At 70.6% G+C, this 57671-nt stretch carries 46 protein-coding genes and 1 tRNA gene (2 of these 47 cut by a window edge); 30 read left to right on the top strand and 17 right to left on the bottom strand.

What is annotated here, in order from left to right:
- Nucleotides 1–1256, bottom strand: partial view of a DEAD/DEAH box helicase gene (locus PGB26_RS13240; protein ID WP_271638123.1) — the 5' portion only. It extends 247 nt beyond the left edge of the window; 1256 of the gene's 1503 nt are visible here — the first part of the coding sequence; the start codon lies at nt 1254–1256; its stop codon lies off the left edge, out of view.
- 242 nt (nt 1257–1498) lie between these two features.
- The gene (dapD, locus tag PGB26_RS13235) at nt 1499–2452 is read right to left on the bottom strand and encodes a 2,3,4,5-tetrahydropyridine-2,6-dicarboxylate N-succinyltransferase (RefSeq protein WP_271638121.1); all 954 of its coding nucleotides are present in this window, start codon (nt 2450–2452) and stop codon (nt 1499–1501) included.
- A gap of 64 nt (nt 2453–2516) precedes the next feature.
- Here dapD and dapE point away from each other — a divergent pair, with 64 nt between their 5' ends.
- The 3 genes from dapE (at nt 2517) to PGB26_RS13220 (ending at nt 5037) form a co-directional block, all read left to right on the top strand.
- Nucleotides 2517–3590 carry a succinyl-diaminopimelate desuccinylase gene (dapE, locus tag PGB26_RS13230; protein ID WP_271638119.1) on the top strand — a complete coding sequence of 358 codons (1074 nt, stop codon included), beginning with the start codon at nt 2517–2519 and terminating at the stop codon, nt 3588–3590.
- Nucleotides 3572–4786 (top strand): hypothetical protein, encoded by a 1215-nt coding sequence (locus PGB26_RS13225; RefSeq protein WP_271638118.1) that lies wholly within the window; start codon nt 3572–3574, stop codon nt 4784–4786. Before dapE ends, PGB26_RS13225 begins: the two co-directional genes overlap by 19 nt.
- An 80-nt stretch (nt 4787–4866) precedes the next feature.
- Nucleotides 4867–5037, top strand: a complete 171-nt coding sequence (locus PGB26_RS13220) for a DUF3117 domain-containing protein (protein ID WP_071644972.1) — start codon at nt 4867–4869, stop codon at nt 5035–5037.
- Nucleotides 5038–5132: 95 nt separating this feature from the next.
- Here PGB26_RS13220 and PGB26_RS13215 read toward each other — a convergent pair whose 3' ends face one another.
- Complete coding sequence (locus PGB26_RS13215) at nt 5133–5765, bottom strand: O-methyltransferase (RefSeq protein ID WP_271638117.1); 633 nt, start codon at nt 5763–5765, stop codon at nt 5133–5135.
- A gap of 87 nt (nt 5766–5852) precedes the next feature.
- Between PGB26_RS13215 and PGB26_RS13210 the strand changes: the two genes are divergently transcribed.
- Nucleotides 5853–6242, top strand: coding sequence for a twin-arginine translocase TatA/TatE family subunit (locus tag PGB26_RS13210; protein ID WP_271638116.1), 390 nt, complete (start codon nt 5853–5855; stop codon nt 6240–6242).
- Nucleotides 6243–6347: 105 nt separating this feature from the next.
- On the opposite strand, the gene PGB26_RS13205 is transcribed toward PGB26_RS13210, so the two are convergent.
- The 3 genes from PGB26_RS13205 to PGB26_RS13195 are packed head-to-tail and all read right to left on the bottom strand — an operon-like array spanning nt 6348 to nt 9248.
- The gene (locus tag PGB26_RS13205) at nt 6348–7469 is read right to left on the bottom strand and encodes an Mrp/NBP35 family ATP-binding protein (RefSeq protein ID WP_271638115.1); all 1122 of its coding nucleotides are present in this window, start codon (nt 7467–7469) and stop codon (nt 6348–6350) included.
- Nucleotides 7456–7989: a DUF1003 domain-containing protein gene (locus PGB26_RS13200; protein ID WP_271639681.1), complete on the bottom strand. Its 534-nt coding sequence runs from the start codon at nt 7987–7989 to the stop codon at nt 7456–7458. The genes PGB26_RS13205 and PGB26_RS13200 overlap by 14 nt, the downstream gene beginning before the upstream one ends.
- Nucleotides 7989–9248: a magnesium transporter gene (locus PGB26_RS13195; RefSeq protein ID WP_271638114.1), complete on the bottom strand. Its 1260-nt coding sequence runs from the start codon at nt 9246–9248 to the stop codon at nt 7989–7991. Before PGB26_RS13195 ends, PGB26_RS13200 begins: the two co-directional genes overlap by 1 nt.
- Nucleotides 9249–9324: 76 nt before the next feature.
- Between PGB26_RS13195 and PGB26_RS13190 the strand changes: the two genes are divergently transcribed.
- Genes PGB26_RS13190 through PGB26_RS13180 form a run of 3 tightly spaced genes read left to right on the top strand, consistent with a single transcriptional unit; the run spans nt 9325 to nt 11449 of the window.
- Nucleotides 9325–10380 (top strand): general stress protein, encoded by a 1056-nt coding sequence (locus PGB26_RS13190; protein ID WP_271638112.1) that lies wholly within the window; start codon nt 9325–9327, stop codon nt 10378–10380.
- Nucleotides 10377–10784: a hypothetical protein gene (locus PGB26_RS13185; RefSeq protein ID WP_271638110.1), complete on the top strand. Its 408-nt coding sequence runs from the start codon at nt 10377–10379 to the stop codon at nt 10782–10784. Before PGB26_RS13190 ends, PGB26_RS13185 begins: the two co-directional genes overlap by 4 nt.
- Nucleotides 10784–11449: an alpha/beta hydrolase family protein gene (locus tag PGB26_RS13180; RefSeq protein ID WP_271638109.1), complete on the top strand. Its 666-nt coding sequence runs from the start codon at nt 10784–10786 to the stop codon at nt 11447–11449. The genes PGB26_RS13185 and PGB26_RS13180 overlap by 1 nt, the downstream gene beginning before the upstream one ends.
- Before the next feature lie 258 nt (nt 11450–11707).
- Here PGB26_RS13180 and PGB26_RS13175 read toward each other — a convergent pair whose 3' ends face one another.
- The 3 genes from PGB26_RS13175 to PGB26_RS13165 form a co-directional block, all read right to left on the bottom strand.
- Nucleotides 11708–13192, bottom strand: coding sequence for an HNH endonuclease signature motif containing protein (locus tag PGB26_RS13175; protein WP_271638108.1), 1485 nt, complete (start codon nt 13190–13192; stop codon nt 11708–11710).
- 308 nt (nt 13193–13500) lie between these two features.
- Entirely contained in the window at nt 13501–14919 is a 1419-nt protein-coding gene (locus tag PGB26_RS13170; protein ID WP_271638106.1) for an aminopeptidase P family protein, read from the bottom strand.
- Between the two features lie 37 nt (nt 14920–14956).
- Entirely contained in the window at nt 14957–15982 is a 1026-nt protein-coding gene (locus PGB26_RS13165; protein WP_271638105.1) for an endonuclease/exonuclease/phosphatase family protein, read from the bottom strand.
- Nucleotides 15983–16036: 54 nt separating this feature from the next.
- On the opposite strand from PGB26_RS13165, the gene PGB26_RS13160 reads away from it, so the two are divergent.
- Complete coding sequence (locus tag PGB26_RS13160) at nt 16037–16912, top strand: PHP domain-containing protein (RefSeq protein ID WP_271638104.1); 876 nt, start codon at nt 16037–16039, stop codon at nt 16910–16912.
- Nucleotides 16913–17025: 113 nt separating this feature from the next.
- On the opposite strand, the gene PGB26_RS13155 is transcribed toward PGB26_RS13160, so the two are convergent.
- Nucleotides 17026–18546 carry a DEAD/DEAH box helicase gene (locus PGB26_RS13155; protein ID WP_271638103.1) on the bottom strand — a complete coding sequence of 507 codons (1521 nt, stop codon included), beginning with the start codon at nt 18544–18546 and terminating at the stop codon, nt 17026–17028.
- Between the two features lie 163 nt (nt 18547–18709).
- Between PGB26_RS13155 and PGB26_RS13150 the strand changes: the two genes are divergently transcribed.
- Nucleotides 18710–19420 (top strand): ferritin-like fold-containing protein, encoded by a 711-nt coding sequence (locus PGB26_RS13150; RefSeq protein ID WP_271638101.1) that lies wholly within the window; start codon nt 18710–18712, stop codon nt 19418–19420.
- Between the two features lie 37 nt (nt 19421–19457).
- Here PGB26_RS13150 and PGB26_RS13145 read toward each other — a convergent pair whose 3' ends face one another.
- Nucleotides 19458–19745, bottom strand: a complete 288-nt coding sequence (locus PGB26_RS13145) for a hypothetical protein (protein ID WP_271638100.1) — start codon at nt 19743–19745, stop codon at nt 19458–19460.
- Nucleotide 19746: 1 nt separating this feature from the next.
- Nucleotides 19747–19971, bottom strand: coding sequence for a DUF3107 domain-containing protein (locus PGB26_RS13140; protein ID WP_271638099.1), 225 nt, complete (start codon nt 19969–19971; stop codon nt 19747–19749).
- A gap of 150 nt (nt 19972–20121) precedes the next feature.
- On the opposite strand from PGB26_RS13140, the gene PGB26_RS13135 reads away from it, so the two are divergent.
- A complete protein-coding gene (locus tag PGB26_RS13135; protein ID WP_271638098.1) occupies nt 20122–23388 on the top strand; it encodes an ATP-dependent helicase in 3267 nt (1088 codons plus the stop codon).
- A gap of 2 nt (nt 23389–23390) precedes the next feature.
- Nucleotides 23391–26867, top strand: coding sequence for an ATP-dependent DNA helicase (locus tag PGB26_RS13130; RefSeq protein WP_271638097.1), 3477 nt, complete (start codon nt 23391–23393; stop codon nt 26865–26867).
- Here PGB26_RS13130 and PGB26_RS13125 read toward each other — a convergent pair.
- The gene (locus PGB26_RS13125) at nt 26813–28195 is read right to left on the bottom strand and encodes a hypothetical protein (RefSeq protein ID WP_271638096.1); all 1383 of its coding nucleotides are present in this window, start codon (nt 28193–28195) and stop codon (nt 26813–26815) included. The two genes, PGB26_RS13130 and PGB26_RS13125, sit on opposite strands and share 55 nt — an antisense overlap.
- 102 nt (nt 28196–28297) lie before the next feature.
- Here PGB26_RS13125 and nudC point away from each other — a divergent pair, with 102 nt between their 5' ends.
- The gene (gene nudC, locus PGB26_RS13120; RefSeq protein ID WP_271638094.1) at nt 28298–29278 is read left to right on the top strand and encodes an NAD(+) diphosphatase; all 981 of its coding nucleotides are present in this window, start codon (nt 28298–28300) and stop codon (nt 29276–29278) included.
- Nucleotides 29275–30999, top strand: a complete 1725-nt coding sequence (locus tag PGB26_RS13115) for an ATP-dependent helicase (RefSeq protein WP_271638093.1) — start codon at nt 29275–29277, stop codon at nt 30997–30999. The genes nudC and PGB26_RS13115 overlap by 4 nt, the downstream gene beginning before the upstream one ends.
- An 850-nt stretch (nt 31000–31849) precedes the next feature.
- Here PGB26_RS13115 and PGB26_RS13110 read toward each other — a convergent pair.
- Entirely contained in the window at nt 31850–33265 is a 1416-nt protein-coding gene (locus tag PGB26_RS13110) for a zinc-dependent metalloprotease (RefSeq protein WP_271638091.1), read from the bottom strand.
- Nucleotides 33266–33383: 118 nt separating this feature from the next.
- On the opposite strand from PGB26_RS13110, the gene PGB26_RS13105 reads away from it, so the two are divergent.
- The 5 genes from PGB26_RS13105 to PGB26_RS13085 all read left to right on the top strand — a co-directional run bounded on the left by PGB26_RS13105 (nt 33384) and on the right by PGB26_RS13085 (nt 39140).
- Nucleotides 33384–34475: a YlbL family protein gene (locus PGB26_RS13105; RefSeq protein WP_271638090.1), complete on the top strand. Its 1092-nt coding sequence runs from the start codon at nt 33384–33386 to the stop codon at nt 34473–34475.
- Between the two features lie 118 nt (nt 34476–34593).
- Nucleotides 34594–37509 (top strand): UPF0182 family membrane protein, encoded by a 2916-nt coding sequence (locus PGB26_RS13100; protein ID WP_271638089.1) that lies wholly within the window; start codon nt 34594–34596, stop codon nt 37507–37509.
- 118 nt (nt 37510–37627) lie between these two features.
- A complete protein-coding gene (locus tag PGB26_RS13095) occupies nt 37628–37840 on the top strand; it encodes a DUF1918 domain-containing protein (protein WP_271638088.1) in 213 nt (70 codons plus the stop codon).
- Nucleotides 37841–37903: 63 nt separating this feature from the next.
- Nucleotides 37904–37977: transfer RNA gene (locus PGB26_RS13090), tRNA-Met, on the top strand.
- Between the two features lie 359 nt (nt 37978–38336).
- On the top strand, nt 38337–39140 hold the full coding sequence (locus PGB26_RS13085) for a carbon-nitrogen hydrolase family protein (RefSeq protein ID WP_271638087.1): 804 nt from the start codon (nt 38337–38339) through the stop codon (nt 39138–39140).
- A gap of 571 nt (nt 39141–39711) precedes the next feature.
- Here the strand turns inward: PGB26_RS13085 and PGB26_RS13080 are convergent.
- Nucleotides 39712–40911 (bottom strand): aminotransferase class I/II-fold pyridoxal phosphate-dependent enzyme, encoded by a 1200-nt coding sequence (locus tag PGB26_RS13080; protein ID WP_271638085.1) that lies wholly within the window; start codon nt 40909–40911, stop codon nt 39712–39714.
- Nucleotides 40912–41008: 97 nt separating this feature from the next.
- On the opposite strand from PGB26_RS13080, the gene PGB26_RS13075 reads away from it, so the two are divergent.
- From PGB26_RS13075 to PGB26_RS13065, 3 genes are read left to right on the top strand one after another with little or no spacing between them, the layout of a single operon-like run.
- A complete protein-coding gene (locus tag PGB26_RS13075; RefSeq protein ID WP_271638083.1) occupies nt 41009–42646 on the top strand; it encodes a S1C family serine protease in 1638 nt (545 codons plus the stop codon).
- Between the two features lie 53 nt (nt 42647–42699).
- The gene (locus PGB26_RS13070; protein WP_271638081.1) at nt 42700–43953 is read left to right on the top strand and encodes a CDP-glycerol glycerophosphotransferase family protein; all 1254 of its coding nucleotides are present in this window, start codon (nt 42700–42702) and stop codon (nt 43951–43953) included.
- Nucleotides 43950–45386 carry a CDP-glycerol glycerophosphotransferase family protein gene (locus PGB26_RS13065; RefSeq protein ID WP_271638079.1) on the top strand — a complete coding sequence of 479 codons (1437 nt, stop codon included), beginning with the start codon at nt 43950–43952 and terminating at the stop codon, nt 45384–45386. The genes PGB26_RS13070 and PGB26_RS13065 overlap by 4 nt, the downstream gene beginning before the upstream one ends.
- Before the next feature lie 52 nt (nt 45387–45438).
- Here PGB26_RS13065 and PGB26_RS13060 read toward each other — a convergent pair whose 3' ends face one another.
- Nucleotides 45439–46458, bottom strand: a complete 1020-nt coding sequence (locus tag PGB26_RS13060) for a glycosyltransferase family 2 protein (protein WP_271639679.1) — start codon at nt 46456–46458, stop codon at nt 45439–45441.
- A gap of 117 nt (nt 46459–46575) precedes the next feature.
- On the opposite strand from PGB26_RS13060, the gene PGB26_RS13055 reads away from it, so the two are divergent.
- The 9 genes from PGB26_RS13055 to PGB26_RS13015 all read left to right on the top strand — a co-directional run bounded on the left by PGB26_RS13055 (nt 46576) and on the right by PGB26_RS13015 (nt 56622).
- Nucleotides 46576–47799, top strand: a complete 1224-nt coding sequence (locus PGB26_RS13055; protein ID WP_271638078.1) for a hypothetical protein — start codon at nt 46576–46578, stop codon at nt 47797–47799.
- Nucleotides 47800–47831: 32 nt separating this feature from the next.
- Nucleotides 47832–49112, top strand: coding sequence for a CDP-glycerol glycerophosphotransferase family protein (locus tag PGB26_RS13050; protein WP_271638077.1), 1281 nt, complete (start codon nt 47832–47834; stop codon nt 49110–49112).
- Nucleotides 49112–49870: a biotin--[acetyl-CoA-carboxylase] ligase gene (locus tag PGB26_RS13045; protein ID WP_271638075.1), complete on the top strand. Its 759-nt coding sequence runs from the start codon at nt 49112–49114 to the stop codon at nt 49868–49870. The genes PGB26_RS13050 and PGB26_RS13045 overlap by 1 nt, the downstream gene beginning before the upstream one ends.
- A gap of 57 nt (nt 49871–49927) precedes the next feature.
- A complete protein-coding gene (locus PGB26_RS13040) occupies nt 49928–50473 on the top strand; it encodes a PH domain-containing protein (protein WP_271638073.1) in 546 nt (181 codons plus the stop codon).
- Nucleotides 50474–50536: 63 nt separating this feature from the next.
- The gene (locus PGB26_RS13035; protein ID WP_271638072.1) at nt 50537–51658 is read left to right on the top strand and encodes a 5-(carboxyamino)imidazole ribonucleotide synthase; all 1122 of its coding nucleotides are present in this window, start codon (nt 50537–50539) and stop codon (nt 51656–51658) included.
- A 101-nt stretch (nt 51659–51759) separates the two neighbouring features.
- Nucleotides 51760–52227 (top strand): 5-(carboxyamino)imidazole ribonucleotide mutase, encoded by a 468-nt coding sequence (gene purE, locus PGB26_RS13030; RefSeq protein WP_271639678.1) that lies wholly within the window; start codon nt 51760–51762, stop codon nt 52225–52227.
- Complete coding sequence (locus PGB26_RS13025) at nt 52224–53696, top strand: LCP family glycopolymer transferase (protein WP_442922989.1); 1473 nt, start codon at nt 52224–52226, stop codon at nt 53694–53696. Before purE ends, PGB26_RS13025 begins: the two co-directional genes overlap by 4 nt.
- Before the next feature lie 98 nt (nt 53697–53794).
- Nucleotides 53795–55426 (top strand): RecQ family ATP-dependent DNA helicase, encoded by a 1632-nt coding sequence (locus PGB26_RS13020; protein ID WP_271638071.1) that lies wholly within the window; start codon nt 53795–53797, stop codon nt 55424–55426.
- 128 nt (nt 55427–55554) lie between these two features.
- Complete coding sequence (locus tag PGB26_RS13015) at nt 55555–56622, top strand: glycosyltransferase (RefSeq protein WP_271638070.1); 1068 nt, start codon at nt 55555–55557, stop codon at nt 56620–56622.
- Nucleotides 56623–56649: 27 nt separating this feature from the next.
- On the opposite strand, the gene PGB26_RS13010 is transcribed toward PGB26_RS13015, so the two are convergent.
- Nucleotides 56650–57671 carry the 3' portion of a hypothetical protein gene (locus tag PGB26_RS13010; RefSeq protein WP_271638069.1) on the bottom strand. The gene runs 394 nt beyond the window's last position, so only the last 1022 of its 1416 coding nucleotides appear in the window; the start codon falls outside the window, past its right edge — the gene reads right to left on this strand; its stop codon occupies nt 56650–56652.

The following is a 57671-nucleotide window of genomic DNA, read 5'->3' as shown; positions in this document are numbered from 1 at the left end:
CGTGCGCCGGACTGGCCGGCCGACTGCTGCGCAGGCTTCGCCTTCGGCTTGTTCTGCTGCTGAGTGACCGGGACGGTCTTGATCTTCGGTGCGCGCTCGCCGACCAGCTCGTCGACGATCGCGGGAGTCACGTCCTCCAGGCCCACCGTGATCTGCGCCTTGCGCAGGATGTCCTTCACGTCGCGGCGCTGCTCGGGCAGCATCAGCGTGACGACCGTGCCCGCAGCGCCGGCCCGGGCGGTGCGGCCCGAGCGGTGCAGATACGCCTTGTGCTCGACGGGCGGGTCGACGTGCACGACCAGCTCGACGTCATCGACGTGCACGCCGCGCGCGGCGACGTCGGTCGCGACGAGCACACGCACGCCGCCGTTCGCGGGGTCGGCGCCGAACGCGGCGAGGTTGCGCTCGCGTGCGTTCTGACCGAGGTTGCCGTGCAGGTCGACCGACGGGATGCCCGCCGAGGTCAGCTGCTTGGCCAGCTTCTTGGCGTGGTGCTTCGTGCGGGTGAAGAGGATGCGACGGCCGAGGCCGGACGCCAGGTCCTCTACGAGCTTCTTCTTGGCATCCGCGTCGGAGGCGATGAGCACGCGGTGGGTCATCTCGCCGACGGGCACGCTGGCCTCGTCGACCTCGTGGCTGACCGGATTGCTGAGGAACCGCTTCGCGAGTGCGTCGATGCCGCGGTCGAGGGTCGCACTGAACAGCAGACGCTGCCCGCCGGCCGGGGTGGCCGCGAGGATGCGGGTGACGCCGGGCAGGAAGCCGAGGTCGGCCATGTGGTCGGCCTCGTCGAGCACGGCGACCTCGACGCCGCCGAGCGAGACGACGCCCTGCTTCATGAGGTCTTCGAGGCGGCCGGGGCAGGCGACGACGATGTCGACGCCACTGCGCATCGCCTGCTCCTGCGGGCGCTGCGAGACGCCGCCGAACACGGTGGTGACGCGCATGCCGACGGCCTCGGCGAGCGGCTTGATGGTCGCGGCGATCTGGGTGGCGAGCTCGCGGGTCGGCGCGAGCACGAGACCGCGGGGGCGGCCGGGCTGGCGGCGCGTGCCGGACGAGGCGAGACGGGCCACCAGCGGCAGGGCGAAGGCGATGGTCTTGCCGCTGCCGGTGCGCCCACGGCCGAGCAGGTCGCGGCCCGCGAGGGAATCGGGAAGGGTGTCGCGCTGGATGGCGAACGGCTCGGTCTTGCCGTCGGCGGTCAGAACGTCAGCCAGCGCGGCGGGCACGCCGAGATCGAGGAAGGAAGGCATAGGAGTATCTCCGGGAAGGCGCAGCGTGGCTGCGGAAGTGGGCGACGGCGCGGGATCGCGCATCGTTTCGCCGCTCGAGTGACCGCGACCGGGTGCCGGTGCGGAGGGGTATCGACGACGCAGACGTCTCGCTTCGCGAGGGGCGTCGACTCAAGCCTAACAGCAGCCGCGACCGCAAGCCTGAGGGCGCATCGTGAGCACCCGACAGCAGCCGCGACCGCGGGCCTCAGCGCGCACCGTCGTCAGGCGTGCAGCATCTCGTTCAGCGTCACCCCGTGACCCGAGCGCTGCACGACCTCCACGGCGCCGCTCAGCGAGTTGCGACGGAACAGCAGCCCGCTGCGGCCCGAGAGCTCAACGGCCTTGATCGCTGTGCGCTGGCCGTCTGCCGGGGCCTGCGCATCGACGATGACGACCTTGGTGCCTGCCGTCAGATAGAGCCCGGCTTCGACGATGCAGTCGTCGCCCAGCGAGATGCCGATTCCCGCGTTGGCTCCCAGCAGCGTGCGCGCGCCGATCGATACGCGGTGCTGCCCACCGCCGGAGAGCGTGCCCATGATGGATGCGCCGCCGCCGATGTCGCTGCCGTCGCCGACGACCACGCCCTGCGAGACGCGTCCCTCCACCATCGACGCGCCGAGGGTGCCGGCGTTGAAGTTCACGAAGCCCTCGTGCATGACCGTGGTGCCCGGGGAGAGGTGGGCGCCGAGGCGAACCCGCGACGCGTCCGCGATGCGCACGCCTGCGGGCTGCACGTAGTCGGTGAGCCGGGGGAACTTGTCGAGCCCCTGCACCTGGATGCCGTGCCGCTGCAGCACCGGTCGCAGCCTGGCGGCATCCGCGGGGAGCATCGGTCCGGCGTTGGTCCACGCGACGGTGGGCAGGTGGCCGAAGATGCCGTCGAGGCTGAGCTCGTTGGGGCGCACGAGCAGGTGCGACAGGGCGTGCAGACGCAGGTAGGCGTCGGCCGTGGAGGCCACGGGCGCGTCGAGATCGATGGTGAGCTGCACGACCTCGATCGTCACCCCGCGGCGTTCGTCGTCGTCGGCGAAAGCGCCCCAGGTGGATGCCGCGGCTGCGGCGTCATCGGGCTCCTGCGCGCCGAGGCCGAGCTCGGGGTACCAGGCGTCGAGGACGGTGCCGTCGGATGCGATCGTGCTCAGGCCGATGCCCCAGACCGTGCGTGCGGTGCTCATCCCTCTACGGTACGGGGCCATGCCGATTCGCGGCGGGATATGTCGGCGTGGCTAGGCTGGGCGCATGGCGCTGGACCTGACTGCATCCTCTCTCGATCTCACTCGCACGATCTGCGACATCCCCAGCGTCTCCGGCGATGAGCGGCCGCTGGCCGATCAGATCGAGACGGCGATCCGGGCTCACTCGCACCTCGAGGTGGTGCGCCATGGCAACACGGTGGTCGCCCGCACGGATCTCGGCAGGGCGCAGCGCGTGGTCATCGCCGGACACATCGACACCGTGCCGATCAACGGCAACGTGCCCACCCGCGCCGTCGAGATCGACGGCGAGGGGTACCTGTGGGGGCGCGGCACGGTCGACATGAAGGCCGGCGTGGCGGTGCAGCTCAAGCTGGCAGCCGAGCTCACCGACCCCTCGGTCGACATCACATGGATGTGGTACGACAACGAGGAGGTCGACGCTTCGCTGAACGGTCTCCACCTGCTCGCCGAGGCGCGCCCCGACCTGTTCGCCGCCGACTTCGCCATCCTGGGCGAGCCCTCCGACGGGCGCGTCGAGGGCGGCTGCAACGGCACGCTCCGCGCGGTCGTGCGCGTGCGCGGCGTGCGTGCGCACAGCGCACGCTCGTGGATCGGCGAGAACGCCATCCACGCGGCGGCTCCGATCCTCGCGCGGCTGGCGGAATACCGCGCTCGGGAGATCGCGGTCGAGGGGCTGGGCTACCGCGAGGGTCTCAACGCGGTCAGCATCCGCGGCGGCGTCGCCGGTAACGTCATCCCCGACCTGTGCGAGGTCGAGGTCAACTACCGCTTCGCGCCGAGCAAGAGCGTCGCCGACGCCGAGGCTCACGTGCGTGCCGTGTTCGCGGGGTTCGAGGTCGAGATCCTCGATGCGGCCGGGGGCGCTCGTCCGGGACTGGACGCGCCGATCGCGCAGCAGTTCCTCGCCGCGGTCGGGGGAGAGGCGCACGCCAAGTACGGCTGGACCGATGTCGCGCGCTTCTCGGCTATGGGGGTTCCCGCCGTGAACTACGGTCCGGGCGATCCGCATCTCGCGCACCACGACGAGGAGCGCGTGCCCGTCGCGCAGATCGAGGATGTCGAACGCGGACTGCGCGCGTGGCTCACCGCCCGCTGACCAGCGTGCTGCGCGGATGGGTGCGCACGCCGGTTCCGGCTCGCATCGCGGTCATCTACCTGCTGTCCCGGCTGGTGACGACGGGGTACTTTGCGCTCGCCGCGGCCGGCTCGAGCCCGGCATCCCGCTTCGGCGCGACGCCCACGCTGGGTGATTACGCGGCGGGCTGGGACGCCCAGTGGTACTGGACGGTCGCGACTTTCGGCTACCCGACGGCGCTGCCGGTGAACGAGGCCGGCCAGGTGCTCGAGAACGCCTGGGCGTTCATGCCGGTGTACGCCCATCTCGCGCGGGTCGCCGGGTTCGGCGACTGGGTGGCGGGGGCCGTGCTGGTGTCGTTCACGTCCGGCTATCTGGCCTGTCTCGCCCTGTTCCGCCTGCTGCGCGTCCGGGTCGGCGCCGCGGCGGCGCTGTGGGCGGTGGCATTCTTCGCGAGCGGGCCGCTCGCCGCCCTGTTCCAGGTGGGCTACGCCGAGAGCCTGTTCGTGCTGCTGCTGCTCGTGGCGCTCGATCTGGTCTCGCGTCGTCGATACGGGTGGCTGTACCTCGTGGTCCCGGTGATGGGCTTCACCCGGCCGGGAGTGCTGGCTTTCGCCCTGTTCCTCGGGCTGCACGGCATCTCGCGATGGGTGTCGCGCGAGCGGCATCCGCTGCCGGCGAAGGACGTCGCGCACATCGTCGCGCTCGGCGTGCTCACGACGGCGGTCGGCTTCGCGTGGCAGGTGATCGCCGGGCTCGTCACCGGCGACCCGGGCGCGTATCTGAAGACCGAGCTGTCGTGGCGCCGCAACTGGTTGACGGACCCGTCTGCGGATTTCGTCCCGTTCGAGGGCTTCGTTCGCGGTGCCGAGTTCTGGGCCGGGCAGTGGGGGATGCCCGCCTGGGCGGGCTGGATGATCCTTGCGGTTCTGGTGACCGGCGCCGGGTACGCCCTGCTGCGCGCGCGCAGCGTGCGGCGGCTCGGCCTCGACATCCGGCTGTGGAGCGCGAGCTACCTGCTGTACCTGCTGGCCGTGTTCTTCCCGCAGTCGAGCACCTTCCGCCTGCTCTTCCCGCTGACGCCGCTCGCCGGAGCACTCGCGGTGCCCCGCTCCCGCGTGTACCGGTGGGGGATGCTGCTGCTCTGCCTGCTGCTGCAGTGGGCCTGGATCCTCGCGATGTACGGCTCGGCGCAGACGTACTGGCAGATCCCGTGACGCGGATGTGACGCGCGTAACACCGAAGGCGGAGGCTACCGATAAACTTGACCCATACCACCGAGGGAAAGGGTGCCACGATGGCAGCGATGAAGCCGAGGACCGGCGACGGACCGATGGAGGCCGTGAAGGAGGGGCGACTCATCATCGTGCGGGTGCCGCTCGAGGGCGGCGGCCGTCTGGTCGTCTCCGTGAACGACGCAGAGGCGAAGGAGCTTCACGACGTGCTGGGCGCCGTCGTGAGCGCCTGACCTCCCGATGAGAGGGGCGGTGGATCTACGGATCCACCGCCCCTCTGTCGTCCGGGCCGAGTCGTCCGGGCCGTGTTCCGGGATCTGCTCGCGTGCTACTCGGCGATGCGGGCGAGCTGCAGCAGCCCCTCGCCGACGGTGGAGAGGGCGGCCAGCACCGCCTGCGACTCCTGCGTCTCCTGCACCAGCGAACGGTACGCGCTGGTGACCGCGTCGCGCTGCACGGGGTCGGCCACGCGGCCGCCCTGCAGCACCCGCGGCACGAGAACCAGCCCGCCGGTGCGCACGAGGCGCAGGCCGTGCTCGACGTACTCGATGACGTTCTCGGGGTCGGCGTCGATGAAGACGATGTCGTAGGCGCCCTCGTTCATGCGCGGCAGCACGTCGGACGCGCGGCCGGTGATGAAGCGACCGCGGGCGGCGGGCACCCGGGCGTCGGCGAACGCCTGGCGAGCGGCGGCGAGATGCTCGCGCTCGTTGTCGATGGTCGTGAGCACCGCCTGCGGTGCTCCGCGCAGCAGCCACAGGCCGGAGACTCCGGCGCCGGTGCCGATCTCGAGGACCGACCGGGCGGCGCTCGCGGCGGCCAGCACCGCGCACTGCGCTCCCACGGCGGCGCTGATCGGGGCGGCTCCGAGCTCCAGGGCGTGGGCGCGCGCGCGTGCGATCGCGGCGGGCTCCACGATGGTCTCTCGCGCGAATCGGGCGTTCGCGTCGTGCTCGCTCATGGGGTCTCTCCTCGGAAAAGCTTGTGGTCACCAGCGTAAGCGGGCGGGGCGGATCACGCGGTGAGGCGCGGCGGGTAGCCTGGGGGGATGGAACTGGGGTTGACCTTCGACAAGCTGCTGCTGATCGGGCTTGTCGCTGTCATCATCATCGGCCCCGAGCGTCTGCCGAAGGCCGCGGAGTCGTTTGCCAAGTTCGTGCGCCGCGCGGGGGAGTACCTCCGCGACACCAAGAGCAGGATGCGTGATGAGCTGGGTCCGGAGATCGACGAGGTCGACTGGCGCAAGCTGGACCCGCGCCAGTACGACCCGCGACGGATCATCCGCGACGCGCTGTTCGAAGAGCCGGAGTTCGAGGCGAAGCCGGTCTCGACGACCACCGCCGTCGCGACCGACCCGGTCGCCCCGGTGCGGCCGCGGATGACGAGGACGTACTTCTCCCGACAGACTCCGCCGCCGTTCGATGTCGAGGCCACCTGACCTTCGTTCATCCGACGCTGCTCAGCCGACTCTGCTCGGCCGACTCTGCTCAGCCGACGCTGCTCAGCCGACTCTGCTCGGCCGACGCTGCTCATCCGACGCTGCTCAGCTGAGCCGAAGGGGAAGGGATCGGCCCGAGAGGCCTCGCCCCCGGTGGGCGATCCGCTGCGCGACGTCGTCGATCGCACGCGCCGCGATGTCGTCGGGCTCGCCGAGCACGACCGGGACGCCCTGGTCGCCGCCGCGGCGCAGCGCCGGGCTGAGCGGGATGGATGCCAGCAGCGGAACCTCATCGCCGTCGGCGCTGAGCGCGCGGGCGACCTCGGCTCCACCGCCCGCGCCGAACAGGTCGAGCAGGGTTCCGTCGGGAAGGGCGAACGCGGCCATGTTCTCGATCACGCCGATCACCCGCTGACCGGTCTGCCTGGCTACGAGGCCGCTGCGGATCGCGACGTCAGCCGCGGCCGGCTGCGGGGTGGTGACGACCAGCACCTCGGCGTGCGGCAGGATCTGCCCGATCGAGATCGCGATGTCTCCGGTGCCTGGGGGCATGTCGATGAGCAGCACGTCGAGGTCGCCGAAGAACACGTCGGTGAGGAACTGCTGCACGGTGCGGTGCAGCATCGGTCCGCGCCACGCGACCACGGCTTCGCCGTCGCGCAGGAACATGCCGATCGACACGGTCTTCACGTCGTGGGCGACAGGCGGAAGCATCAGGTCGTCGATTCGGGTGGGCTGAGTGCCCGGCGCGATGCCGAGCAGCCCCGGGATCGAGAAGCCGTGCACGTCGGCATCCACCAGTCCGACCCGCAGCCCCTGGCGGGCTAGTGCGACGGCGAGGTTCGCGGTGACGGTGGACTTGCCGACGCCGCCCTTCCCGCTCGAGACGAGGATCACCCGCGTCAGCGAGTCCGGCCCGAACGGCATCTGCCGGGCAGGACGACCGTCGCGCAGCTTCTCGGTGAGCGCTCGCCGCTCGTCCGGGGTCATCACGCCGACCTCGACGGTGACGTCGGCGATCCCGGGGACGGAAGCTGCGGCATCCCTGACGTCCTGCTCGATGCGCTGGGCGGCCGGGCATCCGACGATCGTGAGCACGATCCCGACCCGCGCCGTCGTTCCGTCGACGTCGATGTCGCGCACCATGTCGAGGTCGCCGATCGGGCGTCGCAGCTCGGGGTCGGTGACGGCGGCGACCGCCGCACGCACGCGGTCAGCGAGCGTCATGGCTGCCCTCCACCGCGCGCTCGTCGTCGCCCAGGTCGGCGAGCAGCGCCTTCAGGTCCTGCCGCAGCACGTCGCGCGTGATCTGCTGGTTCGAGCGCTCTTCGAGGGCCATGCGCAGGGCGACGATCTCGCGGGCGAGGTACTCGGTGTCGGCGAGGTTGCGCTCGGCGCGCTGACGATCCTGCTCGATCTGCACGCGGTCGCGGTCGTCCTGTCGGTTCTGCGCGAGCAGGATGAGCGGTGCGGCGTACGAGGCCTGCAGCGAAAGGATCAGCGTGAGTGCGGTGAAGCCGAGGGCGGCTGAGTCGAAACGCCACCACCCGTTCTGCTCCGCCAGCATCGTGTATCCGATCCAGAGCGCGCAGAAGAGCGTGAGGATCGTGAGGAAGGTCGGGGTGCCCATCGCGCGGGCGACCCACTCGGTGAAGCGGCCGAACCGGTCGCGCGAGGGCGTCTGTGTGCGGGTGACCCCGCGGGTGCCAGGGGTGTCGAGGCGCGCGGTGCGCGAGGTGCGCGCCATCATCGGGCGCCCGCCGTCGGCTCGTCGGCGTCGTGGGTTCGCCAGTCATCGGGCAGCAGGTAGTCGAGCACGTCGTCGACGCTGATCGCGCCCACCAGACGATGCGCGCTGTCGATCACGGGCAGCGAGACGAGGTCGTAGCTGGCGAGCATGCGCGCGACCTCGGCCGCCGAGGCGGTGACGGCGACGGGCTCGACGGACTCGTCGAGGATCGCCCCGAGCCGCTCGTGCGGGGGATAGCGCAGCATCTTCTGGAAGTGCACGACGCCGAGCAGCCGCCCCGTCGGCGTCTCGAAGGGCGGCAGCGTGACGAACACGGCCGCGGCCAAGGCCGGGTGCAGCTCGTGGCGTCGGATGAGCGCCAGCGCCTCGGCGACGGTCGCGTCGGCCGACAGGATGATCGGCTCGGGGGTCATCAGACCGCCGGCGGTGTCGGCGCCGTAGCGCAGCAGATTCCTGACGTCCTCCGCCTCCTCCGGGTCCATCAGGGTGAGCAGGTGCTCGAGTCGTTCCGGGGGCAGCTGGGCGAGCAGGTCGGCCGCGTCGTCGGGCTCCATCTCGTCGAGCACGTCGGCGGCGCGTTCGTCGCCCAGCCGATCGAGGATGCCGACCTGGTCGTCTTCGGGCATCTCCTCGAGCGCGTCGGCGAGCCGCTCGTCGGGCAGCTCCTCGGCGACCTCGATGCGGCGCTCCTGCGGGAGGTCGAGCAGGGTGGTGGCGAGGTCGGCGGCGTGCAGCTCGGAGTAGGTGGCGACGAGCTGCTCGGCGGACTGGGCTTCTCCCGGCTCTCGCAGCTCGGCGACCTCGTTCCATGCCGCGAATGTGGTCGGCCCCTTGGCGAAGGGCGATGCGCTCGTCTTCGCCTTGCGCAGGAACAGCTGGGTGATGCCCCATTCGCCGTGGCGATCCTGCTCGATCGCGACGTCCTCTACGACGGCCGTGGTTCCGCCGTCGACGAGGCTGACCCGGCGGCCGAGGAACTCGGCGACGACGCGCACCTCGCCGGGGCGCGGCTGGAAGCGGCGCACGTTGATCAGACCGGTGCTGATGACCTGACCCGCTCGGATCGACGTCACCCGGCCTATCGAGAGGAACACGTGCCGGCGTCCGGGGATCTCGATGACGAGCCCGATCACGCGCGGGGAGGCCGTCTTGCGGTACACGATGACGACGTCGCGCACCTTGCCGAGTCGATCGCCCACGGGGTCGAAGACGGCGCATCCTGCCAGACGTGCGACGAAGACCCGTTGTGTGCTCACGCGTCAAGCGTAGTCCGCGGGGCCGCTGTGGGCCGGGCGGGTGACGGCGCATAGGGGTCGATGGGACAATGGCCGGATGAGCATGCTGAATCGACCGGGAAAAGGCACCGATCTCGGCGAGGTGATCGCCTCGACGAAGGACTACGAGGCCGCCCAGAAGATCGTCTCGAAGCTGATCGCGGGCGAGGTGCCCGCGCGTGACATCGCCATCGTCGGCGAGGGTGTGCGCACGGTCGAGCGCGTGACCGGCAAGCTCGGATACGCGGCCGCCGCGCGGTCGGGCGCGACCAACGGCGTGCTGATCGGTCTGCTGCTGTCGGCTGTGATGCTGTTCGGCACCCCGGATGCCCCGATCTCGCTCTTCCTCGGCTTTCTGCTCATCGGTGTGGCGCTGGGCATGATCATGAGCCTGGTGACGTACTCGATCGTGCGCCGTCGTCGCGACTTCGCGAGCATGATGCAGATGCTCGCCGACCACTACGAGGTGCGGGTGCAGCCGGCGTCGCTGACGAAGGCGCGAGGCGTCGTGGGACCCGAGCGGCCGCAGACGGTTCGTCCGCCGGTCGACCTCAGCGAGCCGCCGCGGTACGGCGAGCGCGTTCCGCCGACGGGGCAGACCGATTCCGCTGCTCCGCGTGGACCGATGTCTCCGTCGCCGCAGCCTGTCGCTGATCCTGCTCCCGTCGCTGATCCTGCGCCTGGTGCGTCTCCTGCGCCGGGTTCGGATCCCGCCCCTGGTTCAGATCCGGCGCCCGGTGCGTCTCCTGCGCCGGGTTCGGATCCCGCCTCTGGTTCTTCTCCTGCTCCGGGCATCGACCCCGTTCCCGGGTCCGACCCCGCTCCTGGTCCGGGCTCTGCTCCCGGTCCGGGCTCTGCTCCCGGATCCGACCCTGCTCCCGGATCCGACCCTGCTCCCGGATCCGACCCTGCTCCCGGATCCGACCCTGCTCCCGGATCCGACCCTGCTCCCGGCTCGACCGGCGGGCCGGTCGTTCCTCCGAAGCCGCCCCTCCCTGGGGCGGAGCCCGGCATCGACGGACCCGCCAGCCCGGCTGATCCGGCTCCGGGCATCCCCGCGGCGCCGAAGCCCGGAGTCGGCAGCGACCTGTCGAATCCGACCGACCCGCGATGACGGGTTCGAGTGGCCAGGCGACGGGCGCTTCGGCGTGGGCGCTGGGGCTGCTCGTGTTGCTTCCGGTCCCGTTCCTCGGATCTCTGGGAGCCGGCGGTGGAATGATCGCGGCCTACGGGTCGCTGTCGCGACAGGGTCCGCTGGCGAAGAGGAACGGGGCTCTCGCGCGCTCGTGGGGGCGGCTCTTCCTGATCGTGTCGACGGCGCTGCTGCTCGTGCAGTTGAGCTTGGGGCTCGTGCGGATGACGCAGTCGAGCGCTCCTGCACCCGGCTTTCTGCCGCACGCCATCCCGCTGCTGCTGTACGTGCTCGTGTGCGTCGTGCACCTCGTGGTCGTGCTGTTCGCGCTGCGGCGCGCGCGGCGCGGTGAGGTCGTTCGCCTTCCGTTCGCGCGGAGCGTCTGATGTCCGTAGCGGTGGATCTGCCGTCCGGCGCAGCGTCGGTGACGACGGCGTGGGAGGAGCCGGATGGCGAGTCGCGCGGTGTCATCGCGATCGCGCACGGCGCCGGTGCGGGCATGGATCATCCCTTCCTGGTCGGATTCGCCGCGGCGCTGCGTGACGCGGGGTTCACGACTCTGAGATTCAACTTCCCCTACGTGGAGGCGGGTCGGCGGATGCCCGGCCCCGCCGCGCACGCCGTGCTCACCTGGCGAGCCGTGGTGGCGTCGATCCGTTCCGAGCGCCCCGAGGCCGGGATCTGGGCGTGCGGCAAGTCGTACGGCGGCAGGATGGCGTCGATGGCTGTCGCGGACGGTCTCGACGTGGATGGGCTCGTGTACCTCGGGTACCCGCTGCATCCGCCCGGCAGGCCGGAGAAGCCGAGGGTCGAGCATCTGCCCGCCGTGCATGCGCCCCAGCTGTTCGTGGAGGGCACGAACGACCCGTTCGTGCAGCCGCTGTCGCAGCTGGAGGGGGCTGTGGCGTCGTGTCGGGATGCCCGGATCACGTGGATCGACGGTGGTGGGCACTCGTTCGAGGTCAAGGGCGTCAAGCGGACGGCTGACGTCGTCGGCGCGGGTCTGGCGCCGTTGGTGGTGGCGTTCATCGACGAGGTCGAGCGCCACTGACGCGTAGTCGCGCCGGACAGTGCTGGATGCGTCGAGGTTGAGCCGAGTGCGTCGAAGTTGCGCGAGTGCGTCGAGGTTGCGCGAGTGCGTCGAGGCGCTTTGAGTAGGTCGGGTTTGCGCTAAGCACGTCGCGGTCCCACTTAGTGCGCCGAGGGTACCGGATGGGTCCAGGTTGCGCTGAGTGCATCGGACGCGCGCCGAGCCGTCACTGATGCCACCCCCGCCGGGAGGAGATCATGGACCGCTGAGGACGCATCCTCAGGCCGCGGGTCTGAACCGCTTCGGGGGCGGGTCGATGCCGGCCCAGGCAGCTGTCAGCGCTGCGCGAGGAGGAAGCGGCACGGCTGGTCGGCGTCCCGGCGGGTGGAGGAGGAAGTCATCCCGGCCGTCACGTGTGATCCGCCAGCCGCCGTGATGCAGCTGCATATGGTGGTGTCTGCAGAGCAGGATTCCGCGGTCGATATCGGTACGACCACCATCGCGGTGCCACTCGTCGATGTGGTGGGCTTCGCCGTACGAAGCCGCGCGATCGCAACCTCGCCAGCGGCATCCGCCATCTCTGATCGCCAGAGCGATGCGCTGCTTCGGTGTGAAGAGGCGGTGCTCTCGCCCGACGTTGAGCGGATCGCCGGTCGGGTCGACATCGACCGGCACAGTTCCGCTCTCGCAGATGCGGTGGTCGACGGCCGACTGCGGCAGCGAGTGGTTGAAGTCTTCCGTGCGGGCGCTGATCGGCTGCCCGGCGGAGTCGATCACCCGTACGACGCGAACGGCCGCCTGCCGGGTGCCGAAGACAGCAGTCGCGTCGGCGAGCGCCCCGGCGCGCAGCAGATCGAACAGCAGGTCGTAGCTGAGCTGATCGTTGGTACGAGGATCGTCGACGAGGTCCTGTCCTCGGCGCACCTCTGCGGAGTCGATGAATCGGGGCCCTCCGCGTCGCGGCCGCAGCGCCGCATCGCGGATAGCTCGCACCCACGCGGCACCGTCGTCCTCGAAATCGATGCGACCCCGTTCCACGCCGTCCGCGTCGGTCCAGAGTCGGAATGCGCGGCGCTCATAGCGCTCGGCGAATCGGCGCTCCGCACCGTCCGGATCGAGCTGGTCGCGGATCGCCCTGGACTGGATACGCAACTCCTCCACGGTGCGGGCGGTGGCGTCGGCGATCAGCTGCTCCGCCGCCGCGCTCCACGCCGCGTGAGTGTCGTGTTCTTCATCCACAGGGTGGCCCAGCCCGCGCTGAATGGCGTCGTGCTGTGCGGGGGAGAGGGCGCCGCGCAGCAGAGCGGCCGACAGCGGCGCGTGCCACGGCAGTCGCGGTGTCTCGGTTGTCGAGACATCCGTCAGATCTCGTGACTGCGTCGACGAATCCCGCTCGGCATCTCCACCGGGTTGGGACGGATCAGCCTCGAGCACGGAAAGGCCGAGGCGCACCTGCCGTTGCGCCTCGGTGCTGCTGACTCCGGTGATGTCCTGCAGCATGGCGGCCGGTGTGCGGTGTCCCAGTTCTTGCGCGAGCCCGTCCTGACCGGCGTCGCGACGGGAGCGTTTGGCGGCGATACCGGCCGCGACGATGCCGATCCGTTCGACGCCGCGCACGAGTGTGGCCACAGCAGTCACCGTGTCGACCAACTCGGTCGTCCCGAAGGCCGACATCCGAACCGGCAGGTCCTCCGGAGTCACATCGTCGCCGAACAGATCGCGCAGCGCAGCGACCTGGGCGTCGATGTCGGTGAAGAGGGCCATGACTCCATTGTGAGCGTGGCCACAGACATTCGAACAAAAATACGGGCCGGGAACCAGCTCGAGAAATCACTAAACGGTAACGAAAGGCGGATGGTGGGAGGTGGCGAACGGGCTCAATAACCACATCCGCACGCACCATTGCGCGGGTTACGACTCATTGCGGAATGCGCTCCGCACCTGCGGCGCCCTTCTCCCCGCACCGTGATCGTCGAATCTCGACGCGCGCGACGCAACTCTCGCGTCGGGAGAGAACTCGCGGCTGATCGAGAGGTCCGCGAGTTCTCGCCGTCGTCGACGGATGGCCTCGCTCAGCCCTTCAGCCGCGCGATCCACGCCTCGACGTCGTCCGTCGTGCGGGGGATGTCAGCCGAGAGGTTCACGGCACCGTCGGCCGTCATCAGGATGTCGTCCTCGATGCGCACACCGATGCCTCGCAGCTCTTCGGGCACGGTGAGATCGTCGATCTGGAAGTACAGGCCCGGCTCGATCGTGAAGACCATGCCCTCTTCGAGCACGCCGTCGTAGTACATCTCCCGCCGCGCCTGTGCGCAGTCGTGCACGTCGATGCCGAGGTGGTGCGAGGTGCCGTGCACCATGTACCGACGGTGCTGGCCGCCCTTGTCGGCGTCGAGAGCCTCTTCGGCCGACACAGGCAGCACGCCCCATTCGGCGGTGCGCGTGGCGATGACCTCCATCGCGGCTTCGTGCACGCTGCGGAACTTCACGCCCGGCTTCGCCGCGGCGAATGCGGCGTCCGCGGCCTCGAGCACGACCTCGTACACGCGGCGCTGCACCTCTGAGAAGGTTCCGTTCACCGGCAGGGTGCGGGTGATGTCGGCGGTGTACTGGCTGTCGACCTCGACGCCGGCGTCGATGAGGATCAGGTCTCCCGGCACCACCGCGCCGTCGTTGCGCGTCCAGTGCAGGTAGCACGCGTGGTGGCCCGATGCGGCGATGGTGTCGTAGCCCTCCCAGTGCCCGTCGCTGCGGGCGCGCTGGTGGAACACGCCCTCGACGATCCGCTCCCCGCGAGGGTGGGCCACGGCGCGGTCGAAGTCGCGGATGATGTCGTCGAATCCGGATGCCGTGACGGCCACCGCGTGGCGCATCTCGGCGACCTCGAACTCGTCCTTCACGAGACGCAGCTCGGAGACGAAGCGGGTGAGCTCCTCGTCGGCGTCGACGACGAGGTCATCGTCTCCGGCGACGAAGGAGTCGACGTGAGCGGTCGCGACGTCGAGGTCGGCGGCGACGCCGGCGAGCGACGGGCGCGGCCCGATCCAGAACTCGCCGATCGTGGCATCCGAGTAGAACTCGCTGGTGGTGCGGTCGGCGCGCTCGCGGAAGTAGAGGGTGATGTCGTGGCCGTTCTCGGTCGGCTCGAAGACGAGCAGCGAATCGGGCTCGGACTCGTTCGCCCATCCGGTCAGATGCACGAAGGCCGAGTGCGCGCGGAACGGGTAGTCGGTGTCGTTGCTGCGCTGCTTGAACGATCCGGCCGGCACGACGAGGCGCTTGCCGGGGAAGGCCGCCGACACCTTGGCGCGGCGAGCGGCGGCGTACGGCGCCTGGGCGCGTGCGGCGGGCATGGACTCGGGGCGATCGGCCCACCCGGTCGAGATGGTGTCGAGGAATCCTCGGGGGAACGGCTGCTTGCGGGGGTTCTTCTCCGCTGCGACAGTCTCGGCGGGGGTCTCGACGGCGGCGTCGGTGTCTGCGCTGGTCATGCATCCATCCTCTCACCCGTCGCGGACACGATGCCCGCTACCGGCCGGCCCGCTCCAGCTGTGCGATGACCGCCCGGTGGTCGCTGCCGCCCGACTCCTCGAGCACGAGGGTTCCGGTGGCCTTCCACTCCGGGCTCGACATGATGTGGTCGATCGGAGCGCCGGCCAGGCGCGGGAGGTCAGCGGGCCATGTGCCGATCATGCCGTTGCCGGTGCTGGCCGCGGCATCCACGCAGCGGCCCATGGTGCCGCCCTCCGAGCCGAACGACGCCATGTGATCGAGGGTCGCGTTGAAGTCGCCGGCGAGGATGAACTCGCCCTCCGGGCACTGGTCGGCGATCCACTCCAGATCCGATCGCCACTGCGACATGGCGTCTTCTCGGGGGGCCACGGCGTGCACGGCGACGATGGTCGGACCGGTGCCGTCGACCGGCATCGCCACCGCACTCGGCACGGACCCGGTGTTGCTCGAGCCGTCTCGCGACGAGTCGATCACCGAGTACGCCCCGAGATCGGCCGAGATCAGGATCGTCGTCTGCCAGGCCTGCGGGCCGTCGGGCACGTCGGGATGGATGTTGACATGGTGCACCCACATCGGACGGCCCGCGTCGCGCATCATGATGGCGATCTGCTCGCCGACCTCTTCAGACGTCTCGGGCAGCGCCACGAAGTCGATCTGCCGATCGGTGATCACCCCCGCGATCGTCTCGGCCGACACTGCCGCACCCGCCGTGTTCCACGACAGCACGCGCACCGCCTCATCGGTCTTCTGCGGCAGGGAGTCGGAGCCGTATCCGCGCATGGCGCCGATCACGCCGATGGATCCTGCTCCGATCAGCGACAGGATGAGGATCGAGGCCGCGAAGCCGCGCATCGGCCGCGCGAAGAGCAGCAGCGCGGAGACCAGCGCGACGCCCAGGAACGCGGCGCCGAGCGCTGCCCTGGAGGCGATGATCTGGGTGATCGGGAAGGTCAGCTCGAGGTGGAAGAACTGCGGCCACACCAGAATCGCCGTCGCGATGGCGAACAGCACGGTGAGGAGGATTCCGACGAGTCGTAGCATCGCCCGAAAGCCTAGAGGAGACGGCTGAGCCGCCGCTGGCGGTACCCTCGGAGGATGACCACAGGCCCCTCCGCCCGCTTCCGGGGACCGAGCGACCTGCACATGCACTCCAACCACTCCGACGGCACCGAGCCGCCCGCCGAGGTGATGCGTCAGGCGCACGCCCACGGCATCCGCACCGCCGCCCTCACCGACCACGACCGCACGACCGGCTGGCGGGAGGCGGGTGATGCCGCCGTCTCGCTCGGCATGACGTTTGTGCCCGGCATGGAGTTCTCGGCCAAGCACGAGTGGCGCAGCGTCCACGTGCTCGGCTATCTCTTCGATCCCGATGACCCCGATCTCGTGGCCGAGACCGACCGCATTCGCAGCGACCGGGTCGGGCGGGCGGAGCGCATCGTGCGCAGCATCGGCCGCGACTACGACCTCGGCTGGGACGACGTGCTGGCGCAGACGACTCCGGATGCCACGGTGGGGCGTCCGCATATCGCCGATGCGCTCGTGGCCCGTGGCATCGTCCGCGATCGCACGGAGGCGTTCGACGGCATCCTGCATCCGCGCGAGGGCTACTACGAGCCGCACTACGCTCCGGACCCGCTGACGGCGGTGCGCCTGATCACCAGCGCCGGGGGAGTGGCGGTGATCGCGCATCCCGTGACCGCGGGGCGCGACCGCATGATGCCCCTGTCGTACATCGAGCGGCTGATCGGCGAGGGGCTCGCCGGCTTCGAGGTCGACCACAGGGAGAACACCGCAGACGGCAAGCGGCTGCTGCGCGACATCGCCGCCCGCCACGACCTCATCGTCACAGGATCCAGCGACTACCACGGCGGCGGGAAGCCCAATCGCCCCGGAGAGAACACCACGGCCGACGAGATGGTCGCGCGCATCGTCGAGCGGGCCACCGGCACCGCGCCACGCACACCCTGATGCCGCAGGCTCCCGAGAAGCGCCCGTCGCGGGCATCCGGAGCAGGCGCATCCCGCCGGAACGTGGTCGAGGCCCCTCCTGCCGAGCAGGAGAGGCCTCGATGAGCTGATGCGTCAGGCGCCGCTGGGAGCCGCTCCGCCGCTGCGGCGGCGACGGCGCCGGCGCTGCGGGGCGGGCTTGCCGTCACGGTGCTCGGTGGTGGCGTCGCCGTCGTGCGTGCCCGCGCCGTCGGCTTCGCGTTCTGCGGCGGAGGACGAACCGGATGCGTGCTGCTCGGCGCCCTCGACGCCCTCGGCGAAGGTCGACCCCACCTTGTCGCCGCCGGAACCGCGACGACGGCGCCGGCGCCGCTTGGTCGTGCCGTCATCGGTGCCCTCGGCTGCGGCATCCGCCGCCTTCTGCGGCTGACGCTGGCGACGCTCGGATGCCGGCTTCTCGGCCTTCGGGGCCGTGACCAGACGTCCCTTGGTGCCCTCGGGGATGTCGAGGTCGGTGAACAGGTGCGGGCTCGACGAGTACGTCTCGACGGGTTCGGGCTGACCGAACTCGAGCGCACGGTTGATCAGGGCCCACTTGTGCAGGTCCTCCCAGTCGACGAACGTGACCGCGATGCCCGTCTTGGCGGCGCGGCCGGTGCGGCCGGCGCGGTGCAGGTAGGTCTTCTCCTCGTCGGGAATGGTGTGGTTGATGACGTGCGTGACGTCGTCGACGTCGATGCCGCGCGCGGCGACGTCGGTCGCGACCAGCACGTCCCTCTTTCCGGCCTTGAACGCGGCCATCGAGCGCTCGCGCTGCTCCTGGCCCATGTCTCCGTGCACGCCGCCGACGTTGAAGCCGCGGTCGCCGAGCTCGTCGACGAGCTTCTGCGCGGCGCGCTTGGTGCGCGTGAAGATGACCGTCTTGCCGCGGCCCTCGGCCTGCAGGATGCGGGCGATGATCTCGTCCTTGTCGAGCGAGTGCGCCCGGTAGACGATGTGCTTGATGTTCGCCTGGGTGAGCCCCTCGTCGGGATCGTTGGCGCGGATGTGGATGGGGTTCGACATGAACCGACGCGCGAGCGCGACGATCGGGCCGGGCATGGTGGCCGAGAACAGCTGGGTGTGGCGCACCGGCGGCACCTTCGAGAAGATCTTCTCGATGTCGGCGAGGAAGCCGAGGTCGAGCATCTTGTCGGCCTCGTCGAGCACGACCTCGGTCGCGTTCGAGAGGTCGAGCAGGCGCTGGTTGGCCAGGTCGATGAGGCGGCCGGGGGTGCCGACCACGATCTGCGCGCCGGCCTTCAGCTGGTCGATCTGACCCTCGTAGGCCTTGCCGCCGTAGATGGCGACCACGCTGGTGGAGCGGTTGGACGTGAGCAGGTCGATGTCCTCGTACACCTGCACCGCCAGCTCGCGGGTCGGAACCACGATGAGCGCCTTGACGCCGTGCTCGGGGTTCTGTCCGAGGCGCTGCACCACGGGGATGCCGAAGCCGAACGTCTTGCCGGTGCCGGTCTTGGCCTGACCGATGATGTCCTGGCCGGGAAGGCCCAGGGGGATGGTCTGCTCCTGGATGGGGAAGGCGTCGACGATCCCCTTCGCGGCGAGCGCGTCGACGATGTCCTGATCGATTCCCAGATCAGCGAATGAAGTCACAGTGTTCTCTTGCCTGTCCGGCGCGAGCGCGGAGTGTGCCACGCGGGCGCCTCGTAACGGATCCACGCCGTCTCAGTGCATGCCACAGGCGCGGGGCCCTGCTCCGATGGCAGGACGGGACAAGCCTACCGGAGTACTGCCCCGCGCCCAGTAGTCTGGGCTCGTGGTCAACTGGTTCTGGAAGCGCAGGCCTCAGCGGCGCACTCTGAAGCTGCGCAGTCGCGGCGAGGCGAGTGGCACGACCCGTGTCGACTTCGCCGAGCTCGCCCCCGAGCTGAACCGCTTCCTCGGGCAGGCGGCCTACCTGCAGCTGGGGTACTTCGAGACGCTCAGCCGCGGCATCCGCGGAACCCAGGAACTGGCGCGCAAAGAGGCGCTGTCGCGCGCCGCCGGCGCCGCTCTCGACAAGCACCGCGGGATCGTTCAGGTGATCTCCGAGCTCGGCGACGACCCGACGCAGGTCATGCTGCCCTTCCGTGAGAATCTCGACGAGTTCCGCCGCAAGACCATCGGCGAGCGGCAGGAGGAGACCCTGCTCGCGGTGTATCTCACCGCCGGCATGCTCGACGACTTCTACCTCGCGCTGGCCGGCAGCTACGGCGAGACCGGCGAGCGCGTCGCGGCGATCCTGCGCGAGGACGACCGTGGCGGTGAGATCGTCTCGATCATCCAGCAGACGATCGAGAGCGACGATGAATGGCGATCGCTGCTGTCGATGTGGGGGCGCCGCCTCGTCGGCGACACCCTGCTGGTGTGCCGCGACGCGTTGCGTCCCGGCCGTCTCGTCGCAGACGATCAGCGGATCGAGCCGGTGTACACCGAGCTGATGGGTGCGCACGCCAGGCGGATGGATGCCATGGGGCTCGCCTCGTAGCATCCGGAATGGTCACCGCATCCGGCGGCTGATCGTCTCAGATGCCGAGTGCCTGCTTCTCGACGGCGTCGCGGCGCGTGCGCTGCGACGTCAGGACGAGCGTGGATGCCGTCGCCACCGCGATGCCGGCTGCGATGCTCACGACCCAGAGCCAGACGTCGCCCTCGCCGACACCCGCCCACTGCATGATCGTGTAGGCGGCGGCGGTCGTGGCGGTCGCGATCGCCGGCGTCACGGCGACGCCGCGCAGCTCCCGCCGCGGCAGCACGAAGTGCAGGGCCACGCCCAGCGAGCACGCCGCGATCAGGGCGAGCAGGATGTACATGTCAGGCGAAGAAGCCGACGCGGCGCGACTCCTCCGTGCCCAGCTCGATGTAGGCGAGGTTCGCGGTCGGCACGATGTACGAGCTTCCCTTGGCATCCGTGAGGCTGATGTGGCTGGCGTTCTGCTCGAGAGCCGAGACCACCTGCGCGCGCACCTCGTCAGCGGTGCTGGAGGTGTCGAAGCTCAGCTCACGACCGGTGTTGATGATGCCGATGCGGATTTCCACGCGATCTCCTCAGGTTGGGCGAACACGGGCAACTCTACCGGCTGGTCCGACGCCGGGCCGGTGGTCGGCGTCGATTTCGCCCTGGGCGCACAGCCGTGCCAGGGCCCGGCCGCAGCGCTCGGTGTCGGCGGGCCGCTATAGCGTGGAAGCATGATCCCGGATGCCGCTCAGCTCGCCGTCGTGAAGGGGGATGCCACCGCATCCGGCGTCATCATCGGCGCCCCCGGCACGGGCAAGACGACCGCGCTGATCGACCGTGTCGTGCATCTGCTCGCGACGGGCATGTCCGCCGATGAGGTGCTCGTGCTCACCCCCAGCCGTCAGGCGGCCACGGCGCTGCGCGACCGGATCGGCGTGCTCATCGACCAGGCGACGCCCGGCCCGCTGGCGCGCTCGCTCGGGTCGTTCGCCTTCCAGCTCGTCCGCGGTGCCATGGTGCACGCCGGACACGAGCCGCCCGCGCTGCTCACCGGCGCCGATCAGGACCGCATCCTCGCCGACCTGCTCGCCGGCGACGCGGAAGACGGCGTGCGTCGCTGGCCCGACGCGCTGAGCCCGGCCGTGCGCGCCTCGAAGGGATTCCGCTCCGAGCTGCGCGCCTTCCTCGCCGAGTGCACCGAGCTGGGCATCCGGCCCGGTGAGCTCGCCGGCTCCGGGCGCGAGGTCTGGCGCGCCGCCGACGACTTCCTCGCCGAGTACCGCGACGTGATGGGCGGCATGCGCGTCGCTCACCGGGATGTGCCCGAGCTGCTCGCCGAGGCCACCGCCATTCTGCGCACCGCTGAGCCCGTGGCGCTCGGACCGCTGGCCCGGCTGCGCGTCGTGCTGATCGACGACGCGCAGGAGCTCACGCGCGGGGGAGTGCGACTGGTGAGGGCGCTGCGCTCGCGCGGCGTGGCGGTGCTCGCCTTCGGCGATCCCGACATCTCCTCGGGTGCCTTCCGCGGGGCCAGCCCGCAGCTGTTCGCCGAGCTCGCACGCGTGCTCGGCGACGTGCACGTGCTCGACACCGCGCACCGGCAGAGCCCGGCACTGACCGCGCTGACCCGCACCGTCACGCAGGCCATCGGCGTCGCCGGTCGGGTCGACCACCGCCGCCCGCCCGACGAGACCGACGGCGCGGGTGTGCGCACGCTGATCGCGCCGTCACCGCACGAGGAGGTCGACCGCATCGCGGGCGTACTGCGCGACTGGCATCTCAGCGACGGGATCCCGTGGAGCCGCCTCGCCGTCATCGCGCACGACACGCGCCAGATCGTCATGCTCGAGGCCGAGCTGGCCGCCCGCGAGGTGCCGACCAGAGCGGCAGGCGTGCCGCGTCCGCTGGGCAGCGAGGCGATCGTGCGCGAGATCGTCGAGATCGTACGGCTCGGACTGCTGCCGCCGCAGGAGCGGGCCTCGGACGTGCTCGCCGAGACGCTCACCTCGCCGTTCGGAGGCCTCGACGCCGTCGGCCTGCGCCGGCTGCGAGCGCGCCTGCGCCACGTCGAGCTCGAGCAGGGCGGGTCGACACCGGCGCGTGAGCTGCTCAGGGAGGCGATGCAGTTCCCGCATCTCTTCGACCGGGTCGACGCGCCGGAGGCGAGGATCGCGCAGCGATTCGCCGAGACGCTGCGGATGCTGCACGACGAGGGCACGGCGGGTCGCACGATCCACGAGCTGCTGTGGCTCGTGTGGGACCGTGCGCGCTCGATCGGCGGCGGCTCGCTGCAGGCCGCGTGGCGCGCGGCGGCGGATCAGGCGGGAGGCGCGGAGATCTCCCGCTCGCTCGACAGCCTGGTGGCGCTCTTCGACGCCGCGAAGCGGTTCGTCGAGCGCTCGCCGCAGGAGAAGCCGGCGCTGTTCATCCGCGACATCCTCGACAGCGAGGTGCCCGAAGACACCCTCTCCACCCCCGACCGGCCCGGCCTCGTGACCCTGCTGACACCGGCGACCGCGCTCGGCGCGGAATTCGAGGCGGTCGTGGTCGCCGGCGTGCAGGACGGCATCTGGCCGAACGTCCGCCTGCGCGGCGGAATGCTCGAGACCTGGCGGCTGGACGAGGCCGTCTCCGCCGCGCGATCCGGTGAGTCTGAGACCGTGCCCGGCGTGCTCGATCGCCGCAGAGCGGCGCTGCACGACGAGCTGCGGCTGTTCGTGCGTGCCGTCTCGCGTGCCCGCACTCGGCTCGTCGTGACGGCGGTGGACGACGACGACATGTCGCCGAGCCCCTTCTTCTCGTTCCTGCCGTCCCCGCCGCCCGCTGAGGAGGACGAGGTGCGCTTCGCGCACCCGCTGACGCTGCGCGGGCTCGTCGCGCGGCACCGGCGCACCCTGACGACCTCGACCGATTCGGCCGAGCGTGCCTTCGCGGCCGGACAGCTGCGGATCCTCGCCGAAGAGGGCGTGCCCGGCGCGCACGTCGACGACTGGTACGGGGTCACCGAGACCTCGAGCGCGGCGCCGCTGCGCGATCTGCAGGCGGCCCCCGTGCGGGTGTCGCCCTCGCGCCTGGAGGCCTTCGAGGAGTGCGGGCTGAACTGGGTGGTGTCATCGCTCGGCGGTGACAGCGTCATGCCTCCCTCGGCGGGGATCGGCACGATCGTGCACGAGGTGATGGAGAAGGTGCCCGACGGCGACCCTGAGGCGATGCGGGCCATCATCGACGAGCACTGGCCGGAGTTGGATTTCGAGACGGCGTGGATCGGTCGGAAGGAGCGCCGCCGCGCCGATCTGTACGTCGAGCGGCTGCGCTCGTATCTGGGCGAGGTGTCGAGGGACGGCGGTCGGGTGGTCGGCGCGGAGGCGCCGTTCCGGTTCTCGGTCGATCTGGAGACCGGCGCCGTACTCGGCGCCGCCGACACCGGCGCCGCCGGCGCCGGCGCCGCCGGCGCCGCGGTGAGCGCACCCGCCCACGTCGCGGACACGAGTGCGGGCCCCCGACAGTCGACGCCGCTGGCGCTGGTGAGCGGTGTCATCGACCGGGTCGAGGTGTACCCCGCCGGGGCGGGCGAGCACGACGCGGCCCGCGGGCAGAAGTGGGAGCGGATGAGCGGAGAGGGCGAGCGAGTCGTCGTGGTGGATCTGAAGACCGGGAAGTACGAGCCCGACACCGAGGCGAACGTGCGCGAGCACGCGCAGCTCGCCGCCTACCAGATCGCGGTGCAGCAGGGGCTGATCGAAGGAGCACCGGCGGAATCGCTCAGCGGCGCCCGGCTGGTGGTCGTCTCGAAGACTGTCGGCAAGGCGCAGTACCGCGTCGCGCATCAGCACACGCTCGGCGACGAGGCGCGCACCGCGTTCCTGCAGCGGGTCGTCGCCGCGGGCCGCGGAATGGCCGCCAGCAGCTTCACCGCACAGGTCGAGGCGCACTGCGCCGACACCCAGGTGCGGGTCTCGCCCTGCCACATCCACACCGTCCCGGCGGTGAGCGCATGACCATGAGCGGCACCCTCGCCGGCACGGCCACGATCTCTGCCGAGACCATCGCCCTCGCGCTCGGCCTTCCCGTGCCCACCGAGGCTCAGCAGCGCGTGATCGAGGCGCGGCCGACGCCCGCGCTCGTCGTCGCGGGGGCGGGCAGCGGCAAGACCGAGACGATGTCCGGGCGCGTGGTCTGGCTCGTCGCGAACGGCAGAGTGCGCCCCGACGAGGTGCTGGGTCTGACCTTCACGCGTAAGGCGGCGGGGGAACTGGCCGAGCGCATCGGCCGGCGGCTCGAGATGATCGACCACTTCGCCCGACGCGGGCTTCTGCCGCACCTCCCCGAGATCGTCGCCGACGACGCGCTGCGGCGCGTGCACGTCGCCGTCGCCGGCCCGCAGCGCGACGCGGTGCGCGTGCAGGTGCTCGACGAGCTCGCCGAGCACTACGGCACGGGGTGGGACCCCCGCACGCCGCGCGCGGCGGAGGATCTCCTCATCCGCCCCCGAGTATCGACCTACAACGCCTTCGCCGACGGCATCGTGCGCGAGCACGCCGCGCGCATCGGACGCGATCCGGAGGCGGCCATGCTCAGCCAGTCGGCTTCCTGGCTCATCGCCCGTGCCGTCGTGCTGCGTGCCGACATCCCCGATCTCGAGGAGATCGACCGGTCTCTCGGCGGAGTCATCGACGCGGTGCAGAGGCTCGCCGCCGAAGTGCTCGATCACCGTGCCGACCTCGATGCGGTCGAGCGCATCGCAGCCGAGCAGGCGGCGGCGTTCGAGCCGTACCGCACGAATCGCGACGTCGACACTGCGGCGCTGAACCTGCGCAGCATTCCCGTGCTCGCCCGCCTCGTGCGCGACTACATGGCCGAGAAGCAGCGCCGCGGCGTGCTCGACTTCGCCGACCAGGTCGGCGGCGCCTTCGACATCGTCGAGAGCGCGCCCGACGTGCGCGCCGACCTGCGCGAGCAGCATCGGGTGGTGCTGCTCGACGAGTATCAGGACACCTCTGTCATCCAGACCCGGTTTCTCGCCGCGCTGTTCCGCGACAGCGCGGTGATGGCGGTCGGAGACCCGCACCAGTCGATCTACGGCTGGCGTGGTGCGAGCGCCGACAACCTCTATGCCTTCAGCCGCGCGTTCGCCCACGACCACGCCGCGACGACGTACAGCCTGATGACCAGCTGGCGCAACGACACGCGCATCCTCGATGTCGCCAACCGCGTGCTCGAGCCCCTCGCACGCGCGGGGCTCGACGTGCCGGCTCTCGAACCGCGCCCGGCCGCAGGGCAGGGCCGCGTCGAGGTGCTCTTCCCGCACACCGTCGACGATGAGGCCGAGCAGGTCGCCGAGTGGTTCGCATCGCGACGCCGCGAGCACGAGCAGTCGGATCCGGATCACGCTCACACCGGTGCGATCCTGTTCCGGTCGAAGCGACACATGCAGACCTTCGCCGCCGCGTTGGCGCGTCAGGGCATCCCGCACCGGATCCTCGGGCTCGGCGGGCTGCTGTCGACGCCGGAGGTGGTCGACGTCGTCTCGATGCTGCGGGTGATCCACGACCCGACGGCGGGTTCCGCTCTCATCCGTCTGCTCGTCGGGCCCCGCTTCGCGATCGGCGTCGCCGACATGGCGGCGCTCTACGATCTCGCGACCGCGCTCGCCGGGCGCGACGCCGATCTCTCGCCCCTCTCCGACGAGGTGCAGCAGCGGCTGCGTGCGTCGCGCGGCGCCGACGAGGCCGTGTCGATCGTCGACGCCGTCGACTTCCTGCGCGCCGCTCCCGACGACTACCGTCTGATCGCGGCGATCAGCCCGGAGGGCCGTCGACGGATGCGGGCGGCGGGGGAGATCCTCGAACGGCTCAGGCGCTCGGCCGGCCTGCCCATCCCCGAGCTGATCCGCCTGATCGAGCTCGAGCTGCGACTCGACATCGAGCTCGCGGCGAACGAATCGCGCGGACCCGCGCGGGTCGCCGCGACCCAGCTGCGCGCCTTCGCCGACGAGGTGCGCGCGTTCCTCAGCGCCGACGACCGCGGAACGATCGGAAGTCTGCTCGCGTGGCTCGATAAGGCCGAGAGCACCGATGAGCTCATGCCGCGGCCCGAACCTCCCGAGCCCGGCGTGGTGCAGCTGCTGACGATCCACGGGTCCAAGGGGCTCGAATGGGACGCTGTGGCCGTCGTCCGGCTCGTCGACGGAGAGCTGCCCGGGCGTCCGCAGGACACGGCCGGGTGGTTCGGATTCGGGGTGGTGCCGTTCGCGCTGCGCGGCGACCGCGACGCGCTGCCCGTGTTCCGCTGGGATCCGCAGGCCGAGATGGATGCCGCGGGCGACGTCCCCGCGAAGCGGCACAAGGCCGCCCTGGACGCGCTCGCCGCGGGCGTGACGAAGGCGTACCCGAACGGCGGCGCGCTGCGCCGGTTCAAGAACGAGTACCGCGACTACCAGCAGCAGGAGGAGCGCAGACTCGCCTACGTGGCGTTCACCCGCGCGCGCAGCGATCTGCTGCTCTCCGGGGCGCACTGGGCCGGTCAGGTGAAGCCGCGCCAGGCCAGCCCCTATCTGCTCGACGCGCTCGACGTGCTCGGTCTCGACCCGATCGAGGGCGTCGACCCCGACGACAACCCGTACGACGGTCCCGGGATGACGCGCTCGTGGCCGATGGACCCGCTGGGCGACCGCCGGCCGCGGGTCGCCGCCGCCGAGCAGGAGGCGCGCGCAGCCCTTGCCCGTGCAGAGCGGCCGGAGCCCACCGACCAGCTCAAACGGCTGCTCGCCGAGCGGGCCGAGCGGCTGCAGGGCGCCGCCGCCGAGGTGCCGACGCGCGTTCCCGCGTCGCGGTTCAAGGACTGGGTCACCGACTACCGCGGCACGCTGCGCGACCTCGGACGTCCGATGCCCGAGCGGCCCTACACGCAGACCCGCATCGGCACGCTGTTCCACGCGTGGGTCGAGCATCGCTCGGGTCTCGTGGGTGCGAGCTCCACCGTCGAGAGCGCGCTCTGGGAGCTCGATGACGAAGGTGCCGACGCGGCGCCTGCGACTCACGTCGGCAGTGACGACAAGCGCGCCCTCGACGAGCTGCGGGCGGTGTTCGAGCGCAGCGAATGGGCTCCGCTGCAGCCGATCGCAGTGGAGATCGAGATCGACTTCGCGTTCAGCGGAGCCCAGGACGCGGCCGAGGGTGGCGGACACATCGTGATCTGCAAGCTCGACGCCGTCTACCGCCGTGAGGACCGCGGCGGACGCATCGAGATCGTCGACTGGAAGACCGGCCGCGCACCGCGCACGGCCGCCGAGCGCGAGGAGCGGATGCTGCAGCTGGCGCTGTACCGGCTCGCGTACCACCGGCGGTTCGGCGTGCCGCTGGAGGAGATCGACGTGGCGCTGTTCTACGTCGCCGACGACCTGGTCATCCGCGACGACCGGATCTACTCAGAGTCGGACCTGGTCCAGCGCTGGAGCGCCGCGCGGGCGGCCCGCTGAGCCTCGTCCGAGTCCGTCTCGGCGGATGCCGGCTGATCGCTGCCCGCAGCGCCTTCGGCATCCCGTGCCGACGTGCCGTCGTGCCCGTCGTGGGTCGGCCCGCGCACGCCGGCGACGTCCGTGAGATCCTGCGTGGGCTCATCCCACGATGCATGACCCGAAGCGGTCGGTGACTCTGGGTGCTCGTGGCCGTCCGCGCGGAGTGATCCGGTGGCGGTCTTCGGGTCCGCGTGCTCGCGGTCGTCGCCCGGCTCGTCCGCCTCGGCGTCGTGCCAGAGATCCTCGGGGCGGTAGGCGTCGGTCTGCATCGAGGTGTCGATGTCGCTCGAGGCGGTGGCGGGCACGCGGTCGAGCACGTCGAGAGCCGAATCCACACCGCCCGTGTACGTCGCGGCCGCGCGCAGGTCGTCGGCGCGCAGACCCGAGCTGAGCGAGTCCAGCAGGGCGGCGGCGTCATCGACGATGTCGGGCCGGCGCAGCTCGTCGCCGTGCACCAGCCAGCGCGCGAACTCGAGCTCGGCGTGCAGGCGGGCGCGCGCCTGCAGCGCGTCATCGGCCGCGCGCTGCGACGCAGCCGTGTAGGCGGCGAGAACATCGGCCGCAGCATCAGGAGCACCGGAGAGCCATCCCAGATCTTCTGCGGGGTCGCCGACGGCGAGCCCGCGCCAGCCGAGCACCGCCACCACCTGCGGACCGTCATGGGGGTCGTCCTCGAACAGGAACGAGAGGGCCTGGATGCCGCCCAGCGTCACGGCGCTCTCGAAGCGCCACAGGGCGTCGTCGGCGACGGCCCCTCGCCATCGTGCGCTGAGACGTGCCGGCACCCGTCCGGTCGCCGACGCGCGGTCGACCAGCTGCTCGGTCTCGGCGCGCACGGCGGCTGCGTCACGCACACTCAGCCCGGCGGCACGCACGACCGACGGCGGCAGGGCGTGCACCGCGGCGATCGCCTGTCCGACCGACACGGCCGCGCCCCGCCCGGCGGGAAGGTGCGCGGCCTCGACCTGGAAGCCGGGCATGAGATCGGTGACGAGCGCGCGCGCCTCGCCGACCCGTGTCTCTCCCATCGCGGTGGGCACGCGGAAGGGCAGGATCTCCCTGGCTCCGGCCGTCAGCGCGCGCAGCGCGAGCGCCTCCTCCGCCAGCTCGACGGCGGCCGCGTCATCGGCGGCGACCCGGATGACGAGTTCGCTGCCGTCGGCGAGCGTGGCGATGGCCGAGTCGAACCTCCCGTCGCCATCCGCGGTCAGAGCGCGAGCGCCGGTGACCTCCGCCCCGGGCACAGCGGCCGTGACCGCCGCCACTAGAGTGAAAGGAGAGCGTGCCATGCTCCCCAGCGTAGGTCTGCCCCCGCGCCCTTGGCGTCCACGCCACGCGAGTGCCGCGGCAAACATCGCTTCCGGGAGGGCCGCACGAGAGCAGGAGGACTCATGAGCACCAGGTCCGACATCCTCGACAGGGCGGCTGATCTGCGCGCTGAACCCGGCGTGATCGAGCGGCTGCGCGCCGTGGAGGGAACCAGGGTGGTCGTCGTGCGCGACCGTCGTCTGCGCGTCGCGGACCGGGCCGTCGTGCGGGTCGACGCGGGTCAGGTCGGCGAGGCCGATTGGGCTCTGCTGGGACGGGATGCCGATGGCGCGCCCCTGCTCCTGGCATCCGTCCCGCCGCAGACCGAGAGCATCGATGCGGCACCCGAGGAGACGTGGCTGGGGCTGCGCGAGGTCGGCGGTCTGCTCGGTCCGTTCGAAGCGGAGATCTTCGTGACCGCCGTCGCGGTCGCCGCGTGGCTGGTCGACGTGCGTCACTGCAGCCGCTGCGGAACCGAGCTCGAACTCCGCAGCGCCGGATGGTCGCGGCACTGCCCCGGATGCGACGCACAGCACTTCCCGCGCACCGACCCCGCCGTGATCGTGGCGGTCGAGAGCGCCGACGGTGAGCGGCTGCTGCTGGGTGCCAACGCCGCGTGGCGCGGCACGATGTACTCGTGCTTCGCCGGATTCGTGGAGGCGGGGGAGTCGATGGAGACGACCGTGCACCGCGAGCTCGCGGAGGAAGCCGGGGTTCGTCTGCGCGAGCTGCGCTACATCTCGTCGCAGCCCTGGCCGTACCCGCGCTCGCTGATGGTCGGATTCCGCGCCGTCGCCGCCGATGAGAACGTGAGAGCCGACGGTGAGGAGATCATCGACGTGCGCTGGCTGACGCGTGCCGAGATCGGGAGCTCGCTCGACGGCGAAGGGCCCGTCGGCCTGCCGAGCCGATCGTCGATCGCGCGCAGGCTCATCGAGGACTGGTACCGGGCTGGCGAGAAGCGCGGTGCGCTGAGCGAGCGCAGCGAGCGGTGCGCTGAGCGAGCGCACCGAGACGACGGGGCGAAGTGCGGTGCGCTGAGCGAGCGTAGCGAGTCGAAGTGAGCGCACTGGACGCACTCGACGAGCGCCAGCGGGAGGCCGCCTCGGTGCTGCGCGGACCCGTGGCCGTGCTCGCGGGAGCCGGCACGGGCAAGACGCGGGTCATCACGCACCGCATCGCGCACGGGGTCGACACCGGCGCCTACTCGCCGCAGCGCGTGATGGCCGTCACCTTCACCGCGAAGGCCGCGGGAGAGCTGCGCGGGCGCCTGCGCGCACTCGGCGTCGGCGGGGTTGCCGCGCGCACCTTCCACGCCGCGGCGCTCAAGCAGCTGAACTTCTTCTGGCCGACGGTCGCGGGCGACTCCGCTCCGTCGCTCATCGACAACAAAGTCCGGATGCTGGGGCAGGCTGCCGACGCGATGCGTCTGCGTCCCAGCACGGCGACTCTGCGCGATATCGCAGCCGAGATCGAGTGGCGGAAGGTCTCGATGCTGTCCATCGAGCAGTACGCCGAGCTGCAGCGCCCGATCAGCGGCATCCGCCCCGAACAGCTCATCGAGCTGCAGACCGCCTACGAGGCGCTCAAAGACGAACGACGCCAGCTCGACTTCGAGGACGTGCTGCTGGCCTGTGCCGGGATGCTCGAAGCCGAGCCCCGCGTCGCGGCGGCCGTGCACGAGCAGTACCGGCACTTCACCGTCGACGAGTTCCAGGACGTATCGCCTCTGCAGAATCGCCTGCTCGAGCTGTGGCTCGGCGATCGACGCGACATCTGCGTCGTGGGCGACGCCAGCCAGACCATCTACTCCTTCGCCGGGGCGCAGCAGCGCTACCTGCTCGAGTTCGAGCGCCGGTTCGGCGATGCCACGGTCGTGCGGCTCGAGACGAACTATCGCTCCCGTGAGCCGATCCTCACCGCCGCGAACGCGCTGATGAAGGGGCGGCCAGGGGCGCTGGCCCTGACGCCCGCCGGTGCGCCGGCCGGCGACGACGAGCAGCCGACCGTCACCGCGTACGACAGCGAGACCGACGAGGCTGCGGGCATCGCCGACAGCATCGTGAGGCGCATCGCCGGGGGCGCGGTACCCTCCGACATCGCCGTGCTCTATCGCGCGCACGCGCAGTCGGCCGTGCTGCAGCAGGCGCTCGCCGCGCGAGGTGTCGCGACGAGCGTTCTCGGCGGCACGCGTTTCTTCGACATGCCCGAGGTCCGGCAGGCGGTGCTCGCACTGCGCGGCGCCGCGGTGGCGCCGACCGATGCGGGATTCCTGCCGACCGTGCGCGACGTGCTGCGCGGGCTCGGCCTCACCGACGAGCCGCCGCAGGCCGGCGGTGCGCAGCGGGACGGGTGGGAGGCGCGCCGGGCGATCCTGCGGCTGGCAGAGGAAGCGCCGCCCGGCACGACGCTGCGCGTCTTCGCCGACGAGCTGATGGCGCGCGCGAAGGATCAGCACGAGCCGACGCTGCAGACCGTCACCCTCTCGACGCTGCACGCGGCGAAGGGCCTCGAATGGCCGCACGTGCTGCTGGCCGGGTGGGCCGAGGGCTCGCTGCCGATCTCGTACGCGACGACGTTCGAGAACATCGACGAAGAGCGACGTCTCGCCTACGTCGGCATCACGCGGGCCGCGCGAACGCTGGCGGTGTCGTGGGCGCGGTCAGCGGGACGAGGGGAGCGGTCTCCGTCGCGCTTCCTGGCGGAGATCGGAACGACAGCTCGAGGCACGGGCATTCTGCGTGATGTCGCACCGACCTCCAGGCGTGCCGTCCGTCAGGGCTGACCCGCACCATCAGCCCCGCCGAAGGTGTGGGAGTACGGAGGATGCGGGCCACCAGCGATGCGGCGTGCGCGATGCGCGCCGAGGTCACCTGAGTGGTGGTGCCGACGAGCTGGGCATGCAGGCGCGGCCAGGCGGGGTCGCGGTCGCGCTCGTGCGCATCGCGACACGACAGGCAGGGCGTGCGCCCTGGAACGACAAGTGGGCCCACGACCGCGGCGTCCTGCTCGAACCCGATGGGCAGATGCGGCAGATCATCGCGCAGGAAGCGGGCGAGCTGCAATGCGGCCGCGGCCCCGCCGACCATCACCACCGCCACCGCACCGGGTGAGCGCGGATCGGCTTCGTCGAGACCCTCGTCGACCAGCGACTGTCGCAGCCGTTCCTGTCCCCGGCCGTCTGCGACGTTGACGGCATCGGTCCAGAACGGCGGCGCCGGCAGCGCATCCTCGACGAGCAGCGGACGCAGGATCGTCAGCATCCGCCTCGCCTCACCGCGCGGCGCGCCGACGCCGTGCGCGACGACGTCGAACGAGCTGAGCCGGATGCCCGCGCGCAGCCGGTTCAGCAGCGGCTCGACCCAGGCGCCCGAGACCTCGAGGCGCACGACGTTCTCGAGCCCGAACTGCACGGTGTCGGCATCGCGCCAGAGCAGCGGATAACGCGGGTCCAGACGGGTCAGTGTCGTGGGCGTCATCGGGCTCATGACCCGATTGTGTCCCGCCGCGCCCCGCCCGCGGGGCGGAGAACGGCCATCTGTGGACTGATCGTCCTTTCACCGCGATGTGCAGGATCAGTTCCCGCAACTGCCGACCGGCGCGCCGCCGGACGGAGATGGCGGACAGCGTCGGCGTCAGACGGGACGGTCTCCTTCGGGGCGGTCTGGCTCATCGTCCACGGCGTCGTCAGGGGAGGTGCTGTTGGGGGCGTCGCCCTCGGGGGTGTCCTTCCCGAACTCCTCTCCGTCGAGCAGGCGTGCGAGCGCCTCGTCGAGCTCGTCCGCCACGGGCGTCTCGCCGCGCTGCAGAGCCTCGAGGCGTGCGATGAGCGCCGAGGGGTCGTCGATGTCCGAGGCGAGCGGCATGATGTCGGGGTAGTCCCAGAGCGCATCCCGCGCGGCGACGCCGACGGCATCCGTCACCGCGCGCCACATCGCCGATGCCTCGCGCAGGCGCCGGGGCCGGAGCTTGAGTCCGACGAGCGCACCCAGGGCGTCTTCGGCCGGCCCGCCGACCGCGCGACGGCGGCGGGCGGCCTCCGCCAGGCGTGCACCGTCGGGCAGACGCGAGGTCGCCTCCTCGGTGACCACGTCCACCCATCCGTCGATCGTGGCGATCAGGTTCTCAAGGCGCGACAGTGCCTCGCGCTGCGCGTCGGTCTGCGCCGGCAGCAGGGCGCCGCCCTCGATCGCCGCGCGCAGCTCTTCCGGGTTGGTGGGATCGAGGCGGGACGCCAGGTCGTCGAGCACCTCGACGTCGACCGTCACCCCGCGTGCGAAGTCGGTGATCTGAGAGAGCACGTGCAGGTGCAGCCACTTCGCGTGCCGGTACAGCCGGGCGTACGCGAGTTCGCGCACGGCGAGGTACAGCGCGATCTGGTCTTCGGGGATCTCGAGTCCCTCACCGAAGTCGGCGATGTTCTGCGGGATCACTGCGGCGGTGCCCGGCGGGAGCACGGGAATGCCGACGTCACCGCCCGAGACCACCTCGAGCGAGAGCCGGCCGAGCACCTGACCGAACTGCGCGGCGAAGAGCGAGCCACCGAGGCCCCGCATCAGCTGGCCCGCACCCTGCACCATGCTCTGCATCTCGGGCGGCACCTGCGTCTCGAGCGCGCCGGTCAGGGCATCCGCGATCGACGTAGATACCGGGTCGGCGATCTCCTTCCAGACCGGCAGGGTCTTCTCGACCCATTCGCCGCGCGTCATCGCCTGGGGCGGCGCGGCGAGCTCCGAGATCGTGGTCGCCTCACCGAGCCAGAGGTTCGCCAGAGCGAAGGCATCCGCGAGCGATGCGCGGGAACCGTCGGCGATGCCCAGACCGTCGCGATTGGCGATGTGCAGCGCGCGCTGCTTCGCGCTCTGCCACGGATCGCCGCCGAACATGCCCTGCAGCTGCGCCATGAGCCCCGACATCTGCGCCGGGTCCATCGACATCCCGCCCATTCCCGACAGGGCGTCGCGCAGCGCCTCCGGGTCGATCTGCCCACCCGACATCATGCGCCGGAGCATCTCCTCGAAGTCGGACGGATCCCGATCGTCATCTGCCATGCGATTGCCCTCTCAGCATGCCCGTAGCGTGTGCGCTCTACGCTAGTCACACGATCCTGTGCTCGCCCCCGATGCGCGCGGATCCCTGTACGCCGCTCGCGAACGCCCCGGAGGTTCCGTGTCATCACGCCGCAGCAATGGCACGGTCACCGGCATCGTGGCGCTCAGCGTCGCGCTGGTCGCGCTGGTCGCGCTGACCTTCGTGCCGACGCCGTACGTCATCCAGCGCCCGGGGCCGGTGTACGACACCCTCGGCACCGCCCGCAGCGCCGACGGCGTAAAGGTGCCGCTGATCGAGATCGAGGGCGCCGAGACGTATCCGACCGGCGGCACGCTCGATCTGACGACCGTGCAGGTCATCGGCAACCGCGAGCGCACCCCCACCTGGTTCGAACTGGCCGTGGCGTGGACCGATCCGACGCGTGCGGTCGTGCCGATCGACACGGTCTTCCCGCAGGGTCTGAGCTCCGACGAGCGCGATGAGCGCAATGCCGCTCTGATGGTCGACTCGCAGCACGAGGCCACCGCGGCGGCGCTCACCGAGCTCGGCTACGACGTCGGCGCGACCGTGCGGGTGGTCGAGACGGTGGCCGACAGCCCCGCCGACGGCGAGCTGCGCGCCGACGACCTGGTCCTCGCCATCGACGGCGAGGCGATCGACTCGGCGACCGCGCTGCGCGATGCCATCCAGCAGGCCGATGGGGCCGAGGTGACGCTCACGATCGAGCGAGCCGGGCAGGAGAAGACCGTCTCGGTGACGCCCGAGAAGTCCACCGACGCCGCAGGCGACGAGGTGTGGCTGATCGGCATCGCCCTCACCACCGACTACGACTTCCCGATCGACGTGCGGCTGCAGCTCGACAACGTGGGCGGCCCGAGCGCCGGGATGATGTTCGCGCTCGGCATCATCGACACGCTCACACCTGGCGAGCTCAACGGCGGCGAGGATGTGGCCGGCACCGGCACGATCGACGCTGCGGGCACCGTGGGGCCGATCGGGGGCATCCGGCAGAAGCTGTACGGCGCGCGCGACGCGGGCGCGACCGTCTTCCTCGCACCGGAGGGCAACTGCGACGAGGTCGTGGGCCACGTGCCCGACGGGCTGAAGGTGTTCCGCACGGGCACGCTGCAGGAATCGCTCGACATCCTCGAGGTCGTCGCCGAGGGCGGCGACGCATCAGCGCTTCCCGTCTGCACCGCGAAGCGCTGAGCTGCCGGGCTGTTCCCGGGCCGCGGATGAATTCCTGAGCCCCGCGGATGGGTTCCTGAGCTCGTCGAAGGACGCCGATCCGGGGCCGCGTCATAGGTGGCCTGCCTAGGATGGAACGGTGACCTCGACCTCAGCGCCGCAGCCGGCCACGCCCAGCACATCACGACGGATACTCGCGATCTCGGTGGCGATCATCGCTGCCATCATCGCGGCGTTCTTCGTGTTCTCCTCGCTCTACACCGAATTCCTCTGGTTCGACCAGCTCGACTTCGCCTCCGTGCTGACCACGCAGTGGATCGCCACCGCGACCATGTTCGTGGTGGGCTTCCTCGGCATGGCGCTGCCGATCTTCCTGTGCATCCAGCTGGCCTACCGGCTGCGTCCGGTCTACGTGCGGCTGAGCTCGCAGCTCGACCGCTACCAGGAGGTCATCGAGCCGCTCCGCCGCCTCGCCATGTGGGGGATGCCCGTGTTCTTCGGCGTGTTCGCCGGCTTCGCGGCCGCGGGCAACTGGAAGACCGTGTGGCTCTGGGCTAACGGCGTGACCACCGACACCCTCGACCCGCAGTTCGGCGTCGACACCGGCTTCTACCTCTTCGCGATGCCGTTCTACTCTGCACTGCTCGCGTTCGCGTCGGCCGTGCTGCTGCTCTGCCTCGTGATCACCGCTCTCGTGTCGTACCTGTACGGCTCGGTGCGCATCGGCCAGCGCGAGCTGCGCATCTCGAAGCCGGCGCGCATCCAGCTCGCGGTGCTCGCGGGCCTCTACCTCGCAGTCCAGGCCGTGAGCCTGTGGCTCGACCGCTACCTCACCCTCGTGCAGCCCGAGGGCCGCATCACCGGTGCCGCCTACACGGGCGCCAACGCGACCATCCCCGGGCTCGCGATCCTGTCGATCATCGCCGCGGTCGTCGCCGTGCTCTTCCTCGTGACCGCCGTGATCGGCCGGTGGCGCTTCCCGCTGGCGGCCACGGCGCTGTTCGTCGTCGCGTCGCTCGTCGTGGGCATCGGCTACCCGTGGGTCGTGACCACCTTCCAGGTGAAGCCGAACGAGAACGCCTATCAAGCGGAGTTCTACGAGCGCAGCATCGAGAGCACGAAGGAGGCGTACGGCGTCGCCGACATGGAGGTCACCCCGTTCGCCGCGGCGACCGACACCGAGCCCGGTCAGCTGCGTGAAGACGCCGAGACCACGGCATCCGTGCGAATCATGGATCCCGCGATCATCAGCCCGACCGTGCGCCAGCTGCAGCAGTACCGCTCGTACTACCAGTTCGCTCCCGAGCTCGACGTCGACCGCTACGAGATCGACGGCAAGTCGCAGGACACCGTCGTCTCGGTGCGCGACCTCGACCTGACCAAGCTCGGTGGCGGCGACAGCTGGAACAACCGCGCCGCGGTGTACACCCACGGCTACGGTCTCGTCGCGCTCGCCGGAAACCAGCGCACGAGCGACGGCGAGCCGGTGTTCCTCGAGCAGGGCATCCCCACCTCGGGCTTCCTCACCGAGACCGAGAAGTTCCAGCCCCGCGTGTACTTCGGCGAGTCGTCGCCGGAGTACTCGATCGTCGGCGCCCCGGAGGGCACAGACCCGGTCGAGATCGACTACCCGCGCGGTGAGGACGGCGCGAGCGACACCAAGACGACGTTCGACGGCGACGGCGGTCCCCGCATCGGCAACACCTTCGTCAAGCTGCTGTACGCGATGAAGTTCCAGTCCGAGCAGATCCTCTTCTCGAACCTGGTCAACTCCGAGTCGCAGATCCTCTACGACCGCGACCCGAAGACCCGCGTGCAGAAGGTCGCGCCCTATCTGACCCTCGACAACGACCCGTACCCGAGCGTCGTCGACGGTCGGATCGTCTGGATCGTCGACGGCTTCACCACGAGTGCCACTTACCCGTACTCGAAGACGGTGAGCCTGCGCGACGCCATCGCCGATTCCCGCACCCCGGCATCGGTCGTCTCGTTCGACAACATCAACTACATCCGCAACTCGGTCAAGGCGACGGTCGACGCGTACGACGGCTCGGTGAAGCTGTACGCGTGGGACGACGAGGACCCGATCCTCAAGGCCTGGCAGAAGGTCTACCCGACGACGGTCGAGCCGATCAGCGAGATGTCGGGCGACCTGATGAGCCACGTGCGCTACCCGACCGACCTGTTCAAGGTGCAGCGCGACGTGCTGGGCGTCTACCACATCGACGACGCGCGCTCGTTCGCCCAGGAGGACAACCGCTGGCAGACGCCCGACGACCCGCGCGCCAAGGACCGTCTGCAGCCGCCGTACTACCTGTCGATGAAGATGCCGGGTCAGGACGAGCCGCGCTTCTCGATGTTCTCGACCTTCATCCCCGCCTCCGCGCAGGGTGAGAGCCGCGAGGTGCTGATGGGCTACCTCGCCGTGGACTCCGACGCCGGCAGCAAGAAGGGCGAGAAGTCGGAGGGCTACGGCAAGCTGCGCCTGCTGGAGATCGATACGAACACCACGGTTCCCGGCCCCGGACAGGTGCAGAACACCTTCGACTCCGACACCGAGATCGCCAACAAGCTGAACGTGCTGACCCTCGGCAAATCCGACGTGAGGTACGGCAACCTGCTGACCCTGCCGGTCGGCGGCGGCCTGCTGTACGTGCAGCCGGTGTTCGTGCAGTCGTCGGAGGGCACCAAGCTGCCGAACCTCCGCAAGGTGCTGGTTGCATTCGGTGATCGTGTCGCGTTCGAGGACACGCTCACCGAGGCGCTCGACGTGCTCTTCGGCGGCGACGCGGGAGCTGCGGGCGGTGACGACGACGTGGAGCCGACCGACCCCGGCACCCCGGCCGATCCGGATGCCCCGACCGAGCCGGATCAGGGCAGCACCCCTCCGGCCGGCGAGACGCTGACGGCGCTCGAAGAGGCGCGTGCGGCGCTGTCGGCTCGAGAGGCCGCGCTGAAGTCGGGTGACCTCGAGCGGTTCGCCGCCGAGGACAAGAAGCTGACGGCCGCCATCGAGAAGCTGCTCGCCCTCGAAGAGGAAGCCGCGAACGGCTAGAACCGGCGTCATCAGAAGGAGGGCATCCTGCGGGGTGCCCTCCTTCTGCGTTCACACGCTTCTGGCGCGACGACAGACGCGAGCGCACAATGGGAGCATCGGTCTCTCTTCGAGGAGAATGATCACGATGCGAGCGGCAGCCGGTTCGAGGATCGTCATCCACGGCGCACACGTCGACAGTGCCGAACACCGTGGTGAGGTGGTCGAGACACGGGGAGAGGACGGCGGTCCGCCGTACCTGGTGCGTTTCGACGACGGCAGCGAATCACTGCTCTTCCCCGGCCCCGACTGCGAGCTCGAGCACGCGCACCCCGAGCCCGACGCGCCGTGACACTCCCGGCATCCGAGCCCGATTCGCCCTGTCTCCGAAGCCGTGTTAGGCTTTAAGACGTGCCGCGGGGTGGAGCAGTTCGGTAGCTCGCCGGGCTCATAACCCGGAGGTCGCAGGTTCAAATCCTGTCCCCGCAACAAGAAGAAGGCCCGGTCCGCAAGGACCGGGCCTTCTGCATGTGCGCCCTCGTCTCCGTGTCGCGGACAGGCTACCCTCCGAAGACGGGGACATGCGTCCCAGTCCCGCCATGAGCATGCGGACGACGGGGTCCGCCGGAGCGACATGGAGGGTGGGCAGCTGGGCATCCGGATCGCCACGGCGGCGGTGCCGAACCTCTTCGCCCTGGCCGGCGCCGTCGCCCTGCTCTTCCTGCCGTACACGCGCCGCGCGAGGCCGAGCTCAGCGCGTTCTCGCGCGAGCGCCGCGGGGCCCGCACGGCGTTCACCGCAGCCGAAGACAGAGTGCTCGCGCCGCGCGAGTGAGAGAGGATGGCAGCATGACCGCAGCAGCTCCTCTCGTCGCCGTGTGCCAGTTCGCTCCGGATGCCGCACCCGAGCGCAACCGGGAGCGGATCGGCGAGCTCGTCGCCGCGGCCGCGGAGCGTGGTGCGGATGTGGTCGTGCTCCCGGAGTACTCGAACTACTTCACGCCGGAGATGGACGACGCCCTCGCACGCAACGCCGAGGGCCTCGACGGTGCGTTCGTCGCGGCGCTGCGCGCGCTCGCCGCCGAGCACAGCCTCATCGTCGTCGCCGGGATGGTCGAGACCGCCGAGACGGGGCGGGTGCACAACACCGTCGTCGCCGTGTCGGATGCCGGGGTGCAGGCGATCTATCGCAAGCAGCACCTCTACGACGCGTTCGGCCAGCGGGAGTCGGACTGGATCGAGCCGGGCGCGCTCGGCGAGGCGGCGGTCTTCGACGCGCTCGGCCTGCGGTTTGGGCTGATGACCTGCTACGACCTGCGCTTCCCGGAGGTGGCGAGAACGCTGGTGGACGCCGGGGCTGACGCCCTGATCGTCCCGGCGGAATGGGTGCGCGGACCCCTGAAGGAGCACCACTGGAACACGCTGCTCACCGCGCGCGCCATCGAGAACACGACCTATGTGATCGCGTCCGACCATCCGGCTCCCGTCGGCGTCGGCTTCTCGCAGATCATCGACCCGCAGGGCGTGGTCGTCGCGGGCGTCAGCGCGGGGGAGGGCGTGGCCGTGGCATCCCTCGACCCCGACCTGGTCGCCCGCACGCGTGAGACGAACCCGTCGCTGCGGCTGCGCCGCTACCGCGTCGTACCCCGCTGAGCCCCTCGCCCGTCGCGGACCCCGCGGGGGCCTGCTCCGCAACCGGTTACGAATCACGGCCCGCTCCGCGGCCGGTTACGAATCACGGCCCGCTCCGCGGCCGGTTACGAATCGGGGGCCGACACCTCCACCGGTTACGAACCGGGGGCCGACACTCCAAATGTCGGACCGATCCGCGTGAAGCGTCCGACATCTGGCGTGTCGGCCCCCGGAACGTATCGCCCCCGGAACGTGTCGGCCCCCGGAACGTATCGCCCCCGGAACGTGTCGGCCCCCGGAACGTATTGTCCCCGGAACGTATCGCCCCCGGAACGTGTCGGCCCCCGGAACGTATTGTCCCCGGAACGTATCGCCCCCGGAACGTGTCGGCCCCCGGAACGTGTCGGCCCCCGGAACGTGTCGGCCCCCGGAACGTGTCGGCCCCGGAACGCCGCGAACCTACGCCGTCCCGTGCCGCGTGCCGGCGGCGCTGCGCCCCGTGCCCGCCCCGCCGCCCCGCCGCACCCGCGACGCCCGCGCCCACCACCCGGCCAACGTGCCCGCGCCGCCCGACCACGGTGCCCCGGGCGCGTCAGCGCAGGCCGGAGAGGCGGCGGCCGGCCTCCTCGATCACGTCGACGCGCTTGCAGGCGGCGAAGCGCACCAGGCCGGCGTACCGCCCCTGGTTCTCGGGTGTGACGAACGCGCTGATCGGGATCGCCGCGACACCCGCCCGCTCCGGCAGCGCGCGGCAGAACGCTGCGGCGTCGGCACCGCCGAGCGCCGTGGCGTCGGCCACGGTGAAGTACCCGCCCTGCGGGGTGAACACCTCGAATCCCGCGGTGCGCAGTGCGGCGCCGAGCAGCTCGTGCTTGCGCAGCATGGTGGCCGCGGCGTCGTCGAAGTAGGAGTCGGGCAGACGCAGACCGACCGCGATCGCGGGCTGGAAGGCCGATCCGTTCACGTAGGTGAGGAACTGCTTGACGGTCAGCACCGCCGTGATCAGGGCGGCCGGTCCGTGCACCCAGCCGATCTTCCACCCCGTGGTCGAGAACGTCTTCCCGGCCGACGAGATCGTGAGAGTGCGCTCGGCGGCGCCGGGCAGCGTGGCGATCGGCACGTGCGGCGCGTGGAAGGACAGGTGCTCATACACCTCGTCGGTCACGATCACCGCGTCGTGCTGCGCGGCCACCCGCACGATCTCCGCCTGCACCTCGGGTGCGAACACGGCGCCTGTGGGATTGTGCGGGTCGTTGACGAGGATCACGCGGGTGCGGTCGTTCACCGCGGCGGCGAGTTCGTCGAGATCCGGCTGGAAGTCGGGTCGCCGCAGCGGCACGGTGCGCAGCCGGGCACCCGCGAGCGCGACGGCCGCGGCATACGAGTCGTAGTACGGCTCGAAGACGACGACCTCGTCGTCGGGGCCGTCGATGAGTGCGAGCAGGGTGGCGGTCAGCGCCTCAGTCGCCCCCGCCGTCACCAGGATCTCCGTGCCCGGATCGACCTCGAGTCCATAGAAGCGGTGCTGGTGCTCGCTGATCGCCGCGAGCAGATCGGGGATGCCCCGGCCGGGCGGATACTGGTTCGCGCCGTGCGCGATGGCATCCCTCGCCGCCTCCAGCACCGCGGCCGGACCGTCCTCGTCCGGGAAGCCCTGCCCGAGATTCACCGCCCTGGTTCGCACCGCGGCGGCCGACATCTCGGCGAAGATGGTGGGGGCGACCGGGCCGTCCGCGGAGAGCAGACCCGCCCCTGCGGCGGTACGGCGCCAGGCTCCTGGTATGACATCCATGCAGAACAGGCTAAGACCATAGGCGAATGTCATCGGCGGCATACGAAACGCACAGACTCGGTTGTCACTCTGATAGGGCATTGAGAAGGAGCAGAAGATGAACGACAACAGCACCCCCGACCAGCCCTCGAACCCCGAGGCCTCGGCTCAGACCCCGCCGTCGTCGGCGCCCGGGCAGCACGCGCCCTCGCACTTCGGCTCCGACCAGGCGCGGTGGCAGGCCCCCGCGGCACCTCAGCCGGGCGCGTCATACGGCACCCCGCCGCAGCCCGGCGGAAGCTTCGGTCACGCGGCCCAGTCCCAGCCCGGCGCTCCCCAGCCCGGCGCCCCCCAGCCCGGCGCCCCCCAGCCCGGCGCCCACCCCGGCGGTGCGCCGTACGGCGCCCCCCAGCACGGGATGCCCCAGCCGCAGCATCCGACGGGATCGCCCTCGTCCGAGCAGCCCACCCTCAGCCTCGACCCGACGCTGGTCGCCGCCCCGACCGGATCGACGCCGCAGACCGGGGCCGCCGCGCAGGGCCCGCACAGCACCGAGAAGCGGAGCGGCGGACCGGTCAAGGTCGCCGGTCTCATCCTCGCCGCGGCGCTCGTCGGCGGTGTGGCCGGATTCGGCGGCAGCGCCATCGGCACGGCCGTGTTCGACCGTCCGGCATCCCAGTCGGCCACCGGTCCGCAGAGCGTCACGGTCAACAACCCGGGCTCGGTCAACGAGACCACTGCCATCGCCAGCGAGGTGCTGCCGTCGGTGGTCACCATCGAGGTCGCGGGCTCGAGCGAGTCGGGCAGCGGCTCCGGTGTCATCCTCGACAAGGAGGGGCACGTCCTGACCAACACGCACGTGGTCACCCTCGGCGGCGCCGTGGCCGACCCGGCCATCCGCGTGACCACGTCCGACGGCCGGATCTTCCAGGCCAGCGTCGTGGGCACCGACCCGGTGTACGACCTCGCCGTGATCAAGCTCGAGGGAGCGAAGGATCTCACCCCGATCGAGATGGCCGATTCGAGCAAGCTCAACGTCGGCGACACCGCCGTCGCGGTGGGCGCACCGCTCGGCCTGTCGAACTCCGTCACCACGGGAATCGTCAGCGCGCTGAACCGCAGCATCGAGGTCGCCTCGTCTGCGCTTCCCGACAGCTCGGCGCAGCCCGACAGCGAAGGCGACCAGGGCGGCAGCGGCAATCCGTTCCAATTCGACATCCCCGGCATGGGCCAGCAGCAGGCGAAGCAGTCGATCTCGATCGCCGTCATCCAGACCGACGCGGCCATCAACCCCGGAAACTCCGGTGGCGCACTCGTCGACAGCAAGGGAAGCCTGATCGGCATCAACGTCGCGATCGCGACCGCCGGCGGCTCGTCGTCGAGCGAGGCAGGGTCGATCGGCCTCGGCTTCGCAATCCCGTCGAACATCGCCCAGCGCGTCGCCGACGAGATCATCGCCGACGGTGCTGCGACCCACGGCCTGCTCGGCGCCACCGTGCGCGACGCGTCGAGCGTGAAGGGCGTGTCGGTCGCGGGCGCCGCGATCGACACCCCGACCCCCGGCGGCGCGGCCGACGAAGCGGGCCTGAAGTCCGGAGACATCGTCACCCAGTTCAACGGCGTGCCGATCACCGGCGCCAGCGACCTCACCGCGCAGGTTCGCGCGGCGGCGGCCGGCAGCGAGGCCACGCTGAGCTACGTCCGCTCCGGCAGGACCTATGAGGCGAAGGTGACGCTGGGAGAGCTCAAGCTCTGAGCCCTGCCGGCCGACTCCCCGAGAAGGACGCCACCCCGCGATAGGCTCGCGAGGTGGCGTCCTTCTCATTCGGCTCCGGCAACGCGGCGAAGCTGCTCCGGATGCCGCTGTATGCCGCAGGACGCATCGCGGCGCTGCTGATCCCGCGCGGCGACCGCTGGGTCTTCGGCTGCGGGGCCGGCGTCGGCGACGGCGCCCTCGCGCTGTACCGCGTGGCGGCCGACGTCGGACATCGCGTGCTGTGGCTCGCGCGCTCGCCGCGGGATGCCGACGACGCCAGGGCCCTGGGCATCCGCACCGTCCCGCGCGACGGCGTCCGCGGCTGGTGGGCGACGATCCGTGCGGGTGTCCTCGTCGTCACGCACGGGCTGGGGGATGTGAACAGATACGGCAGCAGTGACGCGTTCGTCGTGCAGCTCTGGCACGGCATCCCGCTCAAGCGCATCGGACTGGATTCGCCGATCACCGCAGAGGTGCCGGCGGGGATCCCTGGGGCCGGGCTGCTGCGTCGGCTGCTGACGGCGATGTACCGCGGCGCCGCCCAGCGCATCCAGGTGCTGCCCGCCGCCTCGCACCGCTCGCGCGGCCGGCTCGAGTCGGCTTTCGGTCTCGGCGACGACCGGGTGGTCGTCACGGGCGAGCCCCGCGTCGACGTGCTCTCGCAGGGCTCCGACGCTCAGCGCCGCGCGACCGCGACGCAGCTGCTCACCCGCACCGGCCCGGTGCTCACCTCTCAGCGGGTGCTGCTGTACGCCCCCACCTGGCGCGACGGCGCCCCCGATCCGGCGGTGCCCTCAGCCGCACAGTGGGTCGACATCGTGCGGCTTCTCGAGAGGCACGACGCCATCCTGTTCATCCGATCGCATCCGCTCGGCGCCGGCGCGTACGCGCCGCCGTGGTCGAGCGGCCGGGTGCGGATGCTGAACTCCGACCTGCTCGCCGATGTCACCCCGGCGCTGCCCCGCGTCGACGTGCTCATCACCGACTACTCCTCGATGGCGTACGACGTGGGCCTGCTGGCCATGCCGGTCGTGTACCTGGCACCGGATGCCGAGCAGTACGCCCGCGAGCGCGGCTTCTACGGACCGTATTCCGATGTCGCGGGTGACGATCACGCGACCGACTGGGCGGGAGCGCTCGAGCAGCTCGACGCCGTGCTCGCCGACGACGCGGTCAGGGCCGAGCGCTCGGCGCGCTCAGCCGAACTCAGCGCGCACATGCACGCGCATCGCGACGGGCAGAACGCCCGCCGCGTGTACCAGGCCATCCGCGCGCGCGGCATCCCCGCGCCGAAGGGAGCACGATGACCACGGCTCGCATCGATGAGCAGACTCAGACGCTGATCGTCTCGGGCACAGGCGCCCGTCCGGCATCCGCCGCCCTCGTCGGGCCGCGCGCCCGCGTCAGCGCCCGCCTCACCGGCGGCGGGAAGACGTGGAAGGCGACGCTGCCGCTGCAGACCTCGCGCTGGGGAGGAGCAGCGCTGCCGCTGCCCGCGGGCGCATACGAGCTGACGGTGGAGGGCGTCGAGCTCGGCGACGTCGAGATCGAGCCGACGCTGCTGGCAGGTCTGCGGATCGAGGTGCGCGGCGCGGATGTCGTCATCGCCCCGCCCATCGCGCCCATCTACGAGACGCCGGAGGGGCAGCGCACGCTCGAGCAGCGATACGCCTCGCAGATCGGCGCCGGTGAGAACGCGGTCTTCTTCGAGAGCTTCTACGGCCAGACCGCCGGATGCAATCCGCGGGCGATCGACCGCGTGCTCGCCGAGCGTGCCCCGTCGGTGACCAGGTACTGGAGCGTCACCGACCTGTCGGTGGAGGTGCCAGAAGGCGCGGTGCCGGTCGTCGAGGGCGGACCGGACTGGTGGCGGGCACGTGCGGAATCGCGCATCCTCATCGTCAACGACTGGCTCAGACGTCGCTTCGTGCGCAAACCCGGCCAGATCGTGCTGCAGACCTGGCACGGCACGCCGCTGAAGCGGCTCGCCCTGCACCGGCCCGGATTCGACCCGCGCCGGATGGCGGCGGTCTTCAAGGAGTCCCGTCGGTGGGATGTGCTGCTCGCGCAGAACCCGTACGCCGCCCGCATCCTGAAGAAGGCGTACGCGTTCTTCGGCAAGCCGATCTGGGTCGAGGGCTACCCCCGCAACGACGTGCTCGTGAACGGCGATCCGGCGCCCGTCCGCGAGGCTCTGGGCATCCGCGCCGACGAGCGGGTCATCCTCTACGCGCCCACCTGGCGCGACGACCGCTCCGAGATGGTCGACTTCGTCGACCCGCAGCTGCTGGCCGAGCAGACCGACTCGGTCGTGCTGGTGCGCGGTCACTCGCGCACCATCCGGCCGGGGCGCGATCATGCCGGGGCCAGGGTCATCGACGTCACCGGGTACCCCGAGACCGCTCGGCTGCTGCTCATCGCCGATGTGCTCGTCACCGACTACTCCTCGGTGATGTTCGACTTCAGCGTCACGGGACGGCCGATGTTCTTCCTCGTGCCCGATCTCGAGCACTACCGCGGAGAGCTGCGCGGGTTCTACTTCGACCTCGCCGAGCGCGCGCCGGGGCCGCTCGTGCACAGCCAGGAGGAACTGGTGCGAGCGCTAGACGAGCCCGAGGTGCCTGAGGCCTACCGCGAGCGGTACGCCGCGTGGCGCGCGCAGTTCAACCGGCGCGATGACGGGCAGGCCGCGAATCGCGTCGTCTCGCGCATCCTCGATCAGGGATGGCTGACCGCCTGAGCACCAGCCTGTCCGGGTTCTTGAGTCGTCGACGGGCCGACCCATCGACGACTCAGGGCAGCGGCGTATTGCGCGACCCGAGTCGCGACGCATCCACCGTGTCGCCGGCGCCGCGCAGCGCGCCGCCGATGAAGCCGAGACCCCATGACAAGTGCATGGTCGGCAGCACGGCCATCGTCCACAGACGCTGCCGCACCGGGCCCGGGCTCACCACGCCCACTCCGATGACCAGCAGAGCGTAGGCGATGAGGGGCAGATAGATCACCGAGGCGATCAGGGCGGCGATGCCGCGCAGCACGCCGACGAGCTGCAGGATGGCGACCAGCAGAGCGACCGCCGTCACCACCACCAGGGCGGGCGGCGCGAAGAAGCGCAGCCCGTTGCGACGACCGAACCGGCGCACCAGCTCGCCCCGCCACGCACCCGTGGCACGGAACTGGCGCGCCAGACGCGACCAGCTCTCGCGCGGCCAGTACGTGACCGAGAGCGCCGGGTCGAACCACACGAGGTGACCGGCCTGCCGGATTCGCAGATTCAGCTCCCAGTCCTCGCCGCGTCGGATGGTCTCGTCGAACAGACCCACCTGCTCGACGACGTCGCGGCGCATCACGCCGAGATACGCCGACTCGGCTTCGCCCTCGTGCTCGCTGCCGTGGTAGGCGCCGCCGCCGAGCCCCACGGGCGAGTTGTACAGTCGCGCCACGGCGCGCTGAAAGGGGGTGCGGCCGTCGGCGCGCATGATCCCGCCGACGTTCGCCGCTCCCGTGCGCCGCAGCGTCTCGAGCGCGCGGCGGGCGTACCCGGGGGAGAGCTCGGAGTGCGCGTCGACGCGGATGATCGTGGGGTGCCGGCTGGCCCGGATCGCGGCGTTCAGTCCCACCGGGATGTGCGCGGCGGGGTTGTCGACCAGGATGATGCGGGGGTCCTCAGCCGCGAGGCGTCCGGCCAGCTCGGTGGTGCCGTCGCTGGACGGACCCAGCGCGAGCACGAGCTCGACGGGGCCGTCGATGTCCTGCTCCAGCACCGAGCGCACGGCGTGCTCAAGGTAGTCGCGCTCGTTCAGAACCGGCATCACGAACGAGACGCCGGCGGAGGTGGAGCTGTCGTCATCCTGCACGTGTCGATCATGTCATGCGCCCCCAGCCCGCCGGCACGGGCGATTCGGAGGTTGCCTCGATACCGTCCGGGGATGGACGTTCTGCGAGACGCGAGGAAGGCCGTCGGGCTGATGCGGCGCGCAATGCGGCTGAGGGAGGCGCGGCGCAGCGTGCGGGAGATGCTCGCCGTCAGGCCGGCCCTGCCCGCCGGGCGGTTCCACATCGCGGTGTACTTCGCCGACACCGAGGTGAACATGTACCAGATCCGGCAGTGGTACCTCCCGCTGCAGCGCCTCGCCGACCGGCACCCCGTCGTCGTGCTCTCGCGCTCGCCGCGCGGGGCGCAGGCACTGCTGCGCGACGACGCCCTGCCTGTCGCGTTCGTCCCCGAGGTCGCCGAGCTCGAGGCATTCCTCGCCGAGCAGGACATCTGCATCGTGCTGTACGTGAATCAGAACACCCGCAACTTCCAGATGTTCCGGTACGGCCGGCGCATGCACGTGTTCATCAACCACGGCGAGTCCGACAAGGTCTACATGAGCAGCAATCAGTACAAGGCCTACGATCACGCCTTCATCGCCGGGCAGGCGGCGCGTGAGCGGCTGGCCGATGCGCTGTGGGAGTACGACGTCGACGAGCGCACGAGCATGATCGGCCGGCCGCAGGCCGATCACTTCGCCGGTGACGTGCCGTTCACGCCCGATGAGCGCACGGTCGTGCTCTATGCGCCGACCTGGGAGGGGGATCGGGCGTCGATGGCGTACGGGTCGGTGCGCACGCACGGCGTCGCGCTCGTCGCAGCCCTGCTCGCCACCGGGCGTCATCGGGTCGTCTACCGTCCTCACCCGCGCACCGGGGTGATGGATGCCGAGTACCGCGCCGCGAACGAGCGGATCATCGCGATGCTGTCCGAGGCGAACGCCGCCGATCCCGCCGCGCACCACGTGCACGACGACGGTCCGGACATCGGCTGGCAGCTGACTGCGGCGGATGTCGCGGTGCTCGACGTCTCGGCGATGGTCTACGACCGGCTCGCCACCGGGCGTCCGCTGCTCGTGACCCGCCCGGCGAGCGAGGAGGCTGAGATCGACGAGAGCGGCTATCTCTCGGCCTGCGAGTGGCTCACCGCCACCGCCGCCCGCGGCGATGCGGTGGCCGAGATCGATCGCGTGCGCGCGGACTCGGCGGCCATCGAGCGTCTGGGCCGGTGGGCGACGCGCTATTTCGGCGACACCTCGCCGGGTGCGGCGACCGCGCGCTTCGAGGCCGCGATCGAGCGGCTCTGGGAGGCCGCCGCCGGGCATCCCGACGCCTGAGGGCGATCACGACCGCTCGGTATCCTGGAGGGATGGGTGTGGTCTCAGATGGGAAGAAGGCGTATCGACTGCTTAAGAAGGCGCTCGTCTCGCGCGCGGCCGTGCAGCGGGTGCGACGCCGCCTCGCCGCGCAGGGCCCGCACCCGCAGGGGCACTACCGCATCGCGGTGTACTTCGCCGACGGCGCCGTCAACATGTATCAGATGCGCCAGTGGTACCGGCCGCTCGCCGAGCTGGCGAAGCGGTGGCCCGTCGTCGTGCTGTCCCGCAGCGCCACCGGCGCGGAGCGGCTGATCGAGGAGGACGCCCCTCCGGTCGCCTTCGTGCCGACCGTACGTGATCTCGAGCGGTTCATCGCCGAGCAGGACATCCGCATCGTGCTCTACGTCAACCAGAACACCCGCAACTTCCAGATGTTCCGCTACGGCCGCCGCTGGCACGTGTTCATCAACCACGGCGAGTCCGACAAGATGTACATGACCACCAATCAGTACAAGGCGTACGACTACGCGCTGATCGCGGGTCAGGCCGCTCGCGATCGGCTCAGTCGCACGCTGTGGGACTACGACCTCGACACGCGCACGATCGAGATCGGCCGGCCCCAGGCCGACCACTACTCGGGCACTCTGCCGTACACCCCCGACGAGCGCATGGTCGTGCTCTACGCCCCGACCTGGGAGGGCGATCGTCCGTCGGCGCACTACGGCTCGATCGCATCGCACGGCGAGACCCTGGTCAGCGCGCTGCTCGCCACCGGACGCCACCGGGTGATCTACCGTCCGCATCCGCGCAGCGGCGTCGTGAACGACGAGTACGGCGCGGCGCACCGCCGCATCCTCACAGCGATCGACCAGGCCAACGCCGCCGACCCCCGCGCTCAGCACGTCTACGACGACGGCCCCGAGCTCGGCTGGCAGCTGGCCGCGGCCGACGTCGCCGTCGTCGACATATCCGCGATGGTCTATGACCGGCTCGCCGCCGGCAAGCCGCTGCTGATCACGCGTCCGTCCGACGAGCGGGCATCCATCGACACGACCGGATACCTGTCGGCCTGCGAGTGGCTCACCGTCGATGGCGCTACGCGCATCGTGGCGGAGGTCGAGCGGGTCGCCGCCGACGACGAGGCGGTCGCGCGGCTGCGCACCTGGGTGCAGCACTACTTCGGCGACACCGCCCCCGGAGCTGCCACCGCGAAGTTCCACGGCGCGATCGAGCAGCTCATGCACAAGTGGGACGAGTGGCATGCCAGGGATGCCGGAGCCCGGGCATCCGACCAGGACGGCGGCGACGGAGCCGACGAGGACGACGACTGATGCGGCTTGCGCACAGCCGAGCCGTCGCCGACCCGCTCATCGTGCTCGACTCGTGCGGCTCGACCAACGCCGAGCTGCGCGAGCGGCTCGCCGGCGAGCGGCTCGGACATCTCGCGGCGCTCGTGACCGACTCGCAGACCGCCGGCCGGGGCCGGCTGGATCGCACGTGGACCACACCTGCGGGCTCCGCGCTCGCCGTCTCGGTGCTGCTGCGCGATCTGCCCGCCGACGTCGACGCGTGGGGCTGGCTTCCGCTCGCTGCGGGAGTCGCGATGACGGATGCCGTGGCCGCGCAGCTGTCCGCGCACGATGTGGGGTTCAAGTGGCCCAACGACGTGCTCGTCGGCGGCCGCAAGATCTGCGGAATACTCGCCGAGGTCACGCCGGACGGCGTGATCATGGGCAGCGGGGTGAACACCGCGATGACGGCCGATGAGCTGCCGGTGCCCACGGCCACGTCGTTCGCGGCGCTGGGCGCGTCTGCCGACATCGATCGCCTGCTTTCGGACTACCTCACCGGCCTTCGCGACCTGGTCGCCGAGCTGACCCGCGTCGGGCCTGTCGCGTCCGGGCTGCACGCCGCGGCCGAGAGGCGCTGTCTCAGCCTCGGCCGCGACGTCGAGGTGACGATGCCGCACGGCGAGACGCTGCACGGCCGCGCCGTGCGTCTGCACGACGACGCATGCCTGGTGGTCGAAGCCGACGGCGCCGAGCGCGCCGTGGCATCCGGTGATGTCGTGCACGCCCGGCTCGCCTGAGCCGACGCGCCCGGCGGGCCTTCCGCACCCCGCGGCCGCCGCAGGCACAATGGAGGGGTGACCCAGCCCGTGACCCTCGGCGGCCGGCCGAACATGCCGCCGCCGGGCGCGCCCGCCGAAGAGCTGCTCGTCGCGCGTCTGCGCAGCCATGCCCGCCGGCTCTTCTGGTCGGCGGCGCTGCTGATCGCCACCGCCGGTGCCACCGCCTACTTCTACGACAACCTGCCCGATCCGTACGAGAACTGGATGCTGCTCGCCGCGGTGGGCATCGTCGTGCTGCTGCTCGTGGTGATGCCGTTCCTGTTCTGGATCTCGCGCACCTTCACGATCACCACCCGGCGGGTCATCGTGCGCGACGGGCTCGGCTCACGGCGCCGCCGGGAGCTGTCGCACATGCGCGGCTATTCGATCAGCATCCGTCGGGGGCCGCTGCAGCGGATGTGGGGAGCGGGGACGATCACGCTGAGCAACGGCTCCGACGAGCCGGTGCGGCTGGTGAACGTGCCCATGGCCAGCCTCGTGCACGAGGTGCTCGCCGATCAGGTCGAGGTCAATCAGATCCTCGCTCACCGCGACGCGCAGACCGCGAGCCGGGGGTACTGAGCGCCGATCGTCTTCCGCCCGCGACGGAGTGCGCGAGAATGGAGGCGACGAAAGGGGCGCTGCATGACCGTGCGCGTGGGTGTGATCGGCGGAGGACAGCTGGCTCGGATGATGATCGCTCCGGCGGTCGAGATCGGACTCGACATCCGGGTGCTCGCCGAGGACGAGGGGATGTCGGCGCAGCTGGCCGCGACCGCCGTCGGCGACTACCGCGACCTCGAGACGGTGCGCGCGTTCGCCCGCGACGTCGACGTCATCACCTTCGATCACGAGCACGTCCCGCAGGAGGTGCTGCGCGCGCTCGTCGCCGACGGAACGCAGGTGCACCCGGGGCCGGATGCTCTGCAGTTCGCGCAGGACAAACTCGTCATGCGCGCTCGTCTCGCCGAGCTCGACGTGCCTCAGCCCGACTGGGCGCCGGTGCACGACGCCGACGAGCTGCAGCGGTTCATCGACGAGCACGGCGGGGGAGCGGTCGTGAAGACGCCCCGCGGCGGCTACGACGGGAAGGGCGTGCGCGTCGTGCGCTCGGGCTCCGAGGCAGACGACTGGTTCGCCTCCGCCGACGGCGAGGCCTTGCTCGCAGAGGAGCTGGTCGCGTTCCGCCGCGAGCTCGCCCAGCAGATCGCCCGCCGCCCCGGCGGCGAGATGGCAGCGTACCCGGTCGTCGAGACCGTGCAGCGCGACGGCGTGTGCGCCGAGGTCATCGCGCCCGCGCCGGGCACCACCGAGCGCGTCGTCGATCTCGCCGAGCAGATCGGGCGCCGGATCGCCGAGGGGATCGGCGTGACGGGCATACTCGCCGTCGAGCTGTTCGAGACCGACGACGATCGCATCCTCGTGAACGAGCTCGCGATGCGTCCGCACAACAGCGGGCACTGGAGCCAGGACGGAGCGATCACCGGGCAGTTCGAGCAGCACCTGCGCGCGGTCGCCGACCTGCCGCTCGGCCGCACCGAGCCGCGCGAGCCGTGGACGGTGATGATCAACATCCTCGGCGGACCCGCCGAGGGCTCGCTCGCCGACCGTTTCGCACCCGCGATGGAGGAGTACCCCGAGGCGAAGATCCACACCTACGGCAAGGCGCCCCGACCGGGCCGCAAGGTGGGGCATGTGAACGTCTCGGGCGACGACCTCGACGAGGTCGTCTACACCGCACGCGCCGCTGCCGCCCTGTTCGTCTGAGCACGTGCGTGCCGCTGCGACGTTCTCCCAGCGGTGCACCGTAGCCTGTCATGGTGACTGAGCCACTGCACTCCTCGAGCACGCCCCTGGTCGGGGTCGTCATGGGATCCGACTCCGACTGGCGAGTGATGAGCGACGCCTCCCAGGCCCTCACCGACTTCGGCATCCCGCACGAGGTCGAGGTCGTCTCGGCGCACCGCACGCCCGACAAGCTGATGAGCTACGGGCGCGAGGCGCGCAGCCGCGGCATCCGGGCGATCATCGCCGGCGCCGGGGGAGCAGCGCACCTGCCCGGCATGCTCGCCTCGGTCACCGCCGTGCCCGTCGTCGGCGTCCCCGTGCCGCTCGCCTACCTCGACGGCATGGACTCGCTGCTGTCGATCGTGCAGATGCCCGCCGGCATCCCGGTGGCGACCGTGTCGATCGGCGGAGCCCGCAACGCCGGCATCCTCGCCGCCCGCATCCTCGGCACCTCCGACGCCGATCTCGCCGATCGCGTCGAGGCCTACGCGCGCGACCTCGAGCAGCAGGTCGAGCAGAAGAACCAGCGGCTGAAGGACTCGCTGTGACCCTGGCCGCACCGCACGCCCCGGCGCGAGGCGGGCGGCCGCTCATCGAGACCCGTCCGCTGCGGCACCCCGACGTGTCGGACCGGGCGGTCATGAGCCGCCGGGGATGGTGGCTCGTCGTGCTGAACGTGCTCGTGCCGGGCTCCGCGCAGGTGCTCGCCGGCAACCGGCGTCTGGGGCGCTTCGGGCTCGGGGCGACCATGGTGGGGTGGTTCCTGCTCATCGTCGGCGCGGGAATGGGACTGTTCGCGCAAGACGCGCTGGTGTGGTTCGTCACCGGGCCGCTGTCCTGGTTCCTGCTCACGCTCGTGCAGGTGCTGCTGATCGGATACGCGATCCTGTGGGTCGTGCTGACCATCGACACCCTGCGTCTGGTGCGTCTGGTGCGTGTGCCGGTCATCTCACGATGGACGATGGCGGTGGCATCCGTGCTGGTGCTCGCGCTCGCCGCTTCGTCTGCGATCTACGGGTCGACCGTGGCGGCATCCAGCCGCGGAGCGATCGGCAGCATCTTCGGGCAGAGCGGTCCGAGCCTGCCGCCCAGCGACGGGTACTACAACATCCTGCTGCTCGGCGCCGACAGCGGTGACGGGCGCGATTCGATGCGGTTCGACAGCATCTCCGTCGTGTCGGTGAACGCCTCGACCGGCGCGGTGACGATCACGGGCATTCCCCGCGACATGAGGGAGTTCCCGTTCGCGGACGACAGCCCGATGCGCGATCCCGAGCTCGTCGGCTACGACTACCGCAACTACTTCGAGGGTCACGACGACCGCCAGTGCGGCTGGGGAGCCGGCATCAACCAGCTCACCAATGCGGTGGAGGAATGCCGGAAAGATCGCGGTGACTCGATCTACCCCGACGCCGCGGCCCGCGATTCGACGCCGGCGATCGAGGCGACGAAGGACGCCGCCGAGGGGATCCTCGGGATCGAGATCCCGTACTACGTCTTCGTCGACATGCACGCGTTCGCCGCGCTCATCGACGCGCTCGGCGGGGTGGACGTGACGGTCGTGGAGCGCCTGCCCGAGGGCGGTGGGCCGGCCTACCCGGGGCAGCCGGCCGCGGAGTGGGCAACCGGATGGATCGAGCCGGGACCCCAGCACATGGACGGTGACACCGCGCAGTGGTACGCCCGGTCGCGGTACACGACGAGCGATTTCGATCGGATGAGGCGGCAGCGTGAGCTGCAGGTGGCGATCCTGCAGCAATTCACCCCGCAGACCGTTCTGATGCGATTCAACGAGATCGCCGCGGCCGGCACAGAGCTCGTTCAGACCGATCTGCCCACGAGCAAGCTGCCCGAGTTCTTCGATCTCGTCAAGAAGGCCAAGGATCAGCCGGTCGCGCAGATCGAGCTGACGCCCGACAACGGCATCGAGGAGGCCGAGCCGGATTACGCGCTGATCCGCGAGATGGTCGACGCCGCGCTGCACCCGCCGATTCCCACGCCGACCCCCAGCCCCTGACGCCTCCTGGGCCCCTGGGCCTGGCGAACGGCCTATGCCGCACCGCCTCGCCACGCAACCCTGTCGCGTCGACCGGCGACCTGCGATCGAATGGTCGGGTGATCCCAGATGACATCGACCGCGTCGCCCGCGAGTCTTTCGGCATAGACCAGCTCAAGCCCGCCCAGCGGGATGCGATCGAGGCGGCGGTGAGCGGCCGGGACGTGCTGGGGGTGCTGGCGACCGGTTACGGAAAATCGGTGATGTACCAGATCGCCGCGACTCTGCGCGAGGGCGTGACGGTGGTCGTGTCACCGCTGATCGCGCTGCAGGAGGATCAGCTGGTCGGCATCGAGAGCGCGCCCGGCGCGCCGGCCGCCGTCACGCTGAACTCCGCCGGCGGCGTGCGCAGAAAGCGTGAGGCGTGGCGGATGCTGCGCTCCGGCCAGGCCGAGTTCGTGCTGCTCGCACCCGAGCAGTTGGCGAAGGAGGAGGTGATAACCGCCCTCGCCGCGCTGGACGTCTCGCTGCTCGTCGTCGACGAGGCCCACTGCATCGCCTCGTGGGGCCACGACTTCCGGCCGGACTACCTGATGCTCGGTGCGGTCGCCGAGCGTCTCGGGCGCCCGCCCATCATGGCGCTGACGGCGACAGCATCCACACCGGTGCGGGCTGAGATCTCGCGGCGGCTCGGCATGCGCGATCCGTTCGAGTGCATCGGCGAGCTCGACCGGCCCGAGATCGCGCTGAGCGTGCGACGGCACACCGACGACGCCGCCAAGCGAGCCGCGGTCGAAGACGAGGTCGTCGGCCTGCCGAAGCCAGGTCTGGTGTACACCGCGACGCGACGTGACACCGAGCAGTACGCGCAGCAGCTGCAGGAGCGCGGTCTGCGTGCGGCCGCCTATCACGCGGGTATGCCGGCGAAGTCGCGGGCCCAGGTGCACGAGGATCTGCTCGACGATCGGCTGGATGTCGTGGTCGCGACGTCGGCTTTCGGGATGGGCATCGACAAGCCCAACGTGCGGTTCGTGGTGCACGCCGACGCGCCGGAGTCGGTCGACGCGTACTACCAGGAGGTGGGCCGCGCCGGCCGGGACGGCGAACCCGCACAGGCAACCCTGCACTTCCGCCCCGAGGATCTCGCGCTGCGGAAGTACTTCGCGGGACGCAAGCCAGCCGGCGGTGAGATCCGCCGGCTGCTGCGCGCCCTCAAGGGTGGCTCCCGCAGGCGCGCCGAGCTGGCGGAGGCATCCGGTCTCTCGGCTCGACGCGTGACCGCGCTGCTCGCTCTGCTGTCCGACACCGGGCACGTGCGCATCGGCCGAAGCGGGGCCACGCTGCTCAGCCTCGACGCGGCGGCAGCCGTCTCGGATGCGCTCGAGCGGGTCGAGGAGCGCGAGCGCATCGATCAGTCACGGATCGAGATGATGCGCTCGTACGCCGAGACGCGCCGGTGCCGCCGACAGGTGCTGCTCGGATACTTCGGTGACGAGCTCGACGACCCGTGCGGCAACTGCGACACGTGCGATGCGGGAGTCGTCGACGACGGGGAGGAGCTCAGCGGTGAGACGGATTCCGGGTTCCAGGTGGACGACCGGGTCCGTCACCGCGAGTGGGGCGCCGGCACCGTGATGTCTGTGGAGGACGACCGGATGACGGTGTTCTTCGAAGCCGAGGGGTATCGGGTGCTGTCGCTCGAGCTCATCGAAGAGAAGGACCTGCTCGAGCGCGTGAGCTCGGCCGGCTGAAGCGCGCCGAAACCGCGGGGTGGTTGAGGCTGGCAATCGCGCTAGCTCGAACTGTGAGTAGCCCTAAGGGTCGGCTGCGGGCCGGAGCGGCATCCGATCGCCCTGGGCGTCGCGGCTACGCTGAGACCATGACTGTGCAGTTGCGTGTGGTTGTCGACCAAGTCGGTGTCGACGCCGATCTGGCGCGTGCTGCGCTCGGTCTGACCGAGGGACTCATCCGCACCGCGCCTCGCGGCTGCGTCGTCTCGGGAATCGTGCCGAACGGCGCCGAGTCGTCAGTCGCCGGTCTCCACGACGTGCGCACCCTGCCGCTCGCGCGGCGTGAGCTGGCCGCCGCCTGGCAGATGGGCATCGCCGCCGGGGTCGGGGGCGGGCTGATCCACTCGCCGACCCTGCTCGCACCCCTGGTGCGTCACGATCGGGTGCACGACAACGACCAGACGACTGTCACGCTCTGGGATCTGTGCGCGTGGGAGGCTCCGGAGACGCTGCCGAAGACGAGTGTCGTGTGGCAGCGCGCCATGCTGAAGAGAGCGGTCAAACACGCGGATGCGGTGGTCGTGCCGTCGCATGCGATGGCAGAGCGGGTTGCTGAGATCGCTCCGCTCGGTGACCGCGTGCGCGTGATCGCGGGTGCTGCGCCGATGGGTTTCCGTGAGCCGGGGGATGCCGCACTGCTGCGGGCGGACCTGCAGCTGCCGGAGCGCTACATCGTGATCACGGGCGACGGTGAGTCGTTCGCGGACGGCTTCCGCGCTGCTGCGCGTGCAGAGGTGGATGCGGTGGTGGTGGACGTCCGAGAAGGTGCGGCCACTGAACTGATCGATCTGGCTGCGTCGGTGGGCCATCCTGAGCGTCGGACGCACATCACCGATGAGCTCGATGACTCCTCACGAGCCGCGCTGCTCGCGGGAGCCGGCGCAGTCGTGGCGACCTCGACCGCATCGGCCTGGTCGTGGCGGCTCGTCGAGGCGATGGAGCTCGGCGTGCCGATCGTCGCCGTGTACTCCGGGGTGCACCGCGACGTGATCGCGGACGGGGGAGCTGTGGTGCCCGCCGGTCAGCTCGACGACGCGCTCATCGATGCGCTGGGTTCGGGGCGCGAGAGGCTGCGTGTACTCGGCGCCGATCGGGCACGTGCGTTCTCGTGGGCGAGCTCAGCCGAGCGCGTGTGGGCACTGCACGCGGAACTCTGAGAGTCGACCTCAAACTGACCCTCATCATCAGGTTCGGCTGGCGACGATCCGATCCGCAGCTATCTCTGCGCGAATGACCTCGAGGATGCGCCCTGCGGCCCCCGGCTCTCCGAAGAAGCGGCTCACGTTCGCTGCCTGACGCTCGGCGAGGGGGTCGCTTCCGTGAGCTTCGATGTCTCGGATCGCTTTCTGTGCTTCCTCGACGGAGCGGACACGGTGCACACCCCGCGCGATCTCGCGTCCGATCTCGTTGAAAGGAATGTGATCCGGTCGCTCTACGAAGATGGTCGGGACGTCCAGCAGCTGTCCCTCGATCATCATGCTGGGGCCGTCCGTGACGAGATAGTCGGCCGCGGACATCACGGCCGAATAGTCGCCGCGCCAGACGGCGGTGTTGGGCAGGCTCTTCCACTCGTCCAGCCACGCTTCGTACTCGGCTGGTGAGATCGGACCGCCCTCGCGCTCGATCGTGCCAGGAAGGAGGGGATGGTGTGTGAAGACGAACTCCGTATCCGGAGACCCCTTCGCCCATTCGAGCATGTCCCGGCGCACGTGAGGGAACATTCCGAAGTCGTTCCAGCCGGTGAGAATCGAGTGATGAGCAGACCACACGACACGGCGGGCAGGTAGTTCGACGCCCTCGATCGGCCAGTGCGTCTCGGTGGCTCGAACGTAGTCGAGCTTCGGGTGTCCGACCGCGCGGAACTGCAGTCCACCGGTGAGGGAATCCGCGCGTGCGATCTTGAGCGCCTCCTCATTGGCGAGGAAGACCAGCCAGGCGTGGCGGTGCATGACTGTGTCGACGGCGGAATTGATCGGGGGATCGCCGACCGGCACGTTCTCGGTGGTATTCATCGTCTCGTACGGGATCAGTATGAGACGTGCCCAGGTCAGAGCCTCCGCGCTGAAGGCGCGGTCGATGTCGTCGTCCCATTGGCTCTGGCGCACGACGATGTCCGGGTCCAAGGCGCTAAGCAGCTGTGTCGCTTCGTGGAGTCGGTCCCTCTGGAGCCGCAGATGGGGGACATCAGCCGTGCGCAGGAACCGAT

Source organism: Microbacterium sp. nov. GSS16, assembly GCF_028198145.1.
Classification (GTDB): Bacteria; Actinomycetota; Actinomycetes; order Actinomycetales; family Microbacteriaceae; genus Microbacterium.
This window is presented reverse-complemented; position numbering and strand designations above follow the sequence as displayed.

Coding starts and splice junctions, on each gene's coding strand:
- PGB26_RS13080 (WP_271638085.1), bottom strand. CDS start 40,911: ATGGATGTCATACCAGGAGCCTGGCGCCGTACCGCCGCAGGGGCGGGT.
- PGB26_RS13135 (WP_271638098.1), top strand. CDS start 20,122: ATGATCCCGGATGCCGCTCAGCTCGCCGTCGTGAAGGGGGATGCCACC.
- PGB26_RS13060 (WP_271639679.1), bottom strand. CDS start 46,458: ATGCCGGTTCTGAACGAGCGCGACTACCTTGAGCACGCCGTGCGCTCG.
- PGB26_RS13200 (WP_271639681.1), bottom strand. CDS start 7,989: ATGGCGCGCACCTCGCGCACCGCGCGCCTCGACACCCCTGGCACCCGC.
- PGB26_RS13215 (WP_271638117.1), bottom strand. CDS start 5,765: ATGAGCGAGCACGACGCGAACGCCCGATTCGCGCGAGAGACCATCGTG.
- PGB26_RS13015 (WP_271638070.1), top strand. CDS start 55,555: ATGACTGTGCAGTTGCGTGTGGTTGTCGACCAAGTCGGTGTCGACGCC.
- PGB26_RS13050 (WP_271638077.1), top strand. CDS start 47,832: ATGGGTGTGGTCTCAGATGGGAAGAAGGCGTATCGACTGCTTAAGAAG.
- PGB26_RS13075 (WP_271638083.1), top strand. CDS start 41,009: ATGAACGACAACAGCACCCCCGACCAGCCCTCGAACCCCGAGGCCTCG.
- PGB26_RS13085 (WP_271638087.1), top strand. CDS start 38,337: ATGACCGCAGCAGCTCCTCTCGTCGCCGTGTGCCAGTTCGCTCCGGAT.
- purE (WP_271639678.1), top strand. CDS start 51,760: ATGGGATCCGACTCCGACTGGCGAGTGATGAGCGACGCCTCCCAGGCC.
- PGB26_RS13065 (WP_271638079.1), top strand. CDS start 43,950: ATGACCACGGCTCGCATCGATGAGCAGACTCAGACGCTGATCGTCTCG.
- PGB26_RS13185 (WP_271638110.1), top strand. CDS start 10,377: ATGACGGGTTCGAGTGGCCAGGCGACGGGCGCTTCGGCGTGGGCGCTG.
- PGB26_RS13125 (WP_271638096.1), bottom strand. CDS start 28,195: ATGGCACGCTCTCCTTTCACTCTAGTGGCGGCGGTCACGGCCGCTGTG.
- PGB26_RS13045 (WP_271638075.1), top strand. CDS start 49,112: ATGCGGCTTGCGCACAGCCGAGCCGTCGCCGACCCGCTCATCGTGCTC.
- PGB26_RS13205 (WP_271638115.1), bottom strand. CDS start 7,469: ATGACGCTCGCTGACCGCGTGCGTGCGGCGGTCGCCGCCGTCACCGAC.
- PGB26_RS13220 (WP_071644972.1), top strand. CDS start 4,867: ATGGCAGCGATGAAGCCGAGGACCGGCGACGGACCGATGGAGGCCGTG.
- PGB26_RS13095 (WP_271638088.1), top strand. CDS start 37,628: ATGATCACGATGCGAGCGGCAGCCGGTTCGAGGATCGTCATCCACGGC.
- PGB26_RS13190 (WP_271638112.1), top strand. CDS start 9,325: ATGAGCATGCTGAATCGACCGGGAAAAGGCACCGATCTCGGCGAGGTG.
- PGB26_RS13145 (WP_271638100.1), bottom strand. CDS start 19,745: ATGTACATCCTGCTCGCCCTGATCGCGGCGTGCTCGCTGGGCGTGGCC.
- dapD (WP_271638121.1), bottom strand. CDS start 2,452: ATGAGCACCGCACGCACGGTCTGGGGCATCGGCCTGAGCACGATCGCA.
- PGB26_RS13170 (WP_271638106.1), bottom strand. CDS start 14,919: ATGACCAGCGCAGACACCGACGCCGCCGTCGAGACCCCCGCCGAGACT.
- PGB26_RS13130 (WP_271638097.1), top strand. CDS start 23,391: ATGAGCGGCACCCTCGCCGGCACGGCCACGATCTCTGCCGAGACCATC.
- PGB26_RS13160 (WP_271638104.1), top strand. CDS start 16,037: ATGACCACAGGCCCCTCCGCCCGCTTCCGGGGACCGAGCGACCTGCAC.
- PGB26_RS13180 (WP_271638109.1), top strand. CDS start 10,784: ATGTCCGTAGCGGTGGATCTGCCGTCCGGCGCAGCGTCGGTGACGACG.
- nudC (WP_271638094.1), top strand. CDS start 28,298: ATGAGCACCAGGTCCGACATCCTCGACAGGGCGGCTGATCTGCGCGCT.
- PGB26_RS13175 (WP_271638108.1), bottom strand. CDS start 13,192: ATGGCCCTCTTCACCGACATCGACGCCCAGGTCGCTGCGCTGCGCGAT.
- dapE (WP_271638119.1), top strand. CDS start 2,517: ATGGCGCTGGACCTGACTGCATCCTCTCTCGATCTCACTCGCACGATC.
- PGB26_RS13055 (WP_271638078.1), top strand. CDS start 46,576: ATGGACGTTCTGCGAGACGCGAGGAAGGCCGTCGGGCTGATGCGGCGC.
- PGB26_RS13110 (WP_271638091.1), bottom strand. CDS start 33,265: ATGGCAGATGACGATCGGGATCCGTCCGACTTCGAGGAGATGCTCCGG.
- PGB26_RS13210 (WP_271638116.1), top strand. CDS start 5,853: ATGGAACTGGGGTTGACCTTCGACAAGCTGCTGCTGATCGGGCTTGTC.
- PGB26_RS13165 (WP_271638105.1), bottom strand. CDS start 15,982: ATGCTACGACTCGTCGGAATCCTCCTCACCGTGCTGTTCGCCATCGCG.
- PGB26_RS13035 (WP_271638072.1), top strand. CDS start 50,537: ATGACCGTGCGCGTGGGTGTGATCGGCGGAGGACAGCTGGCTCGGATG.